Annotated in this window: 45 protein-coding genes, 1 tRNA gene and 2 pseudogenes (1 of these 48 cut by a window edge); 29 read left to right on the top strand and 19 right to left on the bottom strand. The window is 73.9% G+C overall.

What is annotated here, in order from left to right; genetic code table 11:
* The 5 genes from KCH_RS21440 to KCH_RS21455 all read left to right on the top strand — a co-directional run.
* On the top strand, positions 1–1,894 hold the 3' portion of the coding sequence (locus tag KCH_RS21440) for a DUF4135 domain-containing protein (RefSeq protein ID WP_035865254.1). Its footprint begins 503 nt before the window's first position; 1,894 of the gene's 2,397 nt are visible here — the last part of the coding sequence; the start codon falls outside the window, past its left edge; its stop codon occupies positions 1,892–1,894.
* Positions 1,895–2,573: 679 nt separating this feature from the next.
* Positions 2,574–2,741, top strand: a complete 168-nt coding sequence (locus KCH_RS41575; RefSeq protein WP_157032147.1) for a hypothetical protein — start codon at positions 2,574–2,576, stop codon at positions 2,739–2,741.
* A gap of 28 nt (positions 2,742–2,769) precedes the next feature.
* Positions 2,770–5,046 (top strand): TOMM precursor leader peptide-binding protein, encoded by a 2,277-nt coding sequence (locus KCH_RS21445; protein WP_051653303.1) that lies wholly within the window; start codon positions 2,770–2,772, stop codon positions 5,044–5,046.
* Between the two features lie 53 nt (positions 5,047–5,099).
* On the top strand, positions 5,100–5,342 hold the full coding sequence (locus KCH_RS21450) for a hypothetical protein (protein ID WP_035865256.1): 243 nt from the start codon (positions 5,100–5,102) through the stop codon (positions 5,340–5,342).
* A gap of 74 nt (positions 5,343–5,416) precedes the next feature.
* On the top strand, positions 5,417–6,616 hold the full coding sequence (locus KCH_RS21455) for a SagB family peptide dehydrogenase (RefSeq protein ID WP_051653304.1): 1,200 nt from the start codon (positions 5,417–5,419) through the stop codon (positions 6,614–6,616).
* 74 nt (positions 6,617–6,690) lie between these two features.
* On the opposite strand, the gene KCH_RS21460 is transcribed toward KCH_RS21455, so the two are convergent.
* The 4 genes from KCH_RS21460 to KCH_RS21470 all read right to left on the bottom strand — a co-directional run bounded on the left by KCH_RS21460 (position 6,691) and on the right by KCH_RS21470 (position 8,258).
* A complete protein-coding gene (locus KCH_RS21460; RefSeq protein WP_051653305.1) occupies positions 6,691–7,149 on the bottom strand; it encodes a response regulator transcription factor in 459 nt (152 codons plus the stop codon).
* The gene (locus KCH_RS39915) at positions 7,146–7,376 is read right to left on the bottom strand and encodes a helix-turn-helix domain-containing protein (protein ID WP_051653306.1); all 231 of its coding nucleotides are present in this window, start codon (positions 7,374–7,376) and stop codon (positions 7,146–7,148) included. The genes KCH_RS21460 and KCH_RS39915 overlap by 4 nt, the downstream gene beginning before the upstream one ends.
* Before the next feature lie 34 nt (positions 7,377–7,410).
* Positions 7,411–7,680 (bottom strand): hypothetical protein, encoded by a 270-nt coding sequence (locus KCH_RS21465; RefSeq protein ID WP_157032148.1) that lies wholly within the window; start codon positions 7,678–7,680, stop codon positions 7,411–7,413.
* 245 nt (positions 7,681–7,925) lie between these two features.
* Positions 7,926–8,258: a hypothetical protein gene (locus tag KCH_RS21470; protein WP_035865260.1), complete on the bottom strand. Its 333-nt coding sequence runs from the start codon at positions 8,256–8,258 to the stop codon at positions 7,926–7,928.
* Between the two features lie 281 nt (positions 8,259–8,539).
* On the opposite strand from KCH_RS21470, the gene KCH_RS21475 reads away from it, so the two are divergent.
* On the top strand, positions 8,540–9,550 hold the full coding sequence (locus tag KCH_RS21475) for a LuxR C-terminal-related transcriptional regulator (protein WP_035865261.1): 1,011 nt from the start codon (positions 8,540–8,542) through the stop codon (positions 9,548–9,550).
* A 3-nt stretch (positions 9,551–9,553) separates the two neighbouring features.
* Here the strand turns inward: KCH_RS21475 and murJ are convergent, their stop codons facing one another.
* Complete coding sequence (murJ, locus tag KCH_RS21480; RefSeq protein WP_063750172.1) at positions 9,554–11,398, bottom strand: murein biosynthesis integral membrane protein MurJ; 1,845 nt, start codon at positions 11,396–11,398, stop codon at positions 9,554–9,556.
* Positions 11,399–11,898: 500 nt separating this feature from the next.
* Complete coding sequence (locus KCH_RS21485; protein WP_051653307.1) at positions 11,899–12,726, bottom strand: phosphatase PAP2 family protein; 828 nt, start codon at positions 12,724–12,726, stop codon at positions 11,899–11,901.
* A 323-nt stretch (positions 12,727–13,049) separates the two neighbouring features.
* Between KCH_RS21485 and KCH_RS21490 the strand changes: the two genes are divergently transcribed.
* Entirely contained in the window at positions 13,050–14,021 is a 972-nt protein-coding gene (locus tag KCH_RS21490) for a sigma-70 family RNA polymerase sigma factor (protein ID WP_035865264.1), read from the top strand.
* Between the two features lie 71 nt (positions 14,022–14,092).
* A complete protein-coding gene (locus KCH_RS41580; RefSeq protein WP_157032149.1) occupies positions 14,093–14,257 on the top strand; it encodes a hypothetical protein in 165 nt (54 codons plus the stop codon).
* A gap of 3 nt (positions 14,258–14,260) precedes the next feature.
* Here the strand turns inward: KCH_RS41580 and mscL are convergent, their stop codons facing one another.
* The 4 genes and pseudogenes from mscL to KCH_RS21515 all read right to left on the bottom strand — a co-directional run bounded on the left by mscL (position 14,261) and on the right by KCH_RS21515 (position 18,671).
* Positions 14,261–14,674 (bottom strand): large conductance mechanosensitive channel protein MscL, encoded by a 414-nt coding sequence (gene mscL, locus KCH_RS21495; protein ID WP_035865266.1) that lies wholly within the window; start codon positions 14,672–14,674, stop codon positions 14,261–14,263.
* A gap of 579 nt (positions 14,675–15,253) precedes the next feature.
* Positions 15,254–15,562, bottom strand: a complete 309-nt coding sequence (locus KCH_RS39920; protein ID WP_084223823.1) for an FmdB family zinc ribbon protein — start codon at positions 15,560–15,562, stop codon at positions 15,254–15,256.
* Between the two features lie 94 nt (positions 15,563–15,656).
* Positions 15,657–16,946, bottom strand: a pseudogene (locus KCH_RS21510) (MFS transporter).
* Positions 16,947–17,150: 204 nt separating this feature from the next.
* On the bottom strand, positions 17,151–18,671 hold the full coding sequence (locus KCH_RS21515) for a potassium/proton antiporter (protein ID WP_035865272.1): 1,521 nt from the start codon (positions 18,669–18,671) through the stop codon (positions 17,151–17,153).
* 217 nt (positions 18,672–18,888) lie between these two features.
* Here KCH_RS21515 and KCH_RS21520 point away from each other — a divergent pair, with 217 nt between their 5' ends.
* Entirely contained in the window at positions 18,889–21,633 is a 2,745-nt protein-coding gene (locus tag KCH_RS21520; protein ID WP_035865275.1) for a penicillin acylase family protein, read from the top strand.
* 379 nt (positions 21,634–22,012) lie between these two features.
* Here the strand turns inward: KCH_RS21520 and KCH_RS21525 are convergent, their stop codons facing one another.
* Positions 22,013–22,603, bottom strand: a complete 591-nt coding sequence (locus tag KCH_RS21525; RefSeq protein WP_244305391.1) for a 5-formyltetrahydrofolate cyclo-ligase — start codon at positions 22,601–22,603, stop codon at positions 22,013–22,015.
* Between the two features lie 63 nt (positions 22,604–22,666).
* Here KCH_RS21525 and KCH_RS21530 point away from each other — a divergent pair, with 63 nt between their 5' ends.
* From KCH_RS21530 to KCH_RS21565, 8 genes and pseudogenes are all read left to right on the top strand, one after another.
* Positions 22,667–23,515: a GGDEF domain-containing protein gene (locus KCH_RS21530; protein ID WP_051653309.1), complete on the top strand. Its 849-nt coding sequence runs from the start codon at positions 22,667–22,669 to the stop codon at positions 23,513–23,515.
* A gap of 57 nt (positions 23,516–23,572) precedes the next feature.
* Entirely contained in the window at positions 23,573–24,493 is a 921-nt protein-coding gene (galU, locus tag KCH_RS21535) for a UTP--glucose-1-phosphate uridylyltransferase GalU (RefSeq protein ID WP_035865279.1), read from the top strand.
* A 26-nt stretch (positions 24,494–24,519) separates the two neighbouring features.
* Positions 24,520–25,833, top strand: coding sequence for a molybdotransferase-like divisome protein Glp (glp, locus tag KCH_RS21540; protein ID WP_035865281.1), 1,314 nt, complete (start codon positions 24,520–24,522; stop codon positions 25,831–25,833).
* Positions 25,834–25,949: 116 nt separating this feature from the next.
* Complete coding sequence (gene moaC / locus KCH_RS21545) at positions 25,950–26,402, top strand: cyclic pyranopterin monophosphate synthase MoaC (RefSeq protein WP_051654005.1); 453 nt, start codon at positions 25,950–25,952, stop codon at positions 26,400–26,402.
* On the top strand, positions 26,399–26,890 hold the full coding sequence (locus KCH_RS21550) for a MogA/MoaB family molybdenum cofactor biosynthesis protein (protein WP_035865286.1): 492 nt from the start codon (positions 26,399–26,401) through the stop codon (positions 26,888–26,890). The genes moaC and KCH_RS21550 overlap by 4 nt, the downstream gene beginning before the upstream one ends.
* Positions 26,887–27,513, top strand: coding sequence for a GNAT family N-acetyltransferase (locus KCH_RS21555; protein ID WP_084223825.1), 627 nt, complete (start codon positions 26,887–26,889; stop codon positions 27,511–27,513). The genes KCH_RS21550 and KCH_RS21555 overlap by 4 nt, the downstream gene beginning before the upstream one ends.
* A 163-nt stretch (positions 27,514–27,676) precedes the next feature.
* A pseudogene (gene sepX / locus KCH_RS47280) lies at positions 27,677–28,739 on the top strand (divisome protein SepX/GlpR).
* Between the two features lie 121 nt (positions 28,740–28,860).
* Positions 28,861–28,934: transfer RNA gene (locus KCH_RS21565), tRNA-Ala, on the top strand.
* Positions 28,935–29,058: 124 nt separating this feature from the next.
* On the opposite strand, the gene KCH_RS21570 is transcribed toward KCH_RS21565, so the two are convergent.
* The 5 genes from KCH_RS21570 to KCH_RS21590 form a co-directional block, all read right to left on the bottom strand.
* Positions 29,059–29,703, bottom strand: a complete 645-nt coding sequence (locus KCH_RS21570) for a response regulator transcription factor (RefSeq protein ID WP_035865290.1) — start codon at positions 29,701–29,703, stop codon at positions 29,059–29,061.
* Positions 29,655–30,932 carry a sensor histidine kinase gene (locus KCH_RS21575; RefSeq protein WP_051653312.1) on the bottom strand — a complete coding sequence of 426 codons (1,278 nt, stop codon included), beginning with the start codon at positions 30,930–30,932 and terminating at the stop codon, positions 29,655–29,657. The genes KCH_RS21570 and KCH_RS21575 overlap by 49 nt, the downstream gene beginning before the upstream one ends.
* A complete protein-coding gene (locus KCH_RS21580) occupies positions 30,929–31,723 on the bottom strand; it encodes a CPBP family intramembrane glutamic endopeptidase (protein WP_244305392.1) in 795 nt (264 codons plus the stop codon). The genes KCH_RS21575 and KCH_RS21580 overlap by 4 nt, the downstream gene beginning before the upstream one ends.
* Positions 31,724–31,844: 121 nt before the next feature.
* Positions 31,845–32,102 (bottom strand): response regulator transcription factor, encoded by a 258-nt coding sequence (locus KCH_RS37660; protein ID WP_051653313.1) that lies wholly within the window; start codon positions 32,100–32,102, stop codon positions 31,845–31,847.
* Between the two features lie 35 nt (positions 32,103–32,137).
* Complete coding sequence (locus KCH_RS21590) at positions 32,138–32,344, bottom strand: hypothetical protein (RefSeq protein ID WP_167574093.1); 207 nt, start codon at positions 32,342–32,344, stop codon at positions 32,138–32,140.
* Between the two features lie 376 nt (positions 32,345–32,720).
* Between KCH_RS21590 and KCH_RS21595 the strand changes: the two genes are divergently transcribed.
* The 5 genes from KCH_RS21595 (at position 32,721) to KCH_RS21615 (ending at position 36,273) form a co-directional block, all read left to right on the top strand.
* Positions 32,721–33,149 carry a hypothetical protein gene (locus KCH_RS21595; protein WP_035865297.1) on the top strand — a complete coding sequence of 143 codons (429 nt, stop codon included), beginning with the start codon at positions 32,721–32,723 and terminating at the stop codon, positions 33,147–33,149.
* A gap of 343 nt (positions 33,150–33,492) precedes the next feature.
* Positions 33,493–33,789: a hypothetical protein gene (locus KCH_RS21600; RefSeq protein ID WP_035865300.1), complete on the top strand. Its 297-nt coding sequence runs from the start codon at positions 33,493–33,495 to the stop codon at positions 33,787–33,789.
* On the top strand, positions 33,786–35,084 hold the full coding sequence (locus KCH_RS21605) for a putative T7SS-secreted protein (RefSeq protein WP_035865303.1): 1,299 nt from the start codon (positions 33,786–33,788) through the stop codon (positions 35,082–35,084). Before KCH_RS21600 ends, KCH_RS21605 begins: the two co-directional genes overlap by 4 nt.
* Positions 35,081–35,776 carry a hypothetical protein gene (locus KCH_RS21610; RefSeq protein ID WP_035865307.1) on the top strand — a complete coding sequence of 232 codons (696 nt, stop codon included), beginning with the start codon at positions 35,081–35,083 and terminating at the stop codon, positions 35,774–35,776. The genes KCH_RS21605 and KCH_RS21610 overlap by 4 nt, the downstream gene beginning before the upstream one ends.
* Positions 35,773–36,273, top strand: a complete 501-nt coding sequence (locus tag KCH_RS21615; RefSeq protein ID WP_035865308.1) for a hypothetical protein — start codon at positions 35,773–35,775, stop codon at positions 36,271–36,273. Before KCH_RS21610 ends, KCH_RS21615 begins: the two co-directional genes overlap by 4 nt.
* A 2-nt stretch (positions 36,274–36,275) precedes the next feature.
* Here KCH_RS21615 and KCH_RS21620 read toward each other — a convergent pair whose 3' ends face one another.
* Positions 36,276–36,596: a hypothetical protein gene (locus tag KCH_RS21620; RefSeq protein WP_035865309.1), complete on the bottom strand. Its 321-nt coding sequence runs from the start codon at positions 36,594–36,596 to the stop codon at positions 36,276–36,278.
* Positions 36,597–36,803: 207 nt separating this feature from the next.
* Between KCH_RS21620 and KCH_RS21625 the strand changes: the two genes are divergently transcribed.
* On the top strand, positions 36,804–38,996 hold the full coding sequence (locus KCH_RS21625) for a terpene synthase family protein (protein ID WP_035865310.1): 2,193 nt from the start codon (positions 36,804–36,806) through the stop codon (positions 38,994–38,996).
* Between the two features lie 66 nt (positions 38,997–39,062).
* On the opposite strand, the gene KCH_RS21630 is transcribed toward KCH_RS21625, so the two are convergent.
* Entirely contained in the window at positions 39,063–39,950 is an 888-nt protein-coding gene (locus KCH_RS21630; protein ID WP_051653314.1) for a hypothetical protein, read from the bottom strand.
* Between the two features lie 2 nt (positions 39,951–39,952).
* Positions 39,953–41,095: a vWA domain-containing protein gene (locus KCH_RS21635; RefSeq protein WP_157032150.1), complete on the bottom strand. Its 1,143-nt coding sequence runs from the start codon at positions 41,093–41,095 to the stop codon at positions 39,953–39,955.
* Between the two features lie 271 nt (positions 41,096–41,366).
* On the opposite strand from KCH_RS21635, the gene KCH_RS21640 reads away from it, so the two are divergent.
* The 6 genes from KCH_RS21640 to KCH_RS21665 all read left to right on the top strand — a co-directional run bounded on the left by KCH_RS21640 (position 41,367) and on the right by KCH_RS21665 (position 47,925).
* Positions 41,367–42,197, top strand: a complete 831-nt coding sequence (locus KCH_RS21640; protein ID WP_035865312.1) for an ABC transporter ATP-binding protein — start codon at positions 41,367–41,369, stop codon at positions 42,195–42,197.
* A complete protein-coding gene (locus KCH_RS21645) occupies positions 42,197–42,847 on the top strand; it encodes a hypothetical protein (RefSeq protein ID WP_051653315.1) in 651 nt (216 codons plus the stop codon). The genes KCH_RS21640 and KCH_RS21645 overlap by 1 nt, the downstream gene beginning before the upstream one ends.
* Positions 42,848–42,950: 103 nt before the next feature.
* Positions 42,951–43,454 (top strand): DUF1269 domain-containing protein, encoded by a 504-nt coding sequence (locus KCH_RS21650; protein ID WP_035865314.1) that lies wholly within the window; start codon positions 42,951–42,953, stop codon positions 43,452–43,454.
* A gap of 85 nt (positions 43,455–43,539) precedes the next feature.
* The gene (locus tag KCH_RS21655) at positions 43,540–44,889 is read left to right on the top strand and encodes an FtsW/RodA/SpoVE family cell cycle protein (protein ID WP_051653316.1); all 1,350 of its coding nucleotides are present in this window, start codon (positions 43,540–43,542) and stop codon (positions 44,887–44,889) included.
* A gap of 86 nt (positions 44,890–44,975) precedes the next feature.
* Entirely contained in the window at positions 44,976–46,397 is a 1,422-nt protein-coding gene (locus KCH_RS21660) for a penicillin-binding transpeptidase domain-containing protein (RefSeq protein ID WP_051654006.1), read from the top strand.
* 88 nt (positions 46,398–46,485) lie between these two features.
* On the top strand, positions 46,486–47,925 hold the full coding sequence (locus KCH_RS21665) for an APC family permease (RefSeq protein WP_051653317.1): 1,440 nt from the start codon (positions 46,486–46,488) through the stop codon (positions 47,923–47,925).
* Positions 47,926–48,135: the final 210 nt, after the last annotated feature.

Raw genomic sequence — 48,135 nt, forward strand, 5'->3', positions numbered from 1 at the left:
GAAGGGCCGCGCCGACGTGACCGGCACCCTGACCGGCCGCCTGGTGGAGGTCGCCAACCTGACGCTCTGCCAGGAGTTCCAGCTCGCCACCGGCCGCCCCCGCGCCACCAGTTGGGACGCCGACGGCGGACCGGACGCCTCCACCGCGGGCTGGCTGTCCCGGCTGGAGCGGCTGCCCGCCCTCGCGTACCTGATCGGCACGGTCTGCCGGCAGTGGCAGGAGATGTACACCGAGATGTTCGCCCGGCTCGCCGCCGACCGGGCCGGCCTGGTCGCCGAGATGTGGGGCGGCGCCGACCCGGGCGCGCTGGACTCCGTGCACGGCGACGCGGGCGACCGGCACGCCCAGGGCCGCTCGGTGGCGCTGCTGCGCTTCGAGTCCGGCGCGGGCGTGGTCTACAAGCCCAAGGACATGCGGCACGCCACCGCCTTCCTCGGCCTGGTCGAACGGCTCAACCGCGAACTCTCGCTGGACCTGCCGCTGCGCACCGTGCTGGTCCGCTCCGACCGCGGCGACGACGGCCACGCCGCCTCGCTGAGCACCGACTGCTCCGGCGACTACGGCTGGGAGGAGCTCGTCCCCGCCCGCGCCTGCGACGACCCGGCGGGCTTCGCCCGGTTCTACCGCCGCCTCGGCATGACGATCCGGCTGGTCCAGCTGCTGGAGGGCCGCGACCTGTGGGCGGACAACCTGCTCGCCGACGGCGAGTACCCGGTGCTGATCGACCTGGAGTGCCTGCTCTACCCGCGGGTGCAGAACCCGCCCGTGCTGAAGGAGGCCCAGCACGCGCTGCTGGACGAGCTGGAGACCACCGTGGTGCGCACCGCGATGGCCTTCCAGGCCTGGACGCCGGCCGGCCGCACCGACGCCCTGGACATCGGCTGCCTGTCCCGGGTCGGCAGCCTGGAGGTCGTCCCCGGCGTGCCCGCGCTGCCCATCACCGCCTACCGGCCGGTGCACGACGGGCAGCCCGCCGACCCGTGGCAGTACACCGCCGAGGTGGTCGACGGCTACCGCGAGATGCACGCCGCCCTGCACCGCCTGCGCGGCGAACTCGCCGACCCTGGCGGCCCGTTGAGCGGATTCCGGGGCGTCTGGGTGCGCTACATCTGGCGCCACACCTGGGACGGCTACAAGATCCTGCGGGCCTCCACCAGCCCGCTCGCACTGGACGACGGCGCCACCCGGGAGACCGTCATCGCCGGGGCGCTGCGCGGCGCGGTCACCGCCCGCTCCGGGGACGCCGACCGCGGCGACCTGCTGGAGGTGGTGCTGGCCGAGCTCGACTCCTTCCGCACCCTGGACATCCCGTTCTTCCGCTCGCTGACCACCTCCTCCTCGGTGTTCACCGCCGACGGCCGGGAGATCCCCGGGCACTTCCGCTCCACCGGCTGGCAGCGCCTCCAGCAGCGGGTCGCCGAACTCGACGGCTTCGACCTGGACACCCACGTCGCCGTGCTGTCCGGCTGCATCGACGCCGCCCGGGCCGGCACCGAGGAGCCCCCGCCGGGCCCGCGAAGCCGCTGCCGACCGCCGAACTCCCCAGCTCCGGCGAGCTGCTGGCCGAGGCCGTGGCGATCGGCGACCGGATCCTGGCGGCCCGGCGCGGCACCGGCTGGGTCGCCCAGGGCTGGTACCCGGGCACCGGCCTGCGCCAGGTCGAGGTGCTCGGCCCGGACCTCGCCTCCGGCACCCTCGGCATCGCCCTGCTGCTCGCCGAACTCTGGTCCGCCACCGGCGAACCGCGCTTCCACCGCGCCGCCCACGGCCTGCTGGCCGAGGCCGCCGCGCTCATCGACCCGGGGGAGCCGAAGGCGTTCGCGTTCGCCGCCGACTCCCGGCTGGCCTCCGGCGCGCCCGTCCCCGGCGGCTTCTTCGGCCCCGGCGCGGTGATCCACGGCCTGGCCCGCGGCGGACTGCTGCTCGGCGAACCGGACTTCCTGGCCGCCGCGCAGGCCCTCGTCCCCGGCGCGCTGTCGGTCGCCGGATCCGCCTCCAGCCGGCCCGGCCGGCCGACCAGGAACCCGCACGCCGACGTGCCGCTCGGCACCGCCGGACTGCTGCTCAACCTGCTCCGGCTGCGCCGCGCCGCCGGCGCCGGCCACCCCGACACCGACGAGGCGATCCGCACCCTCGCCGCCGGGGCCCTCGACCGGCTCGGCGAGGAGAACCCGCCGTTCGACTTCCGGGAGCTGGTCCCCGGCGGCGCCGACTCGATCGCCGCCGCGCTCGCCCGCACCCTCGCCGAGGCCCCCGCGCTGCTCGCCGACCCCGGGCCGTCCGGGCCCGGCTGCGCGGTCACCGCTTCGCCACCGGCACCCGGGCCGGCCGCCTCGCCTGCCTGGACACCGCCGTCTCGCTCGGCGCGGACGCCGTCGACGGCGCCGACCTGGGTGCGCTCGCCCCGCCCGTCACCGGCCCCGAACTGGCCGCGCTCGGCGGCCGGGCCCTGCTGTCCGCCGCCACCGAGGCCCTCACCGCCGCCGAGGCCGGGCTCGTCCACACCCTGCCCGACGAGACCGAGGCGCTGCTGCCCGGCCCGTTCTACGACGGCCGCGAGGCGGCTGGCCTGATGATCCGCGAACTGATCACCCGTCACCGCCGGCACGGCACCTGGTTCCCCGACCGGGCCGTGCGGGACGCCGTCAACCTCGGCGCGCTGGACGGCACCGTCGCCGTCGGGCTGCTGCTGCTTCGCCGGCACGACGCCTCCGCCGCCCCGCTCGCCACCCTGCGCTGACCGCGCGCCGCTTCGAGGAGTACCCGCCATGTCCGAACTCATCGGCTTCAAACGCCACTTCACCCCGTACGTGGTCGACGGCGAGGCCGTCTACCTGGTCTCCGAGCGCGGCGTCTCGGTGGTCGACGGCCGGCTCGCCCAGGCCCTCGCCCCGCTGCTGGACGGCACCCGCACCGCCGAGCAGATCGGCGCCGCCCTGGACGGCGTCGTCCCCGCCGACAAGGTCGGCGCGGGCGTCGACAAGCTCCGGGCCGGCGGCTGGGTCACCGCCGCCGACCCGGCCACCGACCGGCCCGCCGCGGCCTTCTTCGAGATGGCCGGGCAGGACGGCGACACCGCGGTGGCCGCGCTGCGCGCCGCGACCGTCCGGGTCGAGGTGTACGGCGACCTGGACGCCGCCCCGTTCCTGGCGGCGCTCGCCGCCGCCGGGGTGACGGTCGACCAGGACGCCGCGTTCACCGTCGCCCTCGCCGAGGACTACCTGCACCCCGGCCTCGCCGACCGCAACCGGCAGGCCCTCGCCGACGGCCGCCCCTGGCTGCTGGCCCGCCCGGTCGGCTCGATCGTCTGGGTCGGCCCGGTGTTCAGCCCGGACGGCCCGGACGCCGGGACAGCCGACGGCTCCGGCTGCTGGGAGTGCCTGGCGCACCGGCTGTCCGCCAACCGGCAGTCGCTCAGCTACCTGCAGCACCGCCTCGGCCAGGACGGCCCGATCTCCACCGCGGTCGCCCAGCTGCCCGCCACCCTCGCCCTCGGCACCCAGCTCGCCGCCCTGGAGACCGCCAAGTGGCTGGCCGGCGCCCGCCCCGCGCAGCCCGCCGTCACCACCCTGGACACCGTGCTGCTGGAGAGCGAGAAGCACGTCCTGGTCCGCCGCCCGCAGTGCCCGTCCTGCGGCGACGGCAGCATGGTGACGCGCCGTCAGCTGGAGCCGGTCCGCTTCGAGTCCCGCCCCAAGGCGTTCACCGCGGACGGCGGCCACCGCTCCGCCTCGCCCGAGGACATGCTGGAGAAGTACCGCCCCCAGCTCAGCCCCGTCACCGGCGTGGTCACCACCCTGGTCCCCGCCGCCCGCACCCCCACCGGCCTGCGGGTCTACGTCTCCGGGCAGAACCTGTCCCGGCAGAGCGGCGACCTCAAGCAGCTGCGCACCGGCCTGCGCTCGGTCAGCTGCGGCAAGGGCCGCACCGACGTGCAGGCCAGGGCGTCCGCGCTCGGCGAGGCCATGGAGCGCTTCTCCGGCGTCTTCCAGGGCGACGAGGCCCGCCGCCTCGCCACCTTCGCCGAACTCGGCGACGCCGCGATCCACCCCGAACGCACCCTGCTGTACTCGGCGAAGCAGTACGCCGAACGCGACCGCTGGAACGTCAAGCAGTCGATGTTCAACGTCGTCCCCGAGCCGTTCCGCACCGACGACCCGATCGAATGGTCCCCGGCCTGGTCGCTGACCGAACAGCGCCACCGCTGGCTGCCCACCCAGGCCATGTACTACGGCTACCGGCACCGCGGCCGGTTCTACGCCGCCGGCGACTCCAACGGCTGCGCCGCCGGCACCTCCTTCGAGGACGCCGTCCTGCAGGGCTTCCTGGAACTCGTCGAACGCGACGCCGTCGCGCTCTGGTGGTACAACCGCGTGCAGCGCCCCGCCGTCGACCTGGACTCCTTCGGCGACCCGTACATCGACCGGCTCCGCGAGGTCTACCGCGGCCTGCACCGGGAGATCTGGGCGCTCGACCTGACCGCCGACTTCGGCATCCCCGTGGTCGGCGCGTTCTCCCGCCGACTCGACGCGACGCCGGGCCCGGGCACCAACGAGGACGTGCTGATCGCCTTCGGCGCCCACCTCGACCCGCACATCGCGCTCACCCGCGCCCTCACCGAGATGAACCAGTTCCTCGGCCCCGTGGCCGGCGACGAGCACGGCCGGGTCAACTACGCCGGTGCCGACCCCGAGCAGAAGGCCTGGTGGACCACCGCCACCGTCGCCAACCAGCCCTACCTGCTGCCCGACCCGCACGCCCCGCGCTCCACCCCCGCCAGCTGGCTCCCGCTCGCCGGGGCGGACCTCGCCGACGACCTGACGCTGGTTCAGCGGATCGTGGAGGACCGCGGCATGGAATTCCTGGTCGCCGACCAGACCCGGCCCGACGTCGGCCTGCCCGTCGCCCGGGTGATCGTCCCCGGCATGCGGCACTTCTGGGCCCGCTTCGCCCCCGGCCGGCTCTACGACGTCCCGGTCCGGCTCGGCTGGCTCGACACCCCGACCCCGGAGAGCGAGCTCAACCCGATCCCCGTCTTCATCTGACCGACGCGCGGAGCAGCCCGGCCCGGCTGCCCCGCCCACCCGGGGAGGTACCCATGACCGTCATCGAACACCTGCCGCCCGCCCCCGCCACCGGGGGCCACCGCCCGCTGCGCCGCCTGCTCCGGCTGCGCCCCGAGGTCGACGTCACCGCCCAGGGCGCCGACGTCGAACTCGCCCACCCCTGGGCCGCCAGCGCGTCCACGCCCTCGGCGAGCGCACCGTCGCCGCCCTCGCCGAACTCACCCGCACCGATGCCGACCTGGACGAACTCGCACTCGACCAGGTCCGGCTGCTGAAGCTGCTGGAACGCTTCCCGTACCTGGTCACCACCACCGTCGCCGACCCGCTCGGCACCCCGCTGGCCACCGCCGTGCCGATCGCCCGCTCCGCCGCACTGCCCGGATTCGCCCGCCCCACCGGCCGGTTGGTGCTCTCCCGGTTCGCCTACCTGCGCCGCCTGCCGGACGGCGCCGACGAGTCCTGCGTGCTCGAATCGCCGATGGCCCCGTTCCGGCTGATCCTGCACCGGGCGTCCGCCGGGGCCTTCGTCACCGCGCTCGCCACCTCCCGCACCGCCCAGCAGGCCGCCCTGCTCGCCGGCCTGTCCACCGGCGAGGGCGAGGCGCTCGCCGGACTGCTCGCCGGCGGCGGCTTCCTGGACGCCGGGCAGGGCGCCGAAGCCCCGCTCTGGGACTTCCACGACCTGCTGTTCCACGCCCGCAGCCGCCCCGGCCGGCACGACTACCCGACCGGCGGCGTCTTCGCCCACCAGGACGTCCCGCAGCTCCCCGCCGTCTCCGGCCCCGGCGCCCGCGAGGAGGGCGAGGGCATCGACCTGCCCGTCCCCGACTGGGACACCGTGGTCGCCCGCGACCCCGCGCTCAGCGAGGTCCTGGAGGGCCGCCGCTCGGTCCGCTCCTACGCCGAGACCCCGGTGACGCTCGACCAGCTCGCCGAACTGCTCTACCGGGTGGCCCGGGTCCGCCGCGTGATCCCCGGCGACCCCGCCGACCCGCACGGCTACGACGGCGTCGAACGCCCCTACCCGGCCGGCGGCGCCACCGGCGAACTCGAGGTCTACCTCTCGGTGGTCAAGTGCGTCGGCCTGGAACCCGGCGTCTACCGCTACGACGCCGCCGCCCACCGGCTGCGCCCCCGCCCGTTCCAGCACCCCGGCGAGGAGGCCGCGTTCGGCGAACTCGTCACCGCCGCCTGGCGGGCCACCGCCTGCACCGTCGACCCGCAGGTGCTGCTCACCGTCACCAGCCGGTTCGGCCGGCTGTCCTGGAAGTACAGCCAGATCGCCTACGCGCTGACCCTCAAGCACGTCGGCGTGCTCTACCAGACGCTCTACCTGGTGGCCACCGCCATGGGCCTGGCCCCCTGCGGCCTCGGCTCCGGCGACACCGACGCCGCCGCCCGCGCGCTCGGCCTGGACTGGACCGCCGAGTCCTCCGTCGGCGAGTTCCTGATCGGCAGCCGCCCCGCCGGCGTCCCGCGCACCGCGCACGGCTTCGCCGACGTGGTGGAGGCCGCCCGCGGCGGGGAGGGCTTCGGCGAGAACTTCTGAACCGCGCGCACGCACGCCTGCGACCCGTCAGCGGGAACCTGACGGGTCGTCGGCGAGCCTGCGCCCCTCCCGGACTACAGCCAGCCGCACTCGCGAGCGATCCGGATCGCGTCGCACCGGTTGCGCGCGCCGGTCTTGGCGATCGCCGCCGACACGTAGTTGCGGACCGTCCCCGGCGACAGGGACAGCGCCGCCGCCGCCTCCTGCACCGTGCTGCCCTCGGCGATCTCGCCGAGCACCGCCAGCTCCCGGCGGCTGAGCGGACCGGACTGCCCGGCGCGCACCACGTCCAGCACCAGCCGCGGGTCGTACACCCGGCCGCCGCGGGCCAGCTCGCGCACCGCCGCGATCAGCGCCGGCGCCTGCACGTCCTTCAGCAGTACCCCGGCCGCGCCCTCCACCAGCGCCCGCCGCGACTGCGCCGTGCGCGGCAGGGCCGGCACCAGCAGCAGCACCGCCGTGCCCGGCGCGACCAGTTGCAGGCGCTGCGCGTCCGCCGTCGCCTCCGGCTGCTCCGGGTCCAGCCCGATCACCGCGACCGCCGGGCGCGCCCCGCCGCGACCGCCACGGCCTCCTCGCCGCCGGCCGCCTCGGCGACCACCGCGAGGTCGTCCTCCCGGTCCAGCAGGGCCCCCAGCCCCGATCGGAACAGGTGGTGCCGGTCGGCCAGCAGCACCCTGGTCGGGCTCGCCGCCACGGCGAGCGGAAACGGATGGGACGGGGCCCGCTGCACCAGCGGGCGTTCCAGTGCGGTGGTCATCCGGACGTCTCCCCAGCTCCCCGGCCCGGCCCGGTCAGCCCCAGCCCCAGGTGCCCAGCTGCGCCGGCGTGCTGGAGGTCGGGCTGCCCGAGGGGGCCGGCGGCACGCTCGGACCGACCACGATCGCCTGCTCCGCCTGCTCCGCTGCGTCGGCCGGCGACAGCGGCCCGTCCGCGACCGCGCCGTCCGCCGTGACCACCGCGCCGGGCCGGGCCGGCCCGGCCAGTTCGGCGGCGGTGGCGACACCGCCCACCAGCATCGCACCCAGAGCGGCAAGCGTGACAAAACGGATGTTCAGCGTCATGGGAGTGCCCGATCCTCTCGCATTCGGCCGGTCCCCGGGCTGCCGCCGGGGCCGCGTGGTGTGAACTGCCGTCAGGTCCGGTCCGATCCGCGTCCCCCGCCGGGGGCTGCTCCCGCGGTCCCGCACCGCCGTCCTGCCGACATGACGAGAGTGGCCCCCGCGGCACGTCCGTGTCAGCACCCCGGGCTGGCACCACAGTGCCGTGACACCGAGCGGCCAGCCCGTCACCGGCCGGCCACCCGCGGTCAACTGCGGGCGCGGGCCTGCAGCATCCCCAGCGCGATCCACGGATCCGCTTCGCACCGCACCGTCGTCCAGCCCGCCAGCGGCCCGCCCGGCTCCGCCAGCGCACCCGCACCGGCCCGCAGCGAGCGCTCCGCCGCCAGCAGCGAGGGCGCCGTCAGGAAGCACACCGCCGCCAGCCCGTCCGGACCGGCCAGCACCCGGGCGTGACACATCCGGGCCCCGTCCAGCGGCAGCCGCATCAGGGCGGCCCGCACCGGACCGGCCCCGGCCTCCGTCCCCGGCCCGCCGAGCAGGGGCCGCGACGGGATCAGCTCCAGACGGATCGCGTACACCCCCCCAGCGTGACAAACCCGGAGCCCCGCCGGACCGCGCCACGGGTGACACATCTCCGCCTGGCACGAATATGACAGTTGCCCGACACCCTTCACGATTCGGCCACCTGTCCGACAGAATCTCCGCAAGGCTGTTCTGAACCCGGGCACCACGGCGCTAACCTGACGGCCGATCAGCACGAAACACGGGGTGGAGCGCCGCGACCCGGCGCGCGTGGGAGGGCCGAGATGAACAGAGCGACGCGGACGGGCAGCGGACGGGACGCACGGAAGACCGACCGTTGACCGCCGGCGGCCCGATCGGGCTCGACGCCTTCGGCGAAGCCGTCTACCGGGCGATGCTGCTGCACCCCGACCTCGACACCGGCGGCCTCGCCGCCCACCTCGACACCACCGAGAGCGAGATCTTCGGAGCCCTCGACCGCCTCGCCGACCTCGCCCTCACCCGCCCCGCCAGCTGCGGCACCCGCTGGCGCGCCGTCAACCCCGAACGCGGCCTCGCCGCCCTGCTCGCCCACCAGGAGGCCGAGGCCGCCCGCCGCCAGCGCGAGATGGAACGCAGCCGCGCCGCCATGGCCGGCCTGATCGCCGAGTACGCCAACCTGCACGCCCCCGGCGAACAGCGCGGCATCGAGATGCTCTCCAGCCTCGACCAGGTCCGCGACCGGCTCGTCCAACTCGCCTCCGACGCCACCGCCGAAGTGCTCGCCTTCGCCCCCGGCGGCCCGCAGCCCGCCCAGGTCATGGAGGCCAGCCGCACCCTCGACCAGGAGACCCTGGAACGCGGCGTCCGGATGCGCACCGTCTACCAGGACAGCGTCCGCAACGACCCCGCCACCGTGCAGTACGCCCGCTGGCTGCACGGCCTCGGCGGCGCCGTCCGCACCGCGCCCACCCTGCCGCTGCGCATGATCGTCGTCGACAACGCCACCGCCATCGTCCCGATCGACCCCGAGGACCCCCGCAAGGGCGCCGTGCTGCTCCAGAGCCCCGGCGTGGTCGCCGCCCTGCGCGCCCTCTTCGACCAGGTCTGGGACCACGCCCGCCCGCTCGGCGAATCCACCCAGCGCGACCCGCACGGCCTCACCGGCCAGGAACGCGAACTGCTGCGCCTGCTCGCCGACGGCCTCACCGACGAACGGGCCGGCCAGCGCCTCGGCGTCTCGCTGCGCACCGTCCGCCGGATGATGGCCGACCTGATGGTCCGGATGGACGCCCGCAGCCGCTTCCAGGCCGGCATCCAGGTCGCCGCCCTCGGCTGGCTGGAAGCCGCCGAGGACGCCCCCGCCTGACCGCTACCGCCGGTGCTTGCCCCCGGCGGCCGGCGCCGGCGCCGGGTACGGGATCCGCAGCTTGCGGGCGAACGGCGCCACCGACGCGCCCACGCCCAGCGGACGCGCCAGCACGAACAGCGACAGCAGCACCGCCAGCGCACCCGCGGCCAGCCCCAGCAGGCTGCCGAACAGGCCCGCGCCGAACCGCCCCGCCAGCCAGTGCGCCGCCAGCGCACCCGGCAGGCAGGCCAGCACCAGGCCCACGTGCAGGGTCACCAGCCGGAAGCCCTCCAGCCCGCTGCCGCGCCGGCCGCGCCGCACCCCCAGGTCCACGGTGGCGTTCGCACCCGGCGCGAAGGCGTCGGTGCGCAGCACCATGGTCGAGTCCAGGTCCGGCTCCGGCTCCGCGGCGGGCGCCGCGGCCGGCGGGGCGCCCTTCGCCAGCCGGCGGCCCAGCGCGACGCCGGTCACCACCACCGACAGGGTGGCGGCCGCGGTGTGCGCCACCGCCATGCCGATCACCTTGTCCTGCAACGGCAGCACCTGGTACGCCACCCAGCACAGCGCGGCGTTCGTCCCGGTGGAGACCAGGGTCAGCCAGAACGGCGTCCTGGCGTCGCCCATCGCGTAGAAGCCGCGGGCCAGGCCGTACTGGGCGCAGAAGGCCGGCAGGCCGACGGCGAAGGCCATCAGCAGCTGGCCCACCACCATGGCGTCGTCGTGCACCGTCGTCCCGGAGCCGTAGCCGTACGCGGCCATCGCGATCTGCGAGCCCAGCGCGAAGAACAGCACGGCGGCGGTGACCACCATCGCCGCCGAGGAGCGCAGCACCGCCGACAGGTCCTCGCCGATCTTCCGGTAGTCGCCCGCCGTCGCGGACCGCGCCATGCTCGGCAGCAGCGCCGTCACCAGCGACACCGTGATCACGCCCTGCGGGACCACGAACAGCGCGTAGGCGTTGTTGTAGGCGGAGAAGCCGCGGCCGCCCGCGATGCCCGCGTCGTGCGCCGCCCGGCCCGCGCCGGTGCTCAGACTGGTGATCACCGCGAAGGACAGCTGGGTGGCCGCCACCAGGGCCAGCGCCCAGCCCGCCGCGCGCAGCGGCCGGGCCAGGCCCGCGCCGCGCCAGTCGAAGCGCGGACGGTAGGAGAACCCGGCCGAGCGCAGCGAGGGCAGCAGCGCGGCCGCCTGCACCACGATGCCGAGCGTCGAGCCGAGGCCCAGCAGCAGCGCGTCGCCGCTGCTCACCTCCTCGGCCGCGTAGGCGTGGTGCCCCATCGCCAGGTAGCCGCCGAACATGCCGATCGCCACCACGTTGTTCAGCACCGGCGTCCACATCATCGCGCCGAACCGGTCCCGGGCGTTCAGCACCTGCCCGAGCAGGGTGAACACGCCGTAGAACAGGATCTGCGGCAGGCAGTACCGGGCGAAGGTGATCGCCAGCTCGCGCTGCACCCCGCTGAACTCGGAGTAGACGTCGACGATCTGCGGCGCGAACAGCCAGGCGGCCAGCGTCAGCACCACCAGGATCACGCCGCACAGGGTCAGCAGCCGGTCGGTGTACGCCTGGCCGCCGTCCTTGTGGGTCTGCATCGCGTGCACCAGCTCCGGCACGAACACCGAGGCCAGCACACCGCCGATCAGCATCATGTAGACGATGTTCGGCAGCGAGTTCGCCACGTTGAAGGCCTCGCCGGCCGGGCCGGTGGTCAGCGCCGCCACGATCACCGCGCTGCGCACGAAGCCCAGCGCACGGGACGCCAGCGAGCCCAGCGCCATGATCAGCCCGTTGCGGCCGGTGGACGCGGCGGGCTTGGCGGCGGGCTTCGCCGGCTCCTGCTGCTCGCCCGCCCGCGGCGCGGGCACCGGCGGGGCCGGCGGCAGCGGGGCGGCGGCGGGTGGCCGGCCTGGTCGAACTGGGCGGGGATCCGGCCGAGCTGCACGGTCGGCGGGTCCGCCGGGACGTACGGGCCGCCCTGCCGGGCGTACGGGTCGTAAGGGTCGCTCGGGCCGTTCTGCCGGGCGTACGGGTCGTTCGGGCCGTCCGCGGTGTGCATGGTCATCGGACCCCCCGTCGATCGGTGCCCGTCCGGCGTTGCGTGGGAAGTGCGGGAGATCGGTCCGGGCCGGGCCCCGCTCGCCGGTTGCAGGGTGCATCCAGCCGCAGAAGTCTGCCGCAAGACGGCACCCGATGGGGAGTCGGGTGCCGCTCGGCGGCCCTCCCGGCCCGTCGCCGCAGGTGCCCGGGGGCCTTGGGACACCGGGCGCCGAGCGCCGTTTCCGCCCGGAAACACGCGGATTGCCGCCCGCGTCCGTTCCCTCCCCAGGAGGACCCGAATGCGGTGTGTGACGTTGCTCACGAACCGTCAGGAACGGCCCGGGTCATGGTTCCCGGCGGGTTCCGCCGGCAGCGGCGGGGCCAGCACCCGCTGCACCCGGGGCCGCTGCCGCCAGTGCAGCCGCCGGACGTCCCGGCCGAGCCGGCCCGGCAGCCAGACCTCCGCCGCCAGCGTGACCGCGGCCAGCACCGCGGCCGCCGCCGCCCAGCCGGCCAGCACGTCGCTGGGGTAGTGCACGCCCAGCGCCAGCCTGGTCCAGCCGACGCCCAGCACGGTGAGCACCGCGCCGGTGCCCGCCACCGCCCGCACCGCCCGGTCGGCGCGCGGCCACACCAGCATCAGCAGCACCCCGCAGGCCACCGCCGAGGCGATTGCGTGCCCGGACGGGAAGCCCGCGCCGGAGCCGACCGCCACCGGGTCGGCGAAGGACGGCCGGGGCCGGCCGATCACCGCCCGGCCGATCGCGCTGGCCGCCCAGCCCAGCAGGCCCTGCACGACCACCCAGGCGGCCAGCGCCCGGGCCCGGACGCACCACAGCCAGAGCGCGGCGGCGGCCAGCAGCGCGCGCATCGTCCACGGCGCGCCCAGGTCGGCCAGCGTCTGCATGGCCGCCGTCCACACCGGGTGCTGCACCGCGTACCGGTGCAGCGCCGCCACGCAGTCCTGGTCGAGCCGGGCCAGCGGCGGCCAGCCGGTCTCCACCAGCACCAGCAGCACCGCGAACAGCAGGACGGACGCCGGTCCGATCCAGGCACAACGGAGCAGCGTCCGGCGTTGAACCGGAGAGCGGCGGCTGCCGCGGGCGCCGTCCGGGGGCTCGCCGGCCGCCCGCGGGCCATCGGTGGACTGGTGCATGACAGACACCTTCCCAGTGGCAGGAGGCGAACCGGCGGTCCGGCGATAGCGATTCGGCATCGGTTGTGCGGACGTACCGCGAAGGCTCCGCACCGATTCGGTGGCGGCGGATGGACGCGCGGTGTGCGAACCGCGTCACGCTGCGTGTATCGATCGGATGAAAATCGGCAGGATACTGCATGGCCCACGAAAAACTGAGCCACTTGGGAATGTTGTCCGATTTCTGTGCGTTGGATCGTTACGTGTGAGCCGGGAACTGGCCCACACGCCTGTGCCAGGCGGCGGAACGGAGCGCCACCGGCAGCGTCAGTGAGGGAGCAAGCATGGCCACCCGTGCCGTCGTACGCGACAGGGCCGATCGGACTCGCACCGCCCGCCCGACCAACCTCGAAGCCGACCGCGACCTGGTCGGCATGTACCTCGACGAAATCGCCAGGACGCCCCTGCTCGACGCCGCCGAGGAGGTCGAGCTGTCCCTGCGCATCGAAGCCGGGGTCTTCGCCCAGCACCTGCTGGACGAGGAGGAGCAGCTCGACGGCGTCAGCACGGAGGAGCTCCGTGCGATAGCCGACGACGCCGAGCGCGCCAAGGACGTCTTCATCCGCTCCAACCTGCGCCTGGTGGTCGCGGTTGCCCGCCGCTACCCGCGCAGCGGCCTCCCGCTGCTGGACCTCATCCAGGAGGGCAACGCCGGCCTGGTCCGCGCGGTGGAGAAGTTCGACTACTCCAAGGGCTTCAAGTTCTCCACCTACGCGACGTGGTGGATCCGCCAGGCGATCACCCGCTCCATCGCCGACCAGTCCCGCACCATCCGGCTGCCCGTCCACCTGGTGGAGGAGCTCGGCCGGATCCGCCGGGTGCAGCGCGAGAAGTCCAAGGAGCTGGGCCGCGAGGCCGAGCCGTCCGAGATCGCCGCCGAGCTGGACACCACCGAGCAGCGGATCAAGGACGTGCTGGACTGGGCGCGCGACCCGGTCAGCCTGAACATGGCGGTCGACGACGAGGGCGAGACCCAGTTCGGCGACCTGGTGGAGGACACCGGCGCGGTCTCCCCGGAGGACGCGGTGATGGTGATGCTCCGCCGCGAGGAGCTGGACGACCTGATCGGCCGCCTCGACGACCGCACCGCGTCGATCATCCGCAGCCGCTACGGCATGGAGGACGGCCGCGAGCGGACGCTGACCGAGGTCGGCAAGCAGCACGGCCTGACGCGCGAGCGGATCCGCCAGATCGAGAAGCACGCGCTGGCCGAGCTCAAGAAGATCGCCGACCACGCCGGCTTCGAGGCCGCGTGACCGGCCCCGACGGGCCGGGCGGGTCGTCCGGGCGCCCCCGCGGGGGCGCCCGGCGGTTCTACAGTGGACGGATGACCGAGCAGGACGAGAACAAGCCCGAGGCCCGACTGGTCTTCAAGGACCCGTTCGAGCAGCAGACCAGTGACGACACCGACCGCGGCTGGGGGGAGTCCCGGAACGGGCGGGGACTGGACTGGTACCTGGACCAGCGGCCCCCGCACCACGGCGAGAAGTAGCCGTCAGCGGCGGACCAGCGCGTCCCGGATCTCGGTGAGCAGCTGGACCTCCTTGATCTCGGCCTCCAGCGCCTCCTCGTCCAGCGTCTTGCGCTTCTTCGTGTAGTGGTTCATCGGCAGGATCAGCAGGAAGTACACGACGGCGGCGGTGATCAGGAAGCTGAGCACGGCGCTGAGCACCGAGCCCCACAGGATGAAGATGCCCTCGGTGACGTTCCCCGAGGAGTCCATCGCGCAGGGGCCCTTGAGGCACGACTTGTAGGACGACAGGTCCTTGGTGCCGAACAGGCCGACCAGCGGGTTGATCACGCCCTTGACGAACGCGTTGATGATGTTGGAGAACGCGGCGCCGATGACGACGGCGACGGCCAGGTCGACCACGTTGCCGCGGAGCAGGAATTCCTTGAAGCCTTTCATGCCGCGTCGAACGGCGTCAGCACGCAAAGGTCACGGGTGAATCCACGGCCCTCCGGTTGACGCCCGGGGGCACTCGGTGGCCCCGGAGCCGGGCGGCGGGGCCGGCCGCAGCGGGCCCGAGGCGAGGGCCGCGGCCAGCGCGAGGAAGCCCGCCGCGCACGCGCCCGGACGGCGGCGAAGGGCCTGCCGCAAGCGGTGGCGGCCCCGGGCGGTGCCCCGGATCGGCGGAAAATCGGGCACCTCGCGGCGCGGGGGCACCGCGACGGCGGGCAGCGGAGGGAGCACGAAGGCGGTCATGGCGGCAGGCCCTTCCTCGGGAACGGCGGCCCCGGCCGGGGCCCCGCCGGCCATCCTGCGACCGCCCCGGGCCCCGGGCCCGCGGATTTCCGCAGCCTGTGGACAACCCCGCCCTGTGGAAAACCGCCTTCACCCGCCGGGGTGAGCCGCTGCGCCGTTCGGGAGCACCCCCGGGAACGGCCCCGCCCCACCGTCCGGAGGAATCCGCGTAACCGGCCCCGGACGCGCAGCAGGCCCCGCCCGGACGGACCGGGCGGGGCCTGCTGCGTGGAGTCGGGTGCGTCAGCCCGCGGCCGGGGCCGAGCTGGTGCTCTTCGTCGAGGACGAGGACGTCGAGGACGTCGAGGACGTCGAGGACGTCGACGAGGTCGTGGACGAGCCGGAGGAGGACGAGCCCACCGAGCTGCTGGAGCTGGACCGGCTGTCGGTGCGGTAGAAGCCGGAGCCCTTGAAGACCACGCCCACGGCCGAGAAGACCTTGCGGAGCTTCCCCTGGCAGTCGGGGCACGTGGTCAGCGCGTCGTCGCTGAACTTCTGCACCGCCTCGAGGCCGTTGCCGCACTCGGTGCACTGGTACTGGTACGTGGGCACTTTCCGCTTCCTCCTGCACTCCCCCTGGCACTCTCACGCTATGAGTGCTAACGACGGTCCATGATGCGGCATTCCGCTGGTGGAGTCCAGCGGCTCAGCCGCGGCGGGCCGCCTCGGCCGGCTCCCGGGAGACGGCGGCGCCCCCGGCCACGGTACGGCTCGAAGGGCCCCGGGAGAGCAGCAGGTCGCGCATCGTGACGAGCGCCACCAGGCCGAGGCCGGATCCGATCAGCGCGACGGTGAAGCCCAGCGAGGGCCCGGAGTGGTCGATCAGCTGCCCGGCCGCGGTGGAGCCGAGCGCCAGGCCCAGGCCGATCGCGCCGGTCAGCCAGGTGAACGCCTCGGTCTTGGCGCCGTCCGCGACCAGCGTCTCCACCAGGGTGTAGCCGGTGATCAGGGTCGGGGCGATGGCCAGGCCGCAGAACAGGCCGGCGATCGCCAGCGAGACCAGGTTCGGCATCGCCCACAGGGTGGAGCAGCCGAGCACCAGCAGCGCGTAGCAGGCGAGCATCCGCTGCCGGGCCGAGCTGCGCCACGGGATCAGGCCGTAGAGCACGCCGGCCACCATCGAGCCGGCCGCGAACAGGCCGTAGACCGGGCCGCTGAGGCCGGGGGAGCCGGCGTCCTCGGCGAAGGCGGTGATGGAGACCTGCAGGGCGCCGAAGACGGAGCCGAGGCCGAGGAAGCCGCCGGCCAGCAGGCGGACGCCGGGGGAGGCCAGCGCGGAGGCGCGGCGCAGGCCGGGGCGTCGGGGCCGGTCGGGGTGGGGGAGGTGCCGCGGCGGGCGGCGAAGGCCAGGCCGCCGAGCAGGGTCAGGGTGGCCTCGGCGATCAGGCCGACGGACGGGTTGACCGCGGTGGCGATGCCGGTGGCCAGCACCGGGCCGACCACGAAGGTGAACTCGTCGGTGACGGACTCGAAGGCGAAGGCGGTGTTCAGCAGCGCGGGCTGCTCGTTCAGGCGGTTCACCCAGCGGGCCCGGACCATGGCGCCGATCTGCGGCACGGACGCGCCGGCGGGGCGGCGGCGAGGAACAGCGTCCAGTCCGGGGCGCCGCCGTGGGCCAGCGCGATCAGCGCGGCGACCGCGGCGGCGTGCACCAGGACGGCGGGGACCAGCACGGCGGCCTGGCCGTGCCGGTCGGCGAGCCGGCCGGTCTGCGGGCCGATCAGGGCCTGCGCGACCGCGGCGACCGCGGCGACGCCGCCGGCCAGGCCGTAGGAGCCGGTGGTGTCGCGCACCAGCAGCACGATGCCGAGGCCGAGCATGGCGTACGGCAGGCGGGCGACCAGGGCGGGGAGCAGGAAGGTCCAGGCGCGGGGGGTGCGCAGCAGCGCCCGTAGCCGGTGCGGGTGGTGTCGTCGACCGGTCGGCGAGCCGCCACGGTCGGTCCTCTCTGCTGCCTGGTAGCGCGGACCGGGCAACAGGTGGGACCGGACCGGCGCCGAGAGTCGTCCTCTCGCGCGTCGACCGGGGTTGTTACCGGGCCCGGGCTGAGTGCCCCGGGGGCCCGGCCGCCGAGCGGTCGCGCCGACTCTGCATCAGGCAGATGCAAAAAAATCGGAGTTTCTGCCTTCAGCCTAGCGGTTCAGACCGCCTTCTTCCTGGAAACGGAAGGTGATGCCTCCGCGTTGTGCAGCCAGCCGGCCAGCTTGCCGCCCTGGTCGACGGCCCGCAGGCGGCGTTCCGCGGCCTCCGAGACGTCGTCGGTGGTGACCACCAGGAGTTCGTCGCCCTCGCGCAGCACCGTCATCCGGTCCGGCACGAAGCTGGAGCCCTCGCGGACCACCAGGGTGACCGCGGCGCCCTTGGGCAGGCGCAGCTCGGAGACCTCGACGCCGGACATCCGGGAGCCGGGGGACAGCTGCACGGACAGCAGGTGGCCGTGCAGCTTCTCCAGCGGGGCGGACTCGATGCCGAGGTCCTGGCCCATGTCGCCCTCGCCGATCTTCAGCCAGCGGGCGACCAGCGGCAGGGTCGGGCCCTGGAGCAGGGTGAAGACCACGACCAGGATGAACACCACGTTGAACAGCTGCTGGGCGTCGGTCGCGCCGGTGACCAGCGGGATGGTGGCGAGCACGATGGGCACCGCGCCGCGCAGGCCCGCCCAGGAGAGCAGGGCCTGCTCGCGCCAGGGGATCCGGAACGGCGTCATGCTGACCAGCACCGACAGCGGGCGGGCGACGAACACCAGCACGGTGCCGGCCACCAGGCCCGGCACTATCGCCGAGCCCATGGTCGCGGGGGTGACCAGCAGGCCGAGCACCACGAACATGCCGATCTGGCCGATCCAGGCCAGGCCGTCGGCGAAGCCGCGGACCGCGGGGCCGTGCGGCAGCTTGGAGTTGCCGAGGATCACCGAGGCGATGTACGCGGCCAGGAAGCCGGAGGCGTGCAGCAGCGCGCCGCCGGCGTAGGCGAACACGATCAGCGCCAGCACCGCGATCGGGTACAGGCCGGAGGAGGGCAGCGCGACCCGGCGCATGGCGTACGCGCCGAGCTTGCCGACCGCGAAGCCGACGGCCGCGCCGATCACCAGCTCGACCACGATGGTGCCGATCAGCACGTACCAGGGGTCGAGTTCGCCGGCGGTGGCGAAGGCGACCACCAGGATCACCACGGGCGCGTCGTTGAAGCCGGACTCGGCCTCCAGCAGGCCGGTGAGGCGCTTGGGCAGCGGGACGGTGCGCAGCACCGAGAAGACCGCGGCGGCGTCGGTGGAGGAGACGATCGCGCCGAGCAGCAGCGCGGTGCGCCACTCCAGGCCGACCAGCCAGTGCGCGCCGGCGGCGGTGACGAACACCGAGACGGCGACGCCGACGGTGGCGAGCACCGCGGCGGCGGGCACGACCGGTTTGATCGCCTTCCAGCTGGTCTTGAGTCCGCCCTCGGCGAGGATGACCACCAGGGCCGCGTAGCCGAGGACCTGGGTGAGTTCGGCGTTGTTGAAGCTTATGCCGATGCCGTTCTGGCCCAGGGCGACGCCGATGCCGAGATAGATCAGCAGGGACGGCAGCCCCGAGCGGGTGGAGATCCGGACGGCACCGACGGCGACGAGCAGGATGACGGCGGACTCGAGAAGCAGCTCGTTCAGGTGGTCAACGGTCACGCAGGGGCACCTCGGGCAGGAAGGGGCGGCTGACGGATCGTTACTCAGTCTAACATTTTACTTGATCTTTACGCTAGTCCCCACTTTCCTCCCGGCCCGGTAAGGTCCGAACGGCGCCGCCGAGGCCCAGCCGGTGTCCCCCGTGCACGGCTGCCGGTGCCGTCGCCCTAATGTGGTGACCTGTCACGGCCGAACGCTCCCTCATACAAGGACTCGGATGCCCCGCTCGAAGAAGTTCCGGCGCGCACGTCTGATCGTGATCCTGCTGGCCGTGCTGCTGGTGGCGGGTCTGGCCGGCGGCGGCTGGTGGGCGGTGGACACCGTCCGCTCCTCGTTCCCGCAGGTCAGCGGCACCGTCAAGGTGGCCGGCATGTCCGCGCCGGTGGACGTGGTGCGCGACGACAAGGGCATCCCGCAGCTGTACGCCGACACCGACGCCGACCTGTTCCGCGCCCAGGGCTTCGTGCAGGCCCAGGACCGGTTCTGGGAGATGGACGTCCGACGGCACATCACCTCCGGCCGGCTGGCCGAGATGTTCGGCTCCAGCGCCGTCGAGAACGACTCCTTCCTGCGCACCATGGGCTGGCGCCAGGTCGCCCAGAAGGAGTGGGACACCGTCCTCTCCGAGGAGACCAAGCGCAACCTGACCGCCTACACCGAGGGCGTCAACGCCTGGCTGGCCGAGCACCCCGGCGGGGCCGGCGCCTCGGTCGAGTACGCCCTGCTCGGCGCCGTCAACTCCGGCTACACGCCCGAGAAGTGGGACCCGGTCGACTCGGTGGCCTGGCTGAAGGCGATGGCCTGGAGCCTGTCCGGCAACATGCAGGAGGAGATCGACCGCTCGCTGCTGACGCAGAACTTCAGCACCGAGCAGATCGCCCAGCTCTACCCGGACTACCCGTACGACCGCAACGGCACCATCGTGAAGACCGGCAAGGTCGCCGCGGACGGCACCTACACCCCCGGCGAGGGCACCACCCTCCCCGCCCAGCCCGGCGGCACCGGGCCGGCCGCCAGCTCGCAGGCCCGCGCCGCCACCCAGCAGCTGCTGAGCAGCGTCTCCGGCAAGATGGACGCGCTGCCGCAACTGCTCGGCCCCAACGGCCAGGGCATCGGCTCCAACTCCTGGGTCGTCTCCGGCGCCAACACCACCACCGGCAAGCCGATGCTGGCCAACGACCCGCACCTCGGCCCCGGCATGCCGTCCATCTGGTACCAGATGGGCCTGCACTGCCGGAACGCCTCCAGCACCTGCACCTACGACGTGGCCGGCTACACCTTCGCCGGCATGCCCGGCGTCGTCATCGGCCACAACAAGGACATCGCCTGGGGCTTCACCAACCTCGGCGCCGACGTCACCGACCTGTACCTGGAGAAGGTCACCGGCCCCGACACCTACCTGGTCGACGGCAAGGACGTGAAGTTCACCGTCCGCAAGGAGACCATCAAGGTCGCCGGCGGCGCCGACCGCACCATCACCGTCCGCACCACGCAGGACGGCATGCCGCTGATCTCGGACCAGTCCTCCGAGGACCAGAACGTCGGCAAGTACGCGCCCGCCGGCAACGCCGCCCCCGACCGGGCGGCCGGCTACGGCGTCGCACTGCGCTGGACCGCGCTCGTCCCCGGCAAGACCATGGACGCCGTCTTCAAGCTCGACAAGGCCACCGACTTCACCAGCTTCCGGTCCGCCGCCCAGGACTTCGCGGTGCCCGCGCAGAACCTCATCTACGCCGACACCAAGGGCAACATCGGCTACCAGGCCCCCGGCACGATCCCGGTCCGCGGCAAGGGCGACGGCCGCTACCCCGCCCCCGGCTGGGACCCCGCCTACGCCTGGAACGCCACCTACCTGCCGTTCAAGTCGCTGCCCTACGCGTACAACCCGCCCGAGGGCTACATCGTGACGGCCAACCAGGCCGTCGTCGACGACACCTACAAGCCGATGCTCACCAAGGACTGGGAGTACGGCACCCGCGCCAAGGAGATCACCGACCAGATCCAGGCCAAGCTGAAGAACGGCGGCAAGATCTCCCTCGACGACATGCAGTCCATGCAACTGGACAACACCAGCGTGCTCGCCAAGGAACTCGTCCCGCTGCTCCTCAAGGTCAAGATCGACGACCCCTACGTCCGCGAGGCCCAGGACCTGCTCAAGGACTGGAACTACCACCAGGACGCCGACTCCGCCGCCGCCGCCTACTACAACGGCGTCTGGCGGGCCCTGCTCACGCTCGCCTTCGGTCAGAAGTTCCCCGCGGACCTGCGGGTCGAGGGCGACTGCCTGCTGGTCCGTCAGAAGCGCGACAACACCCTGCCCGACGACGCGCTCGGCGGCGCCGCGCAGGCCGTCACCGAGTGCGGCACCCGCAAGGCCTCGCAGGCCCAGCCCGACGGCGGCGACCGGTGGATGGAGGTCGTCCGCGCCCAGCTCGCCGACCCCTCGTCGCCGTGGTGGGACTACATCGACTCCAACCACCAGCCGCAGCACGGCCTCGACAAGCTGCTCGCCGAGGCCCTCAAGGACGCCCGCCAGGACCTCACCGCGCGCCTCAGCAAGGACATCTCCACCTGGAGCTGGGGCCGCCTCCACCAGCTGACCCTGCAGGAGCCCACGCTCGGCAGCGACGACTCCTCGATCGCCTCCGGCGCCATCCACAAGCTGCTCAACCGGGGCCCCTACAAGCTCTCCGGCGGCAGCGCCGCCGTCGACGCCACCGGCTGGAACGCCGCCGCCGGCTACGACGTCGACTGGATCCCCTCCATGCGGATGGTCGTCGACCTCAGCGACTTCGACTCCTCCCGCTGGATCAACGTCGGCGGCGCCTCCGGCCACGCCTACCACCCCAACTACAACGACCAGACCGAGCTCTGGGCCAAGGGCGAACTCCTCCCCTGGACCTACAGCAAGGACGCCGTCACCAAGAACGGCAAGAACACCCTGACCCTCACGGCCAACTGACGGCCGGAGACCACCGCCGGAGGCGGATCCCCACCCCGGGGATCCGCCTCCGGCGTCTCCGGGCCACGCAGAGAAGACGCGGCGGTCTGCCGGGAGACGGGCGGGCGTCGGGTGCGGCCCCGGCCAGGGCCGAGCCGGTCACGGCCGGCAGGCCGGGGTGGGGCTTCGTGGTCCCGGCTGCTTCGGCTCCCCCGTTCGCCGTCGCCCGGTTGCGGGTGCGCCGCCGCGTGTCGGCACCTTCGCCGGAAGCGACTCCCACCGTCCGCCGTCGAGCGGCTGCGGCTCCGCCGCCCCGTGCTGCCCGGCTCCCGTCGTCCCCCGTTGCGTCCGCCGTCCGCCGTCCGACTCCCGTTCCGGTCGGCGGGTTTCTTGCGCGCCGTCAGATGAAGCGGGTGATGCCGGTGGGGGTGACGGCGGCGTGGACGGGGAGGTCGTGGGGTTCGGCGGGGAGGGCGGGGAGGAGTTCGTGGGGGTAGAGGAGGGTGGCCAGCAGGGGGCGGGAGCCGGCCCGGGCGAGGCGGGCCAGGACGCGGTCGTAGGAGCCGCCGCCGCGGCCGAGGCGGATGCCGCGGGGGTCGACGGCGAGGCCGGGCAGGAGGACCACGTCGGCGGCGCAGACCGCGTCGGGGCCGAGGCGGTCGGCGAGGGGTTCGAGCAGGCCCCGGCCGGCGGGTGCGAGCCGGGCCTCGCTCTCGTAGGGCGCCCAGTCGAGGTCGTTGTCCGGCAGCAGGACCGGCAGCAGGACGCGGGCCCCGGCGGCCGCCAGCGCGGCCAGCAGCGGGCGGGTGCCCGGCTCCGCGCCGACCGAGACGTACGCGGCGACGGTGCCGCCCGGCGGCACCAGCGCCGTCGCGCGGGCCGCCAGCGCCTCGGCCGCCGCGGCGCGCTGGTCCGCGGTCAGGGCGCGCCGTTCGGCGAGCAGCCGTGACCTCAGCGCCGTCTTGTCGTTGGACAACCGATCCGCAGACACCACCCGTATCCCTCCAGCTCTGTCATTCACAGTGACACGAGCCTGACACGGAGAGGCCGCCGCATGTCCACCCCGCTCCTGCTCCAGGCCCTGGCCGTGCTCGGCGCGGCTGCCCCGGCCGCCGCCGGCGTCACGGCGCTGCGCCGCCGCCGGGCGGGGGCTGCGCTCGGCGGCCGGGAGGCGGAACTTCTGGCGAAGATCGCGGAACTGACGGCGGAACGGGACGAGTTGCGCCGCACCGCCTCGTGCGACCCGCTCACCGGGGTGTGGAACTACCGTCACCTCCAGCTCACCCTGGACCAGGAGATCGAGCGGGCCCGCCGGGCCGAGGCCAGCACCGTGGACCCGCGGCCGCTGTCGGTGCTGATGGTGGAGCTCGTCGGCTTCGACGCCCTGGTCGCCGAGCACGGCCGGGCCCGCGCCAACGCCATGCTGCGGGACCTCGCGCAGCGCCTGGCGGTGGAGATCCGCAGCTGCGACACCCTGGGCCGGTACGGCGGCGAGGAGTTCCTGGTGCTGCTGCCCGACACCGCCCCCGACGGCGCCGCCCAGGTCGCCGAGCGGCTGTGCTGGACGGTGCGCCGCCACCGCCTGACGGACCGTCACCCGGGCGAGGCCGCCGACCCGGAGGAGCGCAGCGGGCTGACCGCCGCGATCGGCCTGGCGGTGCTGCCGAGGGACGGCGGGCACGCCGCCGTCCTGCTGCGCGCCGCCGATCGCGCGCTCGCCGAGGCCCGCGCCGCCGGGGGCGACTGCTGGCGCGCCGTCCCGCCCGGGGGGCCGGCGCCGGAGGCCCCGGCCGGACCGGACGCTTCACCACTGCCGGGTAAGGTGTCTCCCGGCCCCGGCGAGGACACCCTCACCCCGCACGCGACCACCGGCGGCCCCCGCGCGACCGGTGACAGGCCTTAAGAACCGATTCACCCGCCTCTCAGCAGGGTGGAATCCCCGGCTTAGTAAGGTCGACGCATGACGAACGAGCACGCCCGCACCCCGGTTACCAAGGCAGTCGTCCCCGCTGCCGGTCTCGGAACCCGGTTCCTCCCCGCCACCAAGGCCACCCCGAAGGAAATGCTTCCGGTGGTGGACAAGCCGGCGATCCAGTACGTGGTGGAGGAGGCCGCCTCGGCGGGCCTGTCCGACATACTGATGGTCACCGGTCGCAACAAGCGTGCTCTGGAAGACCACTTCGACCGCGCCTACGAGCTGGAGGAGCTGCTCACCCGCAAGGGCGACCACGACCGCCTGCGGCGCGTCCAGGAGTCGGTGCAGCTGGCCAACATGCACTACGTCCGGCAGGGCGACCCGAAGGGCCTCGGCCACGCCGTCTCGGTCGCCGAACAGCACGTCGCCGGCCAGCCGTTCGCCGTCCTGCTCGGTGACGACCTGATCGACCCGCGCGACCCGCTGCTGGCCCGCATGATCGAGGTGCAGCAGGAACTCGGCGGCTCCGTGGTCGCGTTGATGGAGGTCGACCCCGCGCAGATCCACCTGTACGGCTGCGCCGCCGTCAAGCCCAACGGCTTCGGCGAGGACGTCTTCCAGGTGACCGACCTGGTCGAGAAGCCGGACACCGCCGACGCCCCGTCCAACTACGCGGTCATCGGCCGCTACGTGCTCGACCCGACCGTCTTCGACGTGCTGCGCGAGACCCCGCCCGGCCGTGGCGGCGAGATCCAGCTGACCGACGCGCTGCGCGAGCTGGCCACCCGCGACGAGAACTCCGGCGGCCCGGTCTACGGCGTGCTGTTCAAGGGCCGCCGCTACGACACCGGCGACCGCGCCGACTACCTGCGGGCGATCGTCCGGCTGGCCGCCGAGCGCGACGACCTCGGCCCCGAATTCCGGACCTGGCTGCGGCAGTTCGTCGCCGTCGAGATGCAGGGCTGACCCACCACGAAGGCGAGTGTGAGGCGATGACCGGGAAGCACGACCCCTGCGACGAGGGCGCCGGCTCCCCGGCGTCGCCGCGCCTGTGGAGCGTCGACGAGCACCTCGCCGACGTGCTGTTCGCCGCGGCGCCGCTGCCGCCCATCGAGCTCCGCCTGCTGGAGGCCCAGGGCCTGCGGCTCGCCGAGGACGTGCACGCCACCGCCGACCTGCCGCCGTTCGACAACAGCTCGATGGACGGCTACGCGCTGCGCACCGCCGACACCGTGCGGGCCACCGACGAGTACCCGTCGGTGCTCGCCGTGGTCGGCGACATCGCCGCCGGCGCCGGCGAGCTGCCCAAGGTCGGCCCCGGCCAGGCCGCCCGGATCATGACCGGCGCCCCCGTCCCGCCCGGCGCCGAGGCCGTCGCCCCGGTCGAGTGGACCGACGGCGGCACCGGCACCGGGCAGGCCGCCGACGCGATGGGCGCCGGCGGCGAGGGCGCGGAGGTGCGGGTGCTGCGCCCGGTCGCCGAGGGCGCGTTCATCCGCCGCCGCGGCAGCGACGTCACCGCCGGCGACACCGTGCTGGAGTCCGGCGCGCTGCTCGGCCCCGCCCAGCTCGGCCTGCTGGCCGCGATCGGCCGGGCCACCGTCCGGGTCCGCCCCCGGCCCCGGGTGGTGGTGCTCTCCACCGGCAGCGAACTCGTCCAGCCCGGCGAGGAGACCGGCCCCGGCCGGATCCACGACTCCAACTCCTTCACCCTGACCGCCGCCGCGACGGCGGCCGGCGCGGTCGCGTACCGGGTCGGCGGCGTCCCGGACGAGGCGTCCACCCTGCGCGCGGTGTTGGAGGACCAGCTCGGCCGGGCCGACCTGATCGTCACCAGCGGCGGCGTCTCGGTGGGCGCGTACGACGTGGTCAAGGAGGTCTTCGCCGACTACGCCGGCGTCGACTTCCGGCGGCTGCGGATGCAGCCCGGCAAGCCGCAGGGCTACGGCCGGATCGGCGGCGACCAGGGCGTGCCGCTGCTCGCGCTGCCCGGCAACCCGGTCAGCGCGTACATCTCCTTCGAGCTGTTCGTCCGCCCCGTCATCCGGACCATGCTCGGCGCCCCCGACGTGCACCGCCCCGTGGTGCGCGCGGCGACCACCGCGGCGCTGCGCTCCCCGGCCGGGCGGCGGCAGTTCCTGCGCGGCCGGTACCACCCGGCGGACGGCACCGTCAGCCCCGTGGGTGGTGAAGGTTCGCACCTGGTCGGCGCGTTGGCGAAGGCGGACTGCCTGATCACGGTGCCCGAGGACACCACCGCGGTGCCGGCCGGAAGCGCCGTCGATGTGGTCCTTCTCACGGACTGACCCGGGCGGGGCTGTACGGTAGCGCGAGATTCGCACCGTGTTACTGGAGCCCACTCGTGACCGACACACCCCCCGGCGACCGCCTCACGCACGTCGACCACACCGGCGCCGCCCGGATGGTCGACGTCTCCGAGAAGGCCGCCACCACCCGGGTCGCGGTGGCGGCCGGCCGCGTCCGGGTCGCCCCCCGGGTGGTCGAACTGCTGCGCGGCGAAGGCGTTCCCAAGGGCGACGCCCTCGCCGTCGCCCGGATCGCCGGCATCATGGGCGCCAAGCGGACGCCCGACCTGATCCCGCTCTGCCACCCCATCGCGCTCACCGGCACCGCCGTCGACCTGACGGTCACCGACACCGCCGTGGAGATCACCGCCACCGTCCGCACCGCCGACCGCACCGGCGTCGAGATGGAGGCACTCACCGCCGTCGCCACCGCCGCGCTCACCGTCATCGACATGGTCAAGGCCGTCGACAAGGCCGCCGCCATCGAGGACGTCCGGGTGCTCAGCAAGACCGGCGGCAAGAGCGGCGACTGGCACCGGCCGGACACGGCGGGGGAGGGCGAGCAGTGAGGGCCCTCGCCGTCACCGTCTCCAACCGGGCCGCCGCCGGCGTGTACGAGGACCGGGGCGGCCCGCTGCTGGTCGCCGGCCTGCGGGAGATGGGCTTCGAGGCCGACGGCCCGACGGTCGTCCCCGACGGCGACCCCGTCGAGGCGGTGCTGCGCGAAGCCGTCGCCGCCGGGTACGACGTGGTGCTCACCACCGGCGGCACCGGCATCTCGCCGCAGGACCTCACGCCCGAGATGACCGCCCGGGTGATCGACCGTCGGATCCCCGGCATCCCGGAGGCGATCCGCGCGCACGGCCGGGAGAAGGTCCCCACCGCGGCGCTCTCCCGGGGCCTGGCCGGCCTCGCCGGGCGCACCCTGATCGTCAACCTGCCCGGCTCCACCGGCGGCGTCCGCGACGGCCTCGCGGTGCTCGCCCCGCTGCTGCCGCACGCCGTCGACCAGTTGGCCGGCGGCGACCACCCGCGCCCCGCGGGCGGTGCGCACTGAACGCGGCCCGGCCGGTCGAACTGGCCGAGGGGGACGTGGTGCTGCGGCCCATCCGCCGCCGCGACCAGGCCGAGTGGCAGGAGGTGAGCCGGCGCAACCGGGACTGGTTGCGGCGCTGGGAGGCCACCGTGCCGCCCGCCCCGCCCGGCCGTGCGCCGCTGCCCCGGCCGACCTTCCGGCAGATGGTCCGCTACCTGCGCGCGGAGGCCGCCGCGGGCCGGATGCTGCCCTTCGTGGTGCTCTACCGGGGCCGCCTGGTCGGCCAGTTGACCGTCGGCGGGATCACCTGGGGCTCGATGTGCTCCGCCAACGTCGGCTACTGGGTGGACGAGGCGGTGGCCGGCCGCGGCATCATGCCCACGGCGGTCGCGCTCGCCGTCGACCACTGCTTCCGGGACCTGGGACTGCACCGGGTCGAGGTGTGCATCCGCCCCGAGAACCGGCCCAGCCGCCGGGTGGTGGAGAAACTCGGCTTCCGCGCCGAGGGAATGCGGCCGCGCTATCTGCACATCGACGGCGACTGGCGTGACCACCTGGTCTATGCGCTCACCGCCGACGAGGCCGCCGACGGGCTGCTCAACCGCTGGCACTCCCTCAGGAGCGGCCCCGCGCAAGGTAATTGAATATCTGTTCGAATAGTAGATATCGATATGGCATCGGCGGCCCGCCGGGGCCGGGGCGAGCCGTCACAAATACCGGCAAAATAGTCTGAGAATCAGCTTGATCGGACGACACGCCGTCCCAAATTGCTGCAGCGCCTTACCCTGCGCCCGTACCGTGTGAAACGTGAGCAGTAGCGGCCTTATCTACGCGGTCATCGTAGGGGCCTGGGCCGCCTATCTGGTGCCGATGTGGCTCCGCAGGCAGGACGAGCTCAACGAGTCGCGTCCGACGGAACGCTTCAGTACCGCGATCCGCCTGCTGGCCGGACGATCGGCCATGGAACGGCGCGCGGCCCGAGCCCTCGGCGAACAGACCGCCGAACAGCAGCACCCCGCCGGAGACCCGGACGGGGCCGCAGCCGACCCCGCGGACGTCCCCACCCGGCCCGCCGCGTGGGACGGGGGCGAGCCCGCCTCCGCCGCCCCGGAGCCCGGGCCCGAGGCCGGTCCGGCCCCCGAGGCGCCCGCCCGGCCCGAACCGTCCGCCGAACCGTCCGCCGAACCGGCGGCCGAACCGGCCGCGCCCGAGGAGGACCGGGTGCGGACCCGCGGCGAACGCGACCGGGACCACGGCGAGCAGGACGGACGGCGCTCCGCCGAGCGGCGGGCCCGACTGCTCGCCCGGCGCCGCCGCATGGTCACCCTGCTCTTCGTCGCCTTCGCGCTCGGCGCGGTCGTCGCCGCCGTGGCCGGCTTCGCCTTCCTCTGGGTGCCCGCCGTGCCCGGCATCCTGCTCACCCTGTACATCGGGCACCTGCGCCGGCTCGAACGCCAGCGCTACGAGGTCAAGTTCGACCGGGTCCGGGCCGCGCAGGCCGCCGAGCGGCTGCGCGAACGCGAGCGGGCCGGGCCGCCGAGCCCCCGTGACCGCACCGCAGCCCACCGGGGCGGCGGCCGAACCCGCGACCCGGGCCAGCGCCCTCGCCGAGGCCACCGAGCACGAGGAGTGGGCCGACGGCGTCCGCGCCCGGGCCGCCGCCGGCCCCGACTCCTGGGAGCCCGTCCCCGTCCCGCTCCCCACCTACGTCACCGCCCCCGTCGCCCCCCGGGTCAACCGCGGCCTCGACCTGTCGGCCCCCAACACCTGGGACTCCGGCCGGCCCGTCACCCCGCTCTTCGACCAGTACGGCGAACCCGGCCCGCAGCAGGCCGCCCCCGAGTACCGCCCCCGCGCCGCCAACGAATAGGCCCGCACCCCCGGAACGCCCCGCCACCGCCCAGGTGTGCGGGGCGTTCGCGCTCCCCGCCCGCGCCCCGCCGACCATGGTCACGAGTACCCCGCCAGGGGTGATAGAGTTCTTTCTTGTTGGGGCTGTGGCGCAGTCCGGTAGCGCACCTCGTTCGCATCGAGGGGGTCAGGGGTTCGAATCCCCTCAGCTCCACCCGACAGAAGTCCCGCCCGGGTCACCCGGGCGGGACTTCTGCTTTGTGCGGGGCGGACGGGGCGTCACCTCCCGGGCGCCGCGACTCCGCCGCTGTGGCAGGCATCACACCGGTGTTCGCCGGCTACCGCTTCAGGTAGGCGAGCACGGCCAGCACCCGGCGGTTGGCGTCCGGGGTGTTGTCGATCCGGAGCTTGGCGAAGATCGAGGCGGTGTGCTTGGCCACCGCGCTCTCGCCGATGTGCAGTTCGGCCATCACGGCGGCGTTGGAGCGGCCCTCCGCCATCAGGCGCAGGACGTCGAGCTCACGGGGCGTCAGGTCGGCGGTGGTGCCGCGGGCGGTCGAGCGGGCCATCAGGCGGGCGATCACCTGCGGGTCCATCACGGTGCCGCCGGAGGCGACGGTGCGGACCGCGTCGACGAACTGCGCGGTGTGGGTGACGCGGTCCTTGAGCAGGTAGCCGACCGCGCCCAGGCCGTCCGCCAGCAGCTCCTGCGCGTACAGCTGCTCCACGTACTGGGAGAGCACCAGGACCGGCAGGGCGGGGCGTTCGCGGCGTACGGTCAGGGCGGCCTGGAGGCCCTCGTCGGTGTGGGTGGGCGGCAGGCGGATGTCGACCACGGCCACGTCGGGGTGCAACTCGCGGAGCGCGCGCAGCAGTTCCGGGCCGGTCTCGACGGCGGCCACCACCTCGAAGCCGTGCTCGGCGAGGGTGCGGCTCAGGCCGTCGCGGAGGAGGAAGAGGTCTTCGGCGAGGACGACGCGCACGGGAGCTCCAGGGTCGCGGTGGTCGGTCCGCCCGGCGGGCTGACCAGGGCGAGGGTGCCGTCGAAGGCGGCCAGTCGGCGGCGCACCCCGGCCAGGCCGGTGCCGCGGGACAGGTCGGCGCCGCCGCGGCCGTCGTCGGTGACGGTGACCCGCAACAGGCCGTCCGCGCGGCGCAGGTGGATCCGGACGGTGCTGCCGCCGGAGTGCTTGCCGGCGTTGGCCAGCAGCTCGGCGACGGCGAAGTAGGCGGCGCCCTCGACGGCGGCGGGCAGCCGGCCGGCCAGCTCGGCGTCCACCTCGACGTCCAGGAAGGAGTCCAGGGCGAGCGAGCGGACGGCGTCGGGCAGGCCGCGGTCGGCGAGCACCGGCGGCAGGATGCCGTGGACCAGGTCGCGCAGCTCCTGCAGGGCCCGCTCGGAGCTGGCCCGGACCTCGCCGAGCAGCCGGCGGGCGGTCGCCGGGTCGCTCTCCACCAGCCGGTCGGCCTGGTCGAGGGTCAGCCCGAGGGAGACCAGCCGGGCCTGCGCGCCGTCGTGCAGGTCGCGTTCGATCCGGCGCAGCTCGGCGGCCTGGGTGTCCAGCGCGTCGGCCCGGCTGTCCGTCAGCTGCCCGATCCGGCGCTCCAGCCGGGTCGCGTACGGGGCGCCCAGCAGCCGGCCGGTCCACTCGCCGTAGCGGGCCAGCACCGGGGCGGACAGCCACAGGCCGGCCGCGACGAAGCCCACGCCGAGCCCGGCGGCGGCGAGCATGGTGCCGGTGGACTCCACCGGCACGAAGGCGTACCAGTTGTCCGGGCCCAGGTGCCGCCAGACGAACGGCTGGACGAGGACGCCGAACAGGCCGTGGACCACCAGCGTCGGCGGGACGGCGGCCAGCAGGCCGGCGCTCCACGGGCCGAAGCAGCACCAGGCGAGGTCGCGCCAGAACGGGGGAGAGCCGAGCACCGCGACCGCGCGTGCGGTGACGGTCGGGCCGGTGGGCAGCGGGTCGGGCGGGTCGATCACGGTGCCCGTCCAGCGGGCGGTGCGGTCGCGTTCGCGGTCGCTGCCGCGGCGCAGCATGCGGGCCGCGCGCGGCACCAGCGGCAGGCCCGCGCCGACCGGCAGCAGCGCCAGCGTGCCGAGCGCCGCGAGCGAGCGCAGGCACGTCACCAGGGAGGCCAGCGACAGCTTCTGGCAGCGCCAGTAGGCGACCAGCCGCTCCCGGAAACGTTTCTGTCGGTCCGTCATGTCGTGGCGAGCCTATCCGTGCGGGCCGGACGGCGGCCGGCCAGGACCCAGGGCAGCGCGACCAGCACGCCCGCCACGCCGAACAGCACCATCGGCTCCACCGCGCCGGACTCCTCGTCCAGGAAGAGCAGCATGCCCAGGTTCACCAGGGTGTGGAAGCCGCCGGCCAGCAGCAGCCGGTGGGCGCCGACCTGCTCCCAGGCCAGGCCCAGCAGCACCGACATGGCGACCGCCGCGGCCAGGAACCCGGCCGCGTACGCCGGAGCCCGGGTGAACACCTGCACGTGCCAGCAGCCCCAGATCAGCCCGACCGCCGCGGAGGAGCCGAGCGGCCCGAACCGGGTGCGCAGCAGCGGCTGGAGCAGGCAGCGCCAGCCGATCTCCTCCCCGCAGGCGCCGAGCAGTTGGGCCGCCGCCACCACCCCGAACGGCGCGGCGAGCGAACCCGGGTCGTGGATCGGCACGCGGCCGTGCAGCAGGAAGGTGCCGGCCACCGCCAGCGCGGTGATGGCCGGGGCGCTGAGCAGCAGCACTCCGCGCGGACCGCGCGCCCCGCCGCCCGCCAGCAGGCCCCGCACCAGCGACGGCCGGAACAGGGCGACCGCGGCCACGCCCAGCGCCGGGCCGAACTGGGTCAGTTGGAGCACCTCGTCGGGCAGTCCGGTGAGCGGCTGGAGTGCGCCCAGCAGGCCGGCGGCGGGAAAGGCCACGGCGAGGAAGAGCAGGGTCGGGCCGAGCCAGCCGGTCCCCTTCCCGCTCCGGGTGCTTCTGGTGGTTCGCCTGCGTGCCACGGTGGTTCGCCTCTCGGTGGGTACGTCGTTGCCACCGATGACGATTCCGTGCGCGGCGCCCCGCGCCCATGCATCCACCTGCCCGGCAGGGGTGCACCCAGCTGTACCCCCTGCCGGGCCGTCAGGCCGCAGCAGCAGCGGAGGCGTGGGCGGGCGGCGCGGGCAGCCGGGAGGCCAGCAGGGCGAGCTGGACCTGCGAGGTGACGCCGGACTTGGCGCGGATCCGGCGCAGGTAGGTGTCGACGGTGTGCGGGCTGAGACCGAGCCGGCGGGCGATCATCGCGTAGCTGGCGCCCTCGCCGACCAGGTGCAGGACCTGGAGCTCGCGGCGGCTGAACTCGACGGTGGCGGCGGGGTGCTGGACGGTGGACGTGCGCATGGGTAACTCCCGGGGGCGAGGGGCGGCGGCGGGGGTCAGTACACGGGGTTGCACTCGGGCGTCTCGCAGGCGCCGCCCCACGAGGTGTCACCGTTGAACGGGGTGGGCGGCACCTCGAACGGCGCCGGCTGCGTGGTGGAGGTGCCCGCGGCCGGGTCGGCGGCGGTGTCGGCGGAGGCCAGCGGGGCGGTCGCGAGCAGGGCCGCGGCAGTCAGGGCGACGAGGGCGAGGGCGCGCTTCATGGAGGCCTCCGAGGGCTGGTTGCGGGGTGGGGACCGGCCGGCCGGGCGGCCCGCCCGGTGCTGTTCGGCCTGCATCCAGCATGTCCGGGCCGACCACCCCCGGACCACCGTCCACCCACCTCATCAACTGCGCTTGCAGCAAAGTGACCGGGGGGCGAAACGGGACCAAGCCGGGCGCAACGCCGCGATCGGACCCGCTCCCCGGCCCCGCGCACCGGCCTTCCGGCCTTGCGGACCGCCCCCCGCGCACCCGTCCGGCGCCGGGCCCGTGTCACGGGATCCCGTGACTTACCGTCAGCCGCCGCGCGGCGCAGGATGGTGCGCGACGCGAGCGGCGGCCGGAACGGTGCGGCAGCCGCTTCGGAGAGGGGATCCCGTGCAGTGGCACGACGGGGCGGACCGGCCGCACCCGGAACACAGCGGACGGGTCGCCGAGTTGGCGGCCTTCCTGCGGGACGGCGCCGGCCGGACCACGCCCGCCCTGCTCTGGTGCGAGCAGGAACCCGAGCCGGACGCGCACGGCTCCGCCGAGGCCCTGGCCGCCGCCCTGGAGCGGGAGTTGGCCCGCCCCGTGCGGCCCGTCCCCGAGCGTCCCGCCGGGACGTGGCAGTGGGGCCCGGACGCGGTGCTGCTGGTCCAGCGGCGCGGCGGCACCGAGGTGCAGCTCAGCCCGCCCCCGGGCTCCGCCGGCCGGCGCAGCACGCTGCGGCTGCGCGCCGCCCAGTGCCTGCTGGTGCCCGCCGACTGGAGCCACCGGCTCGACCCGCGCAGCCCCGAGCGCCCGCTCGCGCTCGCGCTGCCCTGACGCGCCGTCCTGGCGTGCTGCCCTGACGCGCGGTCCTGACGCGCCGTCCCGACCCGCTGCTGTGGCGCCCCGCGCCGACGCCCCGCCGGGTGGGGGTGCCGGGGGCGGAAGGTACCCTGCGCTTGGTGTTCGAAGCATCGAACTGCGGTTCGGCAAAAGACCGCCACCGCGTGCCCGGCGGCCGCGCATCCCACAGGTGCAGGTCGACGGCGGTCCGGGCGCGGGGCGTCGGCCGCTCGGACGCCTCATGTGAAGGAACGGCAAAGGCGTCCTCGCGGAACGTCCATGCGCCCACGGCAGTGGGCGCCGGGCGCCGCCCGGGCCCAGAGGGGATCAGCGCAGCATGGGGGACTACTTCCGTGTCGAGGTGAGCGAACTCGACCGGCTGGTGAAGCAGCTGAACGACAGTCAGCAGGACATGCGCGAGGCCCTGCGCGCGATGCACGAAACCGGGCCGAAGACCACCGGGAGCAAGAACCTGGACCACGCCTGCGACGACTTCAACGACAGCTGGCAGGACGCCATCACCCGGATATCCCAGGGCGTCGAGGCCCTGGAGGGCAAGCTCAAGGAGACCTGCAAGAGCTACTCGGAGACCGACGAGGCCATCCGCGACATGTTCAGCGGAGCGTCCGCATGAGCAGCAAGGCGGACTTCCCCACCCTGGGCTTCGACCCCGCGCCCGGCAACCCCGAGAACGTCGACGGCCTGGTCGCCAAGCTCAACCGCGCCTCCGGTGCGATGGAGAGCGCCCACCGCACCCTGGTCGCCGTCGGCCAGGGCGGCAGCGTCTGGGAGGGCGACGCCGCCAAGGCCTTCGCCGGCAAGGTCGGCGAACTCCCGCGCTACCTCAGCGACAGCGTCGACGCGATGCGGCAGGCCTCCAGCCAGCTCGACAACTGGAAGAACCAGCTCTCCTCGTACCAGGACGTCGCCCGGCGCTACGAGGCCGAGGCCGCCGAGGCCAAGCGCCGCCTGGAGATCGCCGAGAACGTCAAGGAGAACGCCGTCGAGCGCTTCGACGTGGCGGCGGACTCCCCGGCGTTCGGGCTCATCGGCAAGCGCTTCGACGACGACGCCCAACTCGCCGACGCCCAGCGCCGGATCGACGCGGCGAGCGCCGAGTACAGCGCCGCCGAACGCCAGCTGGAGACCGCCAACCGCGAACTGCGGGGCATCAAGGACGAGCTGGAAGCGATCGTCAAGCAGGCGAAGGAACTGCTGGAGCACCACCAGGACGACGCCGACCGGACCGCGAGGGCGCTCCGCCGGGCCAACCAGAACGCTCCCGAGATCAGCGCCTGGGAGAAGATCGGCAACGGCTTCAAGAGCGTCGGCAAGAAGATCAAGGGCTGGGCGACCAAGCACGCCGACCTGCTCAAGAAGATCGGCGACATCGCGGGCGGCGTCTCGGCGGTGCTCGGCATCGCCTCCCTCGCCACCATGTGGTGCCCGCCGCTGTCCGCCGCCCTCGGCGTCGCCTCCAGCGGCGCGTCCGCGGTCGCGCTCGGCGCCCACGGACTCGCCAAGCTCGGCGGCGCGGACGTCAGTTGGGCGACCATCGCACTCGACGGCGTCGGCGTCGTGCCGTTCGTCGGCGGCGCGGCCAAGGGCGTCAAGGGCGTGGCCGGCGGCGTCAAGGCCATCGCCAAGGGCGAGGGCCTGGTGGCCGGCGGCTCCAAGGTCGCCGAGGCCGGACGGGCCATCACCCGCACCCACATGGAGGGCGGCCTGCTGCACAACAAGATCCTCACCCCGGTCTTCACCAAGACCCCGCTGAAGAACCTGCCCGGCATCGGCTCCATCGGCGAGGCCGGTGAGAAGGTCTTCTCGCTGCCCGTCACCTCCTGGTGGTCCCGGGGCACCCAGATCGGCATGAAGGGCGGCGGCCTGATCAAGAACGCCCCCACCCTGTACCAGGAGGTCACCTCGTGACGACCCCTCAGCCCGAACCGGCCGAGATCTTCCCCGACGAGCCGCTCGACATCCGCTGGGTGCTGCCCGCCCAGTTCCACTCGCTCGGCGTCGACCTCCCCGAGCAGGAGCGCGAGGCGCACATCGCCGAGGTGTCCGCCGAGGTGTGGTGCGGCGGCACCCAGTACCAGCGCGACACCGTCGCCACCTGGTACAACGACATCGCGGCCACCGCCGCCGAGGACGGCGCGGTCTACTCCGGCTTCCTGCTGGCCGGCACCGAGGACGACCGGGTCACCGTCGCCACCCTGGTCATCCAGGCCGACGAGGCCGACACCGCGGACGCCGAGACGGTCTCCGCCGCGATCCTGGACATGCTCTCCCTGGACCCGGCCAACGAGACCTTCCGCACCGAGGCCCCCGTCGGGCCCGTCGTGGTCGCCCTCTCCGGCTCGCTCGCCGAAGTGACCGACGACGAGGGCAACACCGCCAAGCTCGAACTCGCCCAGGCCTCCGCGTACATCCCCGTGCAGGGCGCCGACACCCTGGTCACCATGACCATCAGCACGCCCACCCTGGTCGACTTCCCCGAGTACGTCACGATGCTCGCCGCGCTGGTCGAGACCGTCGAGTACGACACCCCCGGCACCCGGGCCGCCGCCACCGGCCAGGCCGGGCCGGACGACACGAGGCTCCTGGAGGCATTCGGATGAGCACCTGGCACCCGCCGGCCCCGCCCGGCCTGCACACCGGCCCGCTGCCCCGGCGGTCCGCGCTCGGCCTGGGACTCCAGTTCGGCCTGCAGTGGCTGTGGCTGCCGTTCCGGACGACCTGGGACTTCCTCTCCTCGGAGACGCCGTCGGACGGCAACGCCGAGCCCGGCCGCTCCAAGTTCGTCCTCACGCCGAGCCGTTACCGCCTGGAGCGCAGCGGCACCCGGGAGGAGTGGGAGGCCTGGGCGGCGCGGGCCCTGGACCGGGGCATCGAGCGCGGCCTCGCCACGGTGCGGTCGAAGCAGGAGTTCAACGCGAACCACCGCTACCAGTACAAGGGCAGCGACATGGTGCCCAGGACCTCCGTCCGCCGCCGCTACTACCGGGGCATCGGCCTGGAAGGACTCGCGGCGCTCGCCGCCCGGCGCGGCTGGCAGGTCGACTGGCAGGCGAGCACCACCGCCGAGGCCCACCTGGTCCCGCTGCGGACGGGCTGAGCTCAGCCGAGGTCGAACGGCTCCTCGCTGAAGCGGAACCAGGCGTGGGGCGGTTCGACGGGCAGCAGGAACTCGGCGACCGGGCCCTCCGGGGAGTGCAGGGTGTGCTCCTCCTCCAGCGCGGTCCAGGCCCGGTCCCACTGCTCCCACTCCTCGGAGCGGGTCGGCCGGCGGCTCCCGGTGAACCCGGGTTCGGCCGCCGGCCGGCCCGGGCCGCGCAGGAAGTCGCCGTGCGGCCACGGGAAGTCGGCCTCGGTGACGCGGATCTCGCCGACCGACTCCTCACCGCGCCGCAGCCACCAGGTCTCGTCGATGAAGGCCATCCGGGGTCTCCTCGGGCGCAGGGATCGGGCAGGGGCAGTCTGCCGGACGGGTACGACAACGCCCGATCACCGTGCAACGGCGGATAGTTCACTCGTACGAGTGGATTGCGGCGCGCGGGCGGCAGGGGAGGGTGGTGGTGACCGAGGGTCGGAGGGCTCGTTAGGCATCGCGCCGATCTCTGTCGTCGACTCAAGGGGCGGGACCCAGTGGCTCAGCCGTTCGAACTGCCGGACTTCTACGTGCCGTACCCGGCGCGGATCAACCCGCACTACGAGAAGGCGCGGGTGCACACCAGGGAGTGGGCACGGGCCTTCGGGATGCTGGAGGGGTCGGGCATCTGGGAGGAGCATGATCTCGACTCGCACGACTACGCGCTGCTCTGCTCCTACACCCACCCCGACTGCGACAGCGAGGCGCTCGACCTCGTCACCGACTGGTACACCTGGGTCTTCTTCTTCGACGACCACTTCCTGGAGATCTTCAAGCGCACCCTCGACCGCGAGGGCGGCAAGGCGTACCTGGACCGGCTGCCCGCCTTCATGCCGATGGACCTCGCCGACGGGTACCCCGAGGCGACCAACCCGGTCGAGGCCGGCCTCGCCGACCTGTGGCAGCGCACCGTCCCGCACATGTCGGCGGACTGGCGGTCCCGGTTCGCCGAATCCACCCGGAACCTGCTGAACGAGTCCCTCTGGGAGCTCTCGAACATCAACGAGGGCCGGGTCTCCAACCCCGTCGAGTACATCGAGATGCGCCGCAAGGTCGGCGGCGCCCCCTGGTCGGCCGGCCTGATCGAGTACGCCGCGCAGGCCGAGGTCCCGGAGGCGGTCGCGTACTCCCGCCCGCTGCGCGTCCTGCGGGACGCCTTCTCCGACGGCGTCCACCTGCGCAACGACCTGTTCTCCTACGAGCGCGAGATCGGCGAGGAGGGCGAACTCTCCAACGGCGTCCTGGTGCTGGAGACCTTCCTCGGCTGCTCCACCCAGCAGGCCGCGGACGCCGTCAACGACCTGCTGACGTCCCGCCTCCAGCAGTTCGAGAACACCGCGCTCACCGAACTCCCCGGCCTGTTCGCCGAGCACGCGCTGAACCCGGAGGAGATCGCCCGCGTCCTCGCCTACGTCAAGGGCATGCAGGACTGGCAGTCCGGCGGCCACGAGTGGCACATGCGCTCCAGCCGCTACATGAACGGCGGCGGCGCGGCCGCACCCGTCCTCGGCCCCAAGGGCCTCGGCACCTCCGCCGCCAACATCCGCCTCGCGGCGGGCATCCGCGGCCTGCGCAGCTTCGCCCACACCCCGCACCGCACCGTCGGCCCCTCGCTGATGCCCGACTTCCCGATGCCGTACCCCCTCACCCTCAACCCGCACCTCGCCGGCTCCCGCGAGTACGTGGTCGACTGGGCCCGCCGGTTCGGCCTGCTCGACCCGGAGCCGGGCGTCCCCGCCTCCGACATCTGGACCGAACAGAAGCTCCGCGACTACGACTTCGCGCTCTGCGCCGCCGGCATCGACCCCGACGGCACCCGCGAGGAACTCGACCTCAGCTCCGCCTGGCTCACCTGGGGCACCTACGCCGACGACTACTACCCCGTGGTCTTCGGCCGCCCCCGCGACCTCGCCGGCGCGAAGGCCGTCAACGAGCGCCTGTACGCCCTGATGACGCTCGACGGCAGCCTCCCCTTCGAGCCCCGCAACGCGCTCGAAGCCGGCCTCGCCGACCTCTGGCAGCGCACCAGCGAACCCTTCTCCACCACCGCCCGCGCGAAGTTCCGCAAGGCCGTCGGCGACATGATCGACAGCTGGCTGTGGGAGCTCGCCAACCAGGCCCAGAACCGGATCCCCGACCCGGTCGACTACATCGAGATGCGGCGCGCCACCTTCGGCTCCGACCTGACGATGAGTCTGTCCCGGCTCGGGCGCGGCGAGGTGATCCCCGACGAGGTCTACCTGAGCGGCACCATGCGGGCGATCGAGAACTCCGTCGCGGACTACGGCTGCCTGGTCAACGACCTGCACTCGTACCAGAAGGAGGTCGAGTACGAGGGCGAGTTCCACAACCTGGTCCGGGTGGTGGAGAACTTCTTCTCCTGCGACTACCCCGTCGCCGTGGACATCGTCGCCGACCTGATGGCCTCCCGCCTCAGCCAGTTCCAGCACGTCGTCGACGGGGAACTCCCGCTCCTCAAGCACGACTTCGCCATCGAGGGGGAGGCGGCCGACGCGCTCGACGGCTACATCCGGGAACTGGAGGACTGGATGGCCGCCGTCCTCAACTGGCACCAGCAGTGCCACCGCTACACCCCGGACGTCCTGGCCCGGCACTTCGCTCCGAAGTTCACCCTCCCGTCGGACCTGGGCACCTCGGCGATCAGGATCCTCGCGGACCTCAGGTCATGACGGGCACGAGCCGGCGGGCGCGAAGACACGGGCAGCGCCGTCTTCGCGCCCGCCGGCTCTCCTCGGCTACTGCCAGTTGCCCTGCGGGGGAGCGGGCGGCGCAGCCGGGTGGTGGTGCGGCCGGTGGCCGCGGGGGTGGCGGGTGAGGGTGTAGCCGAGCACGCCGGCGAGGGCGGCGAGGATGCCGCCGGCGATGGTCCACCACCAGCGGGTGTTCCAGCCGGAGAAGAGGTCGGAGTACCAGTGGGTCTCTTCTTCGACGGGAGCCGTCGCGTACGCGGCGCTCGCGCTGGGCGCGGGCGTCGCCGCGGCGCCGCTCGCCGTCGCGCCGGCGTTGACCGGCGGCACCAGCGGGGCCTTGAGCGAGCCGCCCTCGGGCTGGGCGTCGTCGAGGCCGCCCTTGGCGGCGACGTGGACGCGCACCTGGGAGGCGAGGCCGAGGTCCTGCTGCGGGATGTCGGTGGTGGAGAGCCGGATGTAGTAGGTGCCGGGCAGCGGGTCGCCGGACCAGGGCTCGGCCCAGGACCGGATCTGACGGAGCGTGCAGCTGAGCGCCAGCGTGGTCGCGTTCTGTTCGGCGGTGCCGTTCTGCGGCCCGGCGGTGCAGGCCTGGCGGCGGCGCAGGCCGTCGAAGAGTTCGACGGTCCAGGTCTGCGCGCCGTGCCGGTCGGCGGCCTCGGGGAGGGTGACGTTGACCTGGACGGTGGCGGTCTGGCCCTCGGAGGCGGGGAACGCCCAGTACAGGTAGTCGCCGGTGGAGACCGGGACGTCCGCGTCCTGCCCGGCGGCGAGCGCCGTCGCGGTGAGGAAGCTGGTGCCCACCGAGTGGAGGACGGGCTTCGCGGTGCCGGTCGGCGAGGCGGACGGCGAGGGCGCGGCCGTGGCGGCCGGGGCCAGCAGGAGCAGGCCGGTGAGCGCGGCGGCCGGGGCCGCGAGGGTGAAGAGCTTGCGCATCGTCAGTTCTCCCGCCAGACGGCGATCCGCCAGCGTGCCAGCCAGCCGAAGATCAGACCGGCGAGCAGGCCGGCCAGGGTGAGCACACCGAGCAGGATCCAGCCGCGGCCGAGGCCCATGGCGGGGCCGTCGGGCGAGGGGGAGGCGGCGGCGACGTCGACGGTCAGCTCCAGCGGCAGGCCGGGGTCGGCCTGGACGCCGGCCTGGCCGGCGAAGGAGTTGCTGACGATCAGGCAGACGGTCCGGTCGGTGGCCGCGGCGGTGCCGGAGCTCGGCGACGGGGACGCCTTGTCGGTGCCGGGCGCGGACCAGCGGACGCCGGTGGACGCCACGTCGGTGCGGCCGGAGCCGGCGTCGCTGCCGCGGACCAGTTCCTGTCCGCTGCTGTCGGTGGCCTGGAGCAGTACGCCGTAGTCGCGGGCGACGGCCCGGTCCGGGGTGACGCTGACGGAGGCGCGGAGTTCCTGGCCGGCCTTCACGGGCACCCGGTACACCCGGTGCTCGGAGAACTTCTCGCGGTCGCTGTACACGCCGGGGGCGAGGATCGGCGCGTTGGTGCACTGGTCCGCGCCGGTGACCTTGGCCGGGGTGACGGTGTGGGTGTCCTGGGCGCGGTCGACGAGCTGCTTGACGCGCTGGGTCAGCTGGTCCTGGGTGCGGACGTCGGTGAAGGTGCCGCCGGTCGCGTTGGCGATGCACAGCAGCTGCTGGCGGGTCTTGTCGTCGTGGGCCAGGCCGAGGGTGTCGATCACCAGGTGGATGCCCTGGCTGGCGAGTTCGCGGGCCACGTCGCAGGGGTCGGGCGGGGCGCAGGTGTCCTCGCCGTCGGTGATCAGCACGATCCGGCGGGTGGTGGGGCCGGTGCCGAGGTCCTGGGCGGCGGCGCGCAGCGCCACACCGATCGGGGTCCAGCCGGTGGGCCGGACGGTGGCGACGGCGGTCTTGGCCTCGACCTTGTTGGTCCGGCCGACCGGGAAGAGCTGCTTGGTGTCCTTGCAGCCCTCCTTCTGGTCGCTGCCCGGGTAGGTCGCGCCGAGGGTGCGCAGGCCGAACTCGGTCTCGGCGGGCAGTGCGTCGATGACCTCGTTGATGGACTGCTGGGCGACCGCGATCCGGCTCTTGCCCTGGATGTCGATGGTCCGCATCGAGCCCGACCCGTCCAGGACCAGGTCGACCTTGGGCGCTTCGACAGCGGCGGGCGGGGCCCGGGCTCGTCGGCGTACGCGGGCATGACGCCGAGCACGGTGCCGGCGACTATCGTCAGCGCCCCGAGCAGGGCGGCTCCGCGGGCCGTCCGTCGTGTTCTGGTAAGGGTGATCACCGCCGCATCCTAGGGACCGTCAGTTCGAATCGCCCAATGCGGGTGGTGAGCGCGACGTACCCTGAACTGGTCGGCACAGCAGGCGGGGAGAGCACATGACGGTGCGTCTGGCGGGCGTCGGAAAGCGCTACGGCCGGCGCGGCCCGTGGGTGCTGCGGGAGGTGGAGCTGACGCTCCGTCCGGGCTCGCTGGTGCGGATCGAGGGCGCGAACGGCAGCGGCAAGTCGACGCTGCTGAAGCTGCTGGCCGGCATCGAGCGCGCCGGGCGCGGCACGGTCGAGGCGCCCGCCGGCCGGGCGTACGTGCCGGAGCGGTTCCCGCCGGCGCTGCCGTTCGACGCCCGGGCGTACCTGTGCCACCTGGGCCGGATCCGCGGCCTGTCTGCCGCGGAGGCGCGGCGCCGGGCCGACCACTGGCTGGAGCGGTTCGGCATCACCGGCTACGCCGGCACCCCGATCGGGCGGCTCTCCAAGGGGACGTGCCAGAAGGTCGCGGTGGCCCAGGCGCTGCTCGCCGAGGCCGAGTTGCTGCTGCTGGACGAGGCGTGGACGGGCCTGGACCAGTCGGCCCGGGGCGAGCTCGACGGCGCGGTCGCCGAACGGGCGGCGGCCGGCGGCCTGGTGGTCTTCGTCGACCACGACCCGACCCGGCTGGCGGGCCTCGCCACCGGCGCCCACCGGGTCGCCGACGGCGTGCTGCACGAGGTCCCGCTGCCGCAGGCCGGGCCGGACGGGCCGCGCACCGCGGTGGTGGTGGAGGCCGAGGCGCTGCCGGAGTGGCTCCCCGGCCGGCCCGAGCGCAAGCCGCTCGCCGACGGCGCCACCCGGCTGGACGTGCCGTCCGCGCACGCGGACGCGCTGCTGCGCCGCCTGCTGGCCGCGCACCCGCCGGTGCACATCAGGTCCGTCCGGGAGGACAACGCGTGATGACCGTACGGATGCTGACGCGCTATCACCTGGAGCTGCTGGTGCGCTCGCAGCGCTGGCTGCCGCCCGGGCTGGCGTACGTGCTGCTGATGGGCCTCGGGGTGTCGGGCGGCGACGAGGCGCTGTCGGCGGCGGCGTTCTCGGCGGGCCTGCTGGTGCCGGTGACGGGCTGGCTGGTGCGTTCGGCGGTGACGGCGGAGCCCGCGCAGTCCCGGGCCTGCCTGGTGGCGGCGGCGGGCTGGCGGCGGGTGCACCTGTCCGCGCTGCTGGCGGCGGCGCTGGCGGGCCTGGCGCTCGGCGTGCTCGGGCTGGCCGCGGTGCTGGCGGTCGGCAGCGGCGGCTCCGGGGCGGCGGCCGCGGCGGGCCTGCTGGCGACGGTGGTGTGCGTGCTGACGGGCGCGGCGGTGGGCGCGGTGTGCAACCGCCCGGTGGTGGCGGGCGCGCAGTACGCGGTGCCGCTGGGGCTGGCCGCGGTCGTGCTGGTGCTGCTGGTGCCGGGCTCGCCGGCGAACGCGGTGGTGCGGGCGCTGGTGCTGGGGGCCCGGCACGGCGCGCTGTCGGTGCCGTGGTGGGCGCTGCCGGGCGCGTCGGCGCTGGCGGCGGGCGCCGGGTGGGCGGCGGTCACGGTGGCGGTCCGGCGGGGCGAGTGAGCGTCAGGAAGCGGACACACCGCGGTAGATGGGATTAAATATGGCGAATTCTGGCTAGGGTGCGGACGTACGTGCCGAGTGCCTGCTGGAAGGAACGCCCGCTGTGAGCAACCTGTTCGCGATCGCCTACCCCGATGTCGCCACCGCGCAGAAGGTCCGGGACGAGCTGATCGGCCTGCAGAAGCAGCGGCTGATCGACCTGGAGGACGTCGTGGTGGTCGAGCGCCGCGAGGACGGGAAGATCAAGCTCCACCAGGCCGTCTCCAACACCGGCCTGGGCGCGGCCTCCGGCGCGCTGTGGGGCGGCGTGATCGGCCTGCTGTTCCTGATGCCGATCCTGGGCGCGGCCGTCGGCGGCGCGACCGGCGCGGCCGTGGGCGCGTCCACCGACACCGGCGTGGACGACAACTTCATGCGGCAGGTCGGCGAGAAGCTGGCCCCGGGCAGCGCCGCGGTGTTCGCGCTGGTCCGCACCGCCACCAAGGACAAGGTGATCCCGGCCGTCGCGCAGTTCGGCGGCGAGCTGATCCAGACCTCGCTCAGCCACGACGAGGAGGAGCACCTGCGGGAGATCGCCCGGGCGGCGAACCCGGCGTCCACGCTCTGACGCTCCGCCAGGTTTTGCCGGCGGGGCGCCGGGCCGCGGTGCCCGGCGTCCCGCCGTCCCTGCCCATTCGAGCTGGCGAGGACGGCTGGTGGCCACGGAATCGGTGACCCGCCCGGCCCGGACGCCCGGCGCGCGGCGGCCCCGGCGGTGGACCGAACTGCTGCTGGTGCTGGCCGCGGTGGGCCTGGCGGTGTTCGGGTACGTCGAGGTGGGCGTCGACATCGACGGCAAGGCGCCGCCCGACGCCGCCCAGTACGGCGCCGCGCTCGGCGTGCTGGCGCTGGTCGCGCACGGCGCGGTCCGCTGGCGGGCCAGGTGGGCCGACCCGCTGCTGCTGCCGATCGCGGTCCTGCTGAACGGCATCGGACTGGTCGTCATCTACCGGCTGGACCGCAACACCCCGCAGCACGAGGCCGCCCCCACCCAACTGCTCTGGTCCACCCTCGGGGTGGGCCTGTTCATCGCCGTGCTGTTCCTGCTGCGCGACCACCGCCGGCTCCAGCGCTACGCGTACGTCGGCGCGTTCGTGGCGCTCGTCCTGCTGGTGCTGCCGGTGTTCTTCCCGCCGGTGTACGGCTCCCGGATCTGGATCCAGCTCGGCCCGCTGTCCTTCCAGCCCGGCGAGTTCGCCAAGGTCCTGCTGGCGGTCTTCTTCGCCGCCTACCTGGCCGCGCACCGCGACGCGCTCGCCCTGACGGGCCGTCGGGTGCTGTGGTTCCGGCTGCCGCTCGGCCGGGTGCTCGGACCGGTGCTGCTGATCTGGGCGGCGTTCGTCGGCGTGCTGGTGCTGGAGACCGACCTCGGCACCTCGCTGCTGTTCTTCGGCCTGTTCGTGGTGATGCTGTACGTGGCCACCGCCCGCACCGGATGGATCGTCATCGGCCTGCTGCTGTCCGCCGTCGCCGCGGTCGGGGTGGGCTGGCTGTCGCCGCACGTGCACGGCCGGGTCACCGACTGGCTGCACCCGCTGGCGTCCATCGAGGCCGGGCAGGGCGCCAACCAGATCGCCCAGTCGCTGTTCGCGTTCGCCTGGGGCGGGCAGCTCGGCACCGGCCTCGGACTCGGCCACTCCGCGCTGATCGGCTTCGCCACCAAGTCCGACTTCATCCTCGCCACCATCGGCGAGGAACTCGGCCTGACCGGACTGCTCGCCGTCTTCCTGCTGTACGCGGTGCTGGTCTCCCGGGGCTTCCGCACCGGCATCGCGCTGCGCGACCCGTTCGGGCGGCTGCTCGCCATCGGGCTGGCCGCGCTGGTCGCGATCCAGGTGTTCGTGGTGGCCGGCGGCGTCCTCGCGCTGATCCCGCTGACCGGCATGACGCTGCCGTTCATCGCCCAGGGCGGCTCCTCCGTGGTCACCAACTGGATCATCGTGGCGCTGCTGGTCCGGATGAGCGACCTCGCCCGGCGCCCCGACCCGCAGGAGGAGGCGTGAGGCTCACCCGCCCCGAGGGCACCAACGGCGGACCGCAGGGCCTGCCCGGCATCTCCACCACCGGCCGCCGGGCCGGCACCTTCTGCATGCTGCTGATCGTCGCGCTCGCCGTCCAGGCCACCCGGGTCCAGGTCTTCCAGAAGCAGGAACTCGACCACAACAGCGCCAACCAGCGCGCCGTCATCCAGCGCTACGCCCAGCCCCGCGGCAACCTGATCGCCGGTCAGCCGCTGACCGGCTCCAAGGCCACCGGCGGCCGCCTCGCCCACCAGCGCACCTACACCGACGGCCCGCTGTACGCCGCCGTCACCGGCTACTCGTCCCAGCTGTACGGCAACACCCAGCTCGAAGGCGTCTACGACGACCTGCTCACCGGCACCGACCCCCGGCTGGCCGGCTGGGCCGTGTGGGACGCCATCACCCGGCAGCAGCAGCCCGGCGGCGACGTGGTCACCACCATCGACCCGGCCGTGCAGCGCGCCGCCATGCAGGGACTCGGCAGCCAGAAGGGCGCCGTCGCCGCCATCGAACCCGCCACCGGCCGGATCCTCGCCCTGGCCTCCACCCCCAGCTACGACCCCGGCGCGATCGCCGGCACCGGCACCGCCGACCAGGACACCTGGAAGCGGCTCCAGGCCGACCCCGACCAGCCGATGCTCAACCGGGCGCTCCGGCAGATCTACCCGCCGGGCTCCACCTTCAAGGTGGTCACCGCCGCCGCGGCCCTCGCCGCCGGCGTGGTCACCGACATCGAGTCCCCGACCGGCGCGCCCTACCCGTACGTGATGCCCGGCACCACCACCCCGCTCACCAACGACACCAGTGCCTGCAACCAGGAGGGCCTGTCGCTGGACGACGCGATGACGCTGTCCTGCAACAGCGTCATGGGCTGGCTCGGCGTGCAGACCGGCCTCGACCGGATGACCGCGATGGCCAAGAACTTCGGCTTCAACGACGCCAAGCTCGACACCCCCGTGCGCGCCGCCCGCTCCAACTTCGACACCACCATGAACGCCTCGCAGCTGGCGCTCTCCTCGATCGGCCAGTACGACACCGCCGCCACCCCGCTCACCATGGCGATGGTCGCCGCCGGGGCCGCCGCCGACGGGCAGGTGATGTATCCACAGCTTGTGGACAGGCTCACCAAGGCCGACGGCAGCCAGGTCCGGCTGATGCACCCCGTGCTGTACCGGCAGGCCTTCGGGCCCGGCGTCGCCCAGCAGCTCCGCCGGCTGATGGTCGACGTGGTGCAGAACGGCACCGGCGGCAACGCGCGGATCCCCGGCGCCGAGGTCGGCGGCAAGACCGGCACCGCCCAGCACGGCGTCGACAACACCGGCACCCCCTACGCCTGGTTCATCGCCTGGGCCCGCCCGGCCGGCTCCACCGCCACCCCGCCGGTCGCCGTCGCCGTGGTCGTCGCCGACAGCCAGGCGAGCGACATCACCGGCGGCGGGCTGGCCGCGCCGATCGCCAAGGCCGTCATGCAGTCCGTCCTCGACCGTTGACCAGCGCATTCACCCGCAAGCCCCTCATAACTATGCATAGCGTCGCATTTGATACAGTCCCTGCCTGATCCCCACCAGAAGGACACCGATGAGCACCACCCGCCTGCTGCGGCGCAAGCCCGTGGACACCCTGATCGCCGAAGCGGGCGGAACCGGAGCCGGACACCTGCGCCGCTCCATCGGCCTGTGGCAGCTCTCCGCGATCGGCATCGGCGCCACCGTCGGCACCGGCATCTTCTTCGTGCTCACCACCTCCGTTCCGGAAGCCGGGCCGGCCGTGGTGCTGTCCTTCGTGATCGCCGCCGTCACCGCCGGCCTCACCGCGCTCTGCTACGCCGAACTCGCCTCCGCCATCCCGGTGGCCGGCTCCTCCTACTCGTACGCGTACGCCACCATGGGCGAACTCGTCGCGTTCGGCGTCGGCATCTGCCTGCTGATGGAGTACGGCGTCTCCGCGTCCGCGATCGCCGTCACCTGGGGCCAGTACCTCAACCAGTTCGCCGACCTGGCGTTCGGCCTGCACCTGCCCGCCGCGCTCACCGCCCCGCCCGGCGAGGACGGCATCTTCAACCTGCCCGCCGTGGTGCTGGTCGCCCTGGTCACCGTGCTGCTGATCCGTGGCGTCGGCGAGTCCGCCAAGGTCAACGCGGTGATGGTGTCCATCAAGCTGGTCATCCTGGTGCTGTTCGTCGCCATCGGCCTGACCGGCTTCCACGCCGGCAACTTCACCCCGTTCGCCCCCGAGGGCTGGGGAGGCGTGCAGACAGCCGCGTCCACCATCTTCTTCTCGTTCATCGGCCTGGACGCCGTCTCCACCGCCGGCGAGGAGGTCCGGGAACCGCGCCGCACCCTGCCGCTGGCCATCCTGATCTCGCTCACCGTCGTCACCCTGCTGTACATCGCGGTCGCCGTCACCGCGATCGGCGCCCAGCCCTGGCAGCGGTTCGAGGGCCAGGAGGCCGGCCTCGCGCAGATCCTCCAGGACGTCACCGGCCAGTCCTGGCCCGCCCTGGTGTTCGCCGGCGGCGCGATCGTCTCGATCTTCTCCATCACGCTGGTGGTGATCTACGGCCAGACCCGGATCCTCTACGCGATGGGCCGCGACGGCCTGCTCCCGCGTCCCTTCACCCGCGTCTCCCCGCGCACCGGCACCCCCGTCTGGAACACCGTCGTGGTCGGCGCCGCCGTCGCCCTGCTGGCCGCCGTCTTCCCGCTCCGGCTGCTCGCCGACATGACCTCGATGGGCACCCTCGTGGCCTTCACCGCCGTGTCCGTCGGCATCATCGTGCTCCGCCGCACCCGCCCCGACCTGCCCCGCGGCTTCAAGGTCCCGTTCTACCCGGTCACCCCCGTGCTCAGCGCCGGCTTCTGCGTCTACCTGGTCACCAAACTGCACCGCGACACCTTCGTCGCCTTCGCGATCGCCCTCGCGCTGGCCGCCGTCCTCTACTTCGCCTACAGCGCCAAGCACTCCCGCCTGGCCACCCCGACCCCCGGGAACCGGCCGACCGGAGCTGACACTCCGTAGGGCCCGGGGTGTCGAAATCCGGGCGGAAGCGGGGAAACCGGCCCGCGGGTGGCGACAGAGCGTGTGCGTCCCGCCTAGCCTTCCAGCCATGGCGAGCACCCGACCCCCGGCCGGACGTGCGTTGCTCGGGGCGGACCGGGGCGGCGGGCGGGTACCGGCGCAGCGCGACCGGCAGGGGCGGCGTGCCGTGCTGCTGCTGGGGCATCCGGC

The organism is Kitasatospora cheerisanensis KCTC 2395 (genome assembly GCF_000696185.1).
Classification (GTDB): domain Bacteria; phylum Actinomycetota; class Actinomycetes; order Streptomycetales; family Streptomycetaceae; genus Kitasatospora; species Kitasatospora cheerisanensis.

What these genes read in the sequence shown, in the direction of transcription:
- KCH_RS21635 (WP_157032150.1), bottom strand. Translation starts at nt 41,095, where the DNA reads ATGCGGACCATCGACATCCAGGGCAAGAGCCGGATCGCGGTCGCCCAG.
- KCH_RS37660 (WP_051653313.1), bottom strand. Translation starts at nt 32,102, where the DNA reads ATGCGCACGTCCACCGTCCAGCACCCCGCCGCCACCGTCGAGTTCAGC.
- glp (WP_035865281.1), top strand. Translation starts at nt 24,520, where the DNA reads ATGACCGGGAAGCACGACCCCTGCGACGAGGGCGCCGGCTCCCCGGCG.
- KCH_RS21575 (WP_051653312.1), bottom strand. Translation starts at nt 30,932, where the DNA reads ATGACGGACCGACAGAAACGTTTCCGGGAGCGGCTGGTCGCCTACTGG.
- KCH_RS21530 (WP_051653309.1), top strand. Translation starts at nt 22,667, where the DNA reads ATGTCCACCCCGCTCCTGCTCCAGGCCCTGGCCGTGCTCGGCGCGGCT.
- KCH_RS21640 (WP_035865312.1), top strand. Translation starts at nt 41,367, where the DNA reads ATGACGGTGCGTCTGGCGGGCGTCGGAAAGCGCTACGGCCGGCGCGGC.
- KCH_RS21605 (WP_035865303.1), top strand. Translation starts at nt 33,786, where the DNA reads ATGAGCAGCAAGGCGGACTTCCCCACCCTGGGCTTCGACCCCGCGCCC.
- KCH_RS21450 (WP_035865256.1), top strand. Translation starts at nt 5,100, where the DNA reads ATGACCGTCATCGAACACCTGCCGCCCGCCCCCGCCACCGGGGGCCAC.
- mscL (WP_035865266.1), bottom strand. Translation starts at nt 14,674, where the DNA reads ATGAAAGGCTTCAAGGAATTCCTGCTCCGCGGCAACGTGGTCGACCTG.
- KCH_RS21665 (WP_051653317.1), top strand. Translation starts at nt 46,486, where the DNA reads ATGAGCACCACCCGCCTGCTGCGGCGCAAGCCCGTGGACACCCTGATC.
- galU (WP_035865279.1), top strand. Translation starts at nt 23,573, where the DNA reads ATGACGAACGAGCACGCCCGCACCCCGGTTACCAAGGCAGTCGTCCCC.
- KCH_RS41580 (WP_157032149.1), top strand. Translation starts at nt 14,093, where the DNA reads ATGACCGAGCAGGACGAGAACAAGCCCGAGGCCCGACTGGTCTTCAAG.
- KCH_RS21485 (WP_051653307.1), bottom strand. Translation starts at nt 12,726, where the DNA reads ATGCACCAGTCCACCGATGGCCCGCGGGCGGCCGGCGAGCCCCCGGAC.
- KCH_RS21645 (WP_051653315.1), top strand. Translation starts at nt 42,197, where the DNA reads ATGACCGTACGGATGCTGACGCGCTATCACCTGGAGCTGCTGGTGCGC.
- moaC (WP_051654005.1), top strand. Translation starts at nt 25,950, where the DNA reads ATGGTCGACGTCTCCGAGAAGGCCGCCACCACCCGGGTCGCGGTGGCG.
- KCH_RS21465 (WP_157032148.1), bottom strand. Translation starts at nt 7,680, where the DNA reads ATGACGCTGAACATCCGTTTTGTCACGCTTGCCGCTCTGGGTGCGATG.
- KCH_RS21630 (WP_051653314.1), bottom strand. Translation starts at nt 39,950, where the DNA reads ATGCGCAAGCTCTTCACCCTCGCGGCCCCGGCCGCCGCGCTCACCGGC.
- KCH_RS21445 (WP_051653303.1), top strand. Translation starts at nt 2,770, where the DNA reads ATGTCCGAACTCATCGGCTTCAAACGCCACTTCACCCCGTACGTGGTC.
- KCH_RS21590 (WP_167574093.1), bottom strand. Translation starts at nt 32,344, where the DNA reads ATGAAGCGCGCCCTCGCCCTCGTCGCCCTGACTGCCGCGGCCCTGCTC.
- KCH_RS21660 (WP_051654006.1), top strand. Translation starts at nt 44,976, where the DNA reads ATGCTGCTGATCGTCGCGCTCGCCGTCCAGGCCACCCGGGTCCAGGTC.
- KCH_RS21615 (WP_035865308.1), top strand. Translation starts at nt 35,773, where the DNA reads ATGAGCACCTGGCACCCGCCGGCCCCGCCCGGCCTGCACACCGGCCCG.
- KCH_RS41575 (WP_157032147.1), top strand. Translation starts at nt 2,574, where the DNA reads ATGATCCGCGAACTGATCACCCGTCACCGCCGGCACGGCACCTGGTTC.
- KCH_RS21520 (WP_035865275.1), top strand. Translation starts at nt 18,889, where the DNA reads ATGCCCCGCTCGAAGAAGTTCCGGCGCGCACGTCTGATCGTGATCCTG.
- KCH_RS21600 (WP_035865300.1), top strand. Translation starts at nt 33,493, where the DNA reads ATGGGGGACTACTTCCGTGTCGAGGTGAGCGAACTCGACCGGCTGGTG.
- KCH_RS21620 (WP_035865309.1), bottom strand. Translation starts at nt 36,596, where the DNA reads ATGGCCTTCATCGACGAGACCTGGTGGCTGCGGCGCGGTGAGGAGTCG.
- KCH_RS39915 (WP_051653306.1), bottom strand. Translation starts at nt 7,376, where the DNA reads ATGACCACCGCACTGGAACGCCCGCTGGTGCAGCGGGCCCCGTCCCAT.
- KCH_RS21490 (WP_035865264.1), top strand. Translation starts at nt 13,050, where the DNA reads ATGGCCACCCGTGCCGTCGTACGCGACAGGGCCGATCGGACTCGCACC.